The sequence below is a fragment of the Pseudomonas sp. 8 R 14 genome, from assembly GCF_900005955.1.
Lineage (GTDB): Bacteria > Pseudomonadota > Gammaproteobacteria > Pseudomonadales > Pseudomonadaceae > Aquipseudomonas > Aquipseudomonas marginalis.
In genome coordinates this window covers 342837-400144 of record NZ_CVTH01000087.1, presented here as the reverse complement: position 1 = coordinate 400144, position 57308 = coordinate 342837, and the positions used below count along the sequence as shown (strand labels likewise).

General features: G+C 60.5%; 50 protein-coding genes and 3 pseudogenes (2 of these 53 cut by a window edge). 30 read left to right on the top strand and 23 right to left on the bottom strand.

The annotated features are described in order from the left end of the window. The 3 genes in view from BFQ01_RS27300 to BFQ01_RS27290 are tightly spaced (at most 32 nt apart) and all read left to right on the top strand, a layout consistent with a single transcriptional unit that may run on beyond the window. Positions 1–33 carry the end of a CheR family methyltransferase gene (locus BFQ01_RS27300; RefSeq protein ID WP_027605691.1) on the top strand. Its footprint begins 771 nt before the window's first position, so 33 of the gene's 804 nt are visible here — the last part of the coding sequence; its start codon lies beyond the left edge, outside the window; it ends in the stop codon at positions 31–33. Continuing rightward, entirely contained in the window at positions 26–511 is a 486-nt protein-coding gene (locus BFQ01_RS27295; protein WP_065927709.1) for a chemotaxis protein CheD, read from the top strand. Before BFQ01_RS27300 ends, BFQ01_RS27295 begins: the two co-directional genes overlap by 8 nt. 32 nt (positions 512–543) lie before the next feature. Beyond that, entirely contained in the window at positions 544–1614 is a 1071-nt protein-coding gene (locus tag BFQ01_RS27290) for a protein-glutamate methylesterase/protein-glutamine glutaminase (RefSeq protein ID WP_065927708.1), read from the top strand. 86 nt (positions 1615–1700) lie between these two features. Here BFQ01_RS27290 and BFQ01_RS27285 read toward each other — a convergent pair whose 3' ends face one another. From BFQ01_RS27285 to BFQ01_RS27250, 9 genes and pseudogenes are all read right to left on the bottom strand, one after another. Next, positions 1701–2264 carry a TetR/AcrR family transcriptional regulator gene (locus BFQ01_RS27285; protein ID WP_065927797.1) on the bottom strand — a complete coding sequence of 188 codons (564 nt, stop codon included), beginning with the start codon at positions 2262–2264 and terminating at the stop codon, positions 1701–1703. A 58-nt stretch (positions 2265–2322) separates the two neighbouring features. Then, a complete protein-coding gene (locus tag BFQ01_RS27280; RefSeq protein WP_065927707.1) occupies positions 2323–3963 on the bottom strand; it encodes an AMP-binding protein in 1641 nt (546 codons plus the stop codon). A 95-nt stretch (positions 3964–4058) separates the two neighbouring features. After that, positions 4059–4298: pseudogene (locus BFQ01_RS33525) on the bottom strand (methyl-accepting chemotaxis protein); the annotation flags it as partial. A 30-nt stretch (positions 4299–4328) separates the two neighbouring features. Further along, positions 4329–4991: pseudogene (locus BFQ01_RS33520) on the bottom strand (PAS domain-containing protein); the annotation flags it as partial. 355 nt (positions 4992–5346) lie between these two features. Then, the gene (locus BFQ01_RS27270) at positions 5347–6606 is read right to left on the bottom strand and encodes a GTP-binding protein (RefSeq protein WP_065927705.1); all 1260 of its coding nucleotides are present in this window, start codon (positions 6604–6606) and stop codon (positions 5347–5349) included. Beyond that, entirely contained in the window at positions 6603–7265 is a 663-nt protein-coding gene (gene nthB / locus BFQ01_RS27265; protein WP_065927704.1) for a nitrile hydratase subunit beta, read from the bottom strand. The genes BFQ01_RS27270 and nthB overlap by 4 nt, the downstream gene beginning before the upstream one ends. A gap of 40 nt (positions 7266–7305) precedes the next feature. After that, a complete protein-coding gene (gene nthA / locus BFQ01_RS27260; protein ID WP_065927703.1) occupies positions 7306–7890 on the bottom strand; it encodes a nitrile hydratase subunit alpha in 585 nt (194 codons plus the stop codon). An 84-nt stretch (positions 7891–7974) separates the two neighbouring features. Beyond that, on the bottom strand, positions 7975–9489 hold the full coding sequence (locus BFQ01_RS27255; protein ID WP_065927702.1) for an amidase: 1515 nt from the start codon (positions 9487–9489) through the stop codon (positions 7975–7977). A gap of 277 nt (positions 9490–9766) precedes the next feature. Further along, positions 9767–10825 (bottom strand): aliphatic aldoxime dehydratase, encoded by a 1059-nt coding sequence (locus BFQ01_RS27250; protein WP_065927701.1) that lies wholly within the window; start codon positions 10823–10825, stop codon positions 9767–9769. Positions 10826–11066: 241 nt separating this feature from the next. Here BFQ01_RS27250 and BFQ01_RS27245 point away from each other — a divergent pair, with 241 nt between their 5' ends. Beyond that, positions 11067–12002, top strand: a complete 936-nt coding sequence (locus BFQ01_RS27245) for an AraC-like ligand-binding domain-containing protein (protein ID WP_065927700.1) — start codon at positions 11067–11069, stop codon at positions 12000–12002. Positions 12003–12491: 489 nt separating this feature from the next. Here BFQ01_RS27245 and BFQ01_RS27240 read toward each other — a convergent pair whose 3' ends face one another. Further along, complete coding sequence (locus BFQ01_RS27240; protein WP_065927699.1) at positions 12492–13073, bottom strand: helix-turn-helix domain-containing protein; 582 nt, start codon at positions 13071–13073, stop codon at positions 12492–12494. Between the two features lie 156 nt (positions 13074–13229). On the opposite strand from BFQ01_RS27240, the gene BFQ01_RS27230 reads away from it, so the two are divergent. Together BFQ01_RS27230 and BFQ01_RS27225 are read left to right on the top strand one after the other, a co-directional pair. Next, entirely contained in the window at positions 13230–14123 is an 894-nt protein-coding gene (locus BFQ01_RS27230; protein WP_065927697.1) for a DMT family transporter, read from the top strand. Between the two features lie 223 nt (positions 14124–14346). Next, on the top strand, positions 14347–16155 hold the full coding sequence (locus BFQ01_RS27225) for an ABC transporter ATP-binding protein (protein ID WP_065927696.1): 1809 nt from the start codon (positions 14347–14349) through the stop codon (positions 16153–16155). A 52-nt stretch (positions 16156–16207) separates the two neighbouring features. Here BFQ01_RS27225 and BFQ01_RS27220 read toward each other — a convergent pair whose 3' ends face one another. Continuing rightward, positions 16208–16951 carry a GntR family transcriptional regulator gene (locus tag BFQ01_RS27220; RefSeq protein ID WP_065927695.1) on the bottom strand — a complete coding sequence of 248 codons (744 nt, stop codon included), beginning with the start codon at positions 16949–16951 and terminating at the stop codon, positions 16208–16210. A gap of 136 nt (positions 16952–17087) precedes the next feature. Here BFQ01_RS27220 and BFQ01_RS27215 point away from each other — a divergent pair, with 136 nt between their 5' ends. The 4 genes from BFQ01_RS27215 to BFQ01_RS27200 all read left to right on the top strand — a co-directional run bounded on the left by BFQ01_RS27215 (position 17088) and on the right by BFQ01_RS27200 (position 22122). After that, positions 17088–17927: an ABC transporter ATP-binding protein gene (locus BFQ01_RS27215; protein ID WP_065927694.1), complete on the top strand. Its 840-nt coding sequence runs from the start codon at positions 17088–17090 to the stop codon at positions 17925–17927. Beyond that, the gene (locus BFQ01_RS27210) at positions 17924–18925 is read left to right on the top strand and encodes an ABC transporter substrate-binding protein (RefSeq protein WP_065927693.1); all 1002 of its coding nucleotides are present in this window, start codon (positions 17924–17926) and stop codon (positions 18923–18925) included. The genes BFQ01_RS27215 and BFQ01_RS27210 overlap by 4 nt, the downstream gene beginning before the upstream one ends. Positions 18926–18938: 13 nt before the next feature. Further along, positions 18939–19688 (top strand): ABC transporter permease, encoded by a 750-nt coding sequence (locus BFQ01_RS27205; RefSeq protein ID WP_065927692.1) that lies wholly within the window; start codon positions 18939–18941, stop codon positions 19686–19688. 61 nt (positions 19689–19749) lie between these two features. After that, positions 19750–22122: a hypothetical protein gene (locus BFQ01_RS27200; protein ID WP_065927691.1), complete on the top strand. Its 2373-nt coding sequence runs from the start codon at positions 19750–19752 to the stop codon at positions 22120–22122. Between the two features lie 229 nt (positions 22123–22351). On the opposite strand, the gene glcF is transcribed toward BFQ01_RS27200, so the two are convergent. The 4 genes and pseudogenes from glcF to BFQ01_RS27180 all read right to left on the bottom strand — a co-directional run bounded on the left by glcF (position 22352) and on the right by BFQ01_RS27180 (position 26622). After that, positions 22352–23623 carry a glycolate oxidase subunit GlcF gene (glcF, locus tag BFQ01_RS27195; protein WP_065927690.1) on the bottom strand — a complete coding sequence of 424 codons (1272 nt, stop codon included), beginning with the start codon at positions 23621–23623 and terminating at the stop codon, positions 22352–22354. A gap of 3 nt (positions 23624–23626) precedes the next feature. Then, positions 23627–24691 (bottom strand): glycolate oxidase subunit GlcE, encoded by a 1065-nt coding sequence (gene glcE, locus BFQ01_RS27190; RefSeq protein ID WP_065927689.1) that lies wholly within the window; start codon positions 24689–24691, stop codon positions 23627–23629. Next, a pseudogene (gene glcD / locus BFQ01_RS27185) lies at positions 24691–26191 on the bottom strand (glycolate oxidase subunit GlcD). The gene glcE and the pseudogene glcD overlap by 1 nt, the downstream one beginning before the upstream one ends. Before the next feature lie 236 nt (positions 26192–26427). Next, positions 26428–26622 (bottom strand): hypothetical protein, encoded by a 195-nt coding sequence (locus BFQ01_RS27180; RefSeq protein WP_065927688.1) that lies wholly within the window; start codon positions 26620–26622, stop codon positions 26428–26430. Positions 26623–26731: 109 nt separating this feature from the next. Between BFQ01_RS27180 and BFQ01_RS27175 the strand changes: the two genes are divergently transcribed. From BFQ01_RS27175 to BFQ01_RS27135, 9 genes are all read left to right on the top strand, one after another. Beyond that, positions 26732–27676 (top strand): fatty acid desaturase, encoded by a 945-nt coding sequence (locus BFQ01_RS27175; RefSeq protein ID WP_065927687.1) that lies wholly within the window; start codon positions 26732–26734, stop codon positions 27674–27676. A 78-nt stretch (positions 27677–27754) separates the two neighbouring features. Next, positions 27755–28738 carry an ABC transporter ATP-binding protein gene (locus BFQ01_RS27170; protein WP_256097786.1) on the top strand — a complete coding sequence of 328 codons (984 nt, stop codon included), beginning with the start codon at positions 27755–27757 and terminating at the stop codon, positions 28736–28738. After that, positions 28735–29364 (top strand): ABC transporter permease, encoded by a 630-nt coding sequence (locus BFQ01_RS27165; protein ID WP_053187665.1) that lies wholly within the window; start codon positions 28735–28737, stop codon positions 29362–29364. The genes BFQ01_RS27170 and BFQ01_RS27165 overlap by 4 nt, the downstream gene beginning before the upstream one ends. After that, on the top strand, positions 29364–30047 hold the full coding sequence (locus tag BFQ01_RS27160) for an ABC transporter permease (RefSeq protein WP_065927685.1): 684 nt from the start codon (positions 29364–29366) through the stop codon (positions 30045–30047). Before BFQ01_RS27165 ends, BFQ01_RS27160 begins: the two co-directional genes overlap by 1 nt. Before the next feature lie 49 nt (positions 30048–30096). Beyond that, a complete protein-coding gene (locus tag BFQ01_RS27155) occupies positions 30097–31002 on the top strand; it encodes an ABC transporter substrate-binding protein (protein WP_065927684.1) in 906 nt (301 codons plus the stop codon). Positions 31003–31038: 36 nt separating this feature from the next. Then, entirely contained in the window at positions 31039–32367 is a 1329-nt protein-coding gene (locus tag BFQ01_RS27150) for an LLM class flavin-dependent oxidoreductase (protein ID WP_065927683.1), read from the top strand. 34 nt (positions 32368–32401) lie between these two features. Then, positions 32402–33175, top strand: coding sequence for a phosphate/phosphite/phosphonate ABC transporter substrate-binding protein (locus BFQ01_RS27145; protein ID WP_065927682.1), 774 nt, complete (start codon positions 32402–32404; stop codon positions 33173–33175). 418 nt (positions 33176–33593) lie between these two features. After that, positions 33594–34214, top strand: a complete 621-nt coding sequence (locus BFQ01_RS27140) for a TetR/AcrR family transcriptional regulator (protein ID WP_065927681.1) — start codon at positions 33594–33596, stop codon at positions 34212–34214. Between the two features lie 387 nt (positions 34215–34601). Further along, positions 34602–35873 carry an OmpP1/FadL family transporter gene (locus BFQ01_RS27135; RefSeq protein WP_065927796.1) on the top strand — a complete coding sequence of 424 codons (1272 nt, stop codon included), beginning with the start codon at positions 34602–34604 and terminating at the stop codon, positions 35871–35873. A 71-nt stretch (positions 35874–35944) separates the two neighbouring features. Here the strand turns inward: BFQ01_RS27135 and BFQ01_RS27130 are convergent, their stop codons facing one another. After that, positions 35945–36730, bottom strand: coding sequence for an SDR family NAD(P)-dependent oxidoreductase (locus BFQ01_RS27130; RefSeq protein ID WP_065927680.1), 786 nt, complete (start codon positions 36728–36730; stop codon positions 35945–35947). Between the two features lie 39 nt (positions 36731–36769). Further along, positions 36770–38227 carry an efflux transporter outer membrane subunit gene (locus tag BFQ01_RS27125; RefSeq protein WP_065927679.1) on the bottom strand — a complete coding sequence of 486 codons (1458 nt, stop codon included), beginning with the start codon at positions 38225–38227 and terminating at the stop codon, positions 36770–36772. Between the two features lie 300 nt (positions 38228–38527). Here BFQ01_RS27125 and BFQ01_RS27120 point away from each other — a divergent pair, with 300 nt between their 5' ends. The 5 genes from BFQ01_RS27120 to BFQ01_RS27100 all read left to right on the top strand — a co-directional run bounded on the left by BFQ01_RS27120 (position 38528) and on the right by BFQ01_RS27100 (position 45503). Then, positions 38528–39637, top strand: coding sequence for an efflux RND transporter periplasmic adaptor subunit (locus tag BFQ01_RS27120; RefSeq protein WP_065927678.1), 1110 nt, complete (start codon positions 38528–38530; stop codon positions 39635–39637). Continuing rightward, on the top strand, positions 39634–42723 hold the full coding sequence (locus BFQ01_RS27115) for an efflux RND transporter permease subunit (RefSeq protein WP_065927677.1): 3090 nt from the start codon (positions 39634–39636) through the stop codon (positions 42721–42723). Before BFQ01_RS27120 ends, BFQ01_RS27115 begins: the two co-directional genes overlap by 4 nt. Positions 42724–42904: 181 nt before the next feature. Then, entirely contained in the window at positions 42905–43810 is a 906-nt protein-coding gene (gene gcvA, locus BFQ01_RS27110; RefSeq protein WP_065927676.1) for a transcriptional regulator GcvA, read from the top strand. A 74-nt stretch (positions 43811–43884) separates the two neighbouring features. After that, a complete protein-coding gene (locus BFQ01_RS27105; protein ID WP_065927675.1) occupies positions 43885–44712 on the top strand; it encodes a DMT family transporter in 828 nt (275 codons plus the stop codon). A gap of 29 nt (positions 44713–44741) precedes the next feature. Continuing rightward, entirely contained in the window at positions 44742–45503 is a 762-nt protein-coding gene (locus BFQ01_RS27100) for an SDR family oxidoreductase (protein ID WP_065927674.1), read from the top strand. A 37-nt stretch (positions 45504–45540) separates the two neighbouring features. Here BFQ01_RS27100 and BFQ01_RS27095 read toward each other — a convergent pair whose 3' ends face one another. Then, on the bottom strand, positions 45541–46509 hold the full coding sequence (locus BFQ01_RS27095) for an AraC family transcriptional regulator (protein WP_065927673.1): 969 nt from the start codon (positions 46507–46509) through the stop codon (positions 45541–45543). Positions 46510–46611: 102 nt separating this feature from the next. On the opposite strand from BFQ01_RS27095, the gene BFQ01_RS27090 reads away from it, so the two are divergent. The 5 genes from BFQ01_RS27090 to BFQ01_RS27070 all read left to right on the top strand — a co-directional run bounded on the left by BFQ01_RS27090 (position 46612) and on the right by BFQ01_RS27070 (position 52197). Next, positions 46612–47862 (top strand): MFS transporter, encoded by a 1251-nt coding sequence (locus BFQ01_RS27090; RefSeq protein WP_065927672.1) that lies wholly within the window; start codon positions 46612–46614, stop codon positions 47860–47862. Positions 47863–47911: 49 nt separating this feature from the next. Continuing rightward, on the top strand, positions 47912–49261 hold the full coding sequence (locus tag BFQ01_RS27085; protein ID WP_065927671.1) for an MFS transporter: 1350 nt from the start codon (positions 47912–47914) through the stop codon (positions 49259–49261). Then, positions 49258–50910, top strand: a complete 1653-nt coding sequence (locus tag BFQ01_RS27080; RefSeq protein ID WP_083244948.1) for a N,N-dimethylformamidase beta subunit family domain-containing protein — start codon at positions 49258–49260, stop codon at positions 50908–50910. Before BFQ01_RS27085 ends, BFQ01_RS27080 begins: the two co-directional genes overlap by 4 nt. 124 nt (positions 50911–51034) lie before the next feature. After that, on the top strand, positions 51035–51334 hold the full coding sequence (locus BFQ01_RS27075; RefSeq protein ID WP_065927670.1) for a hypothetical protein: 300 nt from the start codon (positions 51035–51037) through the stop codon (positions 51332–51334). 80 nt (positions 51335–51414) lie between these two features. Further along, positions 51415–52197, top strand: a complete 783-nt coding sequence (locus BFQ01_RS27070; protein WP_065927669.1) for a hypothetical protein — start codon at positions 51415–51417, stop codon at positions 52195–52197. A 270-nt stretch (positions 52198–52467) separates the two neighbouring features. Here BFQ01_RS27070 and BFQ01_RS27065 read toward each other — a convergent pair whose 3' ends face one another. The 3 genes from BFQ01_RS27065 to BFQ01_RS27055 all read right to left on the bottom strand — a co-directional run bounded on the left by BFQ01_RS27065 (position 52468) and on the right by BFQ01_RS27055 (position 53776). Then, positions 52468–52689 carry a hypothetical protein gene (locus BFQ01_RS27065; RefSeq protein ID WP_235865585.1) on the bottom strand — a complete coding sequence of 74 codons (222 nt, stop codon included), beginning with the start codon at positions 52687–52689 and terminating at the stop codon, positions 52468–52470. Positions 52690–53126: 437 nt separating this feature from the next. Beyond that, positions 53127–53483 carry a type II toxin-antitoxin system RelE/ParE family toxin gene (locus BFQ01_RS27060; RefSeq protein WP_065927668.1) on the bottom strand — a complete coding sequence of 119 codons (357 nt, stop codon included), beginning with the start codon at positions 53481–53483 and terminating at the stop codon, positions 53127–53129. A gap of 2 nt (positions 53484–53485) precedes the next feature. Continuing rightward, positions 53486–53776, bottom strand: coding sequence for a type II toxin-antitoxin system ParD family antitoxin (locus BFQ01_RS27055; RefSeq protein ID WP_065927667.1), 291 nt, complete (start codon positions 53774–53776; stop codon positions 53486–53488). Positions 53777–54081: 305 nt separating this feature from the next. Here BFQ01_RS27055 and BFQ01_RS27050 point away from each other — a divergent pair, with 305 nt between their 5' ends. Next, positions 54082–55266 carry an MFS transporter gene (locus BFQ01_RS27050; protein WP_065927666.1) on the top strand — a complete coding sequence of 395 codons (1185 nt, stop codon included), beginning with the start codon at positions 54082–54084 and terminating at the stop codon, positions 55264–55266. A 68-nt stretch (positions 55267–55334) separates the two neighbouring features. On the opposite strand, the gene BFQ01_RS27045 is transcribed toward BFQ01_RS27050, so the two are convergent. Both BFQ01_RS27045 and BFQ01_RS27040 read right to left on the bottom strand, forming a co-directional pair. Beyond that, a complete protein-coding gene (locus BFQ01_RS27045; RefSeq protein ID WP_027603366.1) occupies positions 55335–56069 on the bottom strand; it encodes a UTRA domain-containing protein in 735 nt (244 codons plus the stop codon). Between the two features lie 80 nt (positions 56070–56149). After that, on the bottom strand, positions 56150–57308 hold the 3' portion of the coding sequence (locus BFQ01_RS27040) for an LLM class flavin-dependent oxidoreductase (RefSeq protein ID WP_065927665.1). It continues 215 nt past the right edge of the window; 1159 of the gene's 1374 nt are visible here — the last part of the coding sequence; its start codon lies beyond the right edge, outside the window; it ends in the stop codon at positions 56150–56152.

Genomic DNA, 57308 nt, shown 5'->3' with positions numbered 1-57308 from the left:
AAGCCTTCCATCTACCGGAGGCCGCATGCCTGACAGTCGACCGCCCAACGAGGTGTTCCTGAATCCCGGCGATTGGTTTTTCGGCTCGGGTGCGATTCGCCTGCGTACGGTGCTGGGATCGTGTGTTGCATTAGTGTTCTGGCATCCCCGGCGCTTGCTGGGGGGCATGTGTCACTACCTGGTGCCACAGCGCGCCGTGACCAAACAGGGCGTCCTGGATGGTCGCTACGGCAACGAAGCCTTTGAACTGTTGCTCGCTCGAATACAGTCGATCAAGGCCCTGCCGACGGAGTTCAGGATCAGCGTATTCGGCGGTGGGAACATGTTTCCCGGGCTTGTGCGCTCGGACAATGATTACGTCGGCCAGCGCAATGTCGAACAGGCCATGCGCCTGCTCGACCTGCATCAGTTGCGGTGTCAACACTTCCATGTGGAAGGTGTGGGTTATCGGACGATTGTGTTCGATCTGGCCAACGGCGAAATCGAACTCAACTACCTGGCCTTGAAGTGAACCCCCAGCAGCCCTCATGGAGAGCGTGCGACATGAGCCTTATCAAAGTGCTGATCATTGATGATTCCGCCGTGGTGCGTCAGGTGCTGACGGCGACCCTGGGGCAAGACCCCGCTATCGAGGTTATCGGCGCGGCGGCAGACCCGGTGTTCGCCATGGACAAAATGAACAAGCAATGGCCGGATGTGATTGTGTTGGACGTGGAGATGCCACGGATGGATGGCATCACGTTCCTCAAGAAGTTGATGGCCGAACATCCCACGCCCGTGGTCATCTGCTCCACGCTGACCGAAAAGGGTGCGGCCACCACCATGCAGGCGCTGGCGGCCGGCGCGGTCAGCATTGTGACCAAGCCACAACTCAACCTGCGCCAGTTTCTGACCGAGAGTGCCGATGAATTGGCGGGGGCCGTCAAGGCCGCCGCGCGGGCCAATATGAAACGCATGGTGCCTTCCAGCGAGCGCGCTCCCGCCAGGCTGACGGCTGACGTCATATTGCCGGCGGGCGCCCAGGCAATGGCGCGCACCACCGAGAACATTGTCGCCATTGGTACGTCCACGGGCGGCACCCAAGCCCTGGAATTGGTATTGACCGCCTTGCCCAGGGTCTGCCCGGGCATCGTCATCGTGCAGCACATGCCCGAACACTTCACCGCCGCGTTTGCCGAGCGCCTCAATCGATTGTGCGAGATCGAGGTCAGGGAGGCGAAGAACGGTGACCGGGTTATCCCCGGTTGTGCGCTGATTGCCCCTGGTGGTCGGCACATGGTGCTCAAGCGCAGCGGTGCCCAATACCAGGTGGAAATTGTCGACGGACCACCGGTCAGCCGGCATCGACCTTCCGTTGATGTACTGTTTCGTTCGGTGGCCCGCAGTGCCGGGAGTAACGCGCTGGGGATCATCATGACGGGGATGGGCGACGACGGCGCCCGGGGCCTGAAGGAAATGCACGACAACGGCGCCCGCACCCTGGGCCAGGACGAAGAGTCCTGCGTGGTGTATGGCATGCCCAAGGAGGCGTTCAAACTGGGGGCCGTGGAGCGTGAGTTGCCCCTTGAGCAGATATCGGCGGCGATTCTGCACTCCATGCATCAGCGCCGCTGACGGTTCGGGGTTCTGTGCTGATTGATGAGGCGTTCCGGCAATCCGTTCCGGGCCCGGCTGGCGTTTCAGTATGGGGCATGGTGGGCTCAGGGCAGGGAATCAATAGCCTGTAACACCGCACAGGCAATGGTCTTCGTAATGGTTCGACGTTGAGCGTTATCGAGCATCGGGCTTAACCAGGTGGGTAGACTGTTCAGCATGGGCAAAATGGCCGTGAGCGCACCCTCGCGCAACGGCCCGCCCGGTGGATGGCCTGCCTGGCCGATCAGATCCATTATTTCCGACTCATAGGCACGCCGCAGTTGCTGGACGCTTGCCTGCATCGAGTCGCCCAGGCAATTGGCGTCCATGACCGCCAGCTTGAAGTGTCCGGTCATGTGTTCATGCAATTGAAGGTGACAGTCGATCAGTTGGGCCAGGCGTTGATCGGGTGCCAATCCGCGATTCTTGATGCCGTGCACCTGGGACAACAGGGTTTGATACAGCTCCATCAGCAGTTCGTAAAGCAGCGCCTCTTTGCTTTCCACATGGTGATAGATCGCCCCCGGGCTTATACCGACATGCGCGGCGAGTTCACGCATGCTGACCTGGTTGAAACTGCGCTCCTTGAATAACTCCGAGGCTTTGCGCTGGAAGTCTGATCGGTTCAGCACACGCCGTGCCTCGGATTGCGCACACGCCTGGCGCTCCGGCACACCGGCCACGCGTTCATGTCCCGGGCGCCTGCTGCCGGGCAATTTCCTGATTGCGCAGGATAAAGCGCTGCAACTTGCCGCTGGGGGTCTTGGGGAGTTGCTCGACGAACTCCACTTCCCGGGGATAGGCATGGGCAGCCAGGCGCTGCCGTACATGCAGGCGCAGTACTTCGGCCAGCTCGGCGCTGGGCTGGTACTGGCTGTCGAGCACGACAAAGGCTTTGATCAGCTCGGTGCGTTGCGGGTCAGGTTTGCCGATCACCGCCGCTTCGATCACCGCGGGGTGTTCGATCAGCGCGCTCTCGACGTCGAACGGCCCGACGCGGTAGCCGGACGTCGTGATCACATCATCATTGCGGCCGACGAAGCTGATACTGCCGTCGTCATTCAGCTCCACACTGTCGCCGCTCAGGTAATAGCGCCCCACAAAGGCCCGGGTGGGCATACCCAGGTAGCCATCGAACCAGCACAGGGGCGAGCGCTCGCGATCCACCGCCAGGACGCCCGGCTGACCCGCTGGCAATTCCCGATGCGCCTCGTCCAGCACGACGATGCGGTAGCCGGGCACCGCATAACCCGCCGAGCCCTCACGGACCGGGTGACGCAAACCATGGTGATTGCACAACACCATGCCGATTTCCGTCTGACCGTAATGATCGTGAATGGTCACGCCGAGCTGCTCGGCAAACCAGCGGATCACGTGTGGGTTGAGCGGCTCGCCGGCACTGCTGACGGCACGCAGGCGGCCGCGCACGGCGTCGGCGAACGCTGCCCCCTCGGCGATCAGCAGGCGATAGGCCGTTGGGGAGCCGGCCAGATTGCTGATGGCGTACTTGGCAATGACTCGGCAGGTACTTTCCACCGTGAAAGGGCCGTTGTAGAACAGCGTGGCATGACCACAGGCCAGCGGGCCGGTCACCGCGTAATACAGGCCATAGGCCCAGCCGGGATCGGCCAGGTTCCAGAACCGGTCGTCCTGCTGCAGGCCAATGGAGTCGCGCATATAACCCTTGAAGGCGAGAATGGCGCGCAACGGCACTTCCAGAGGCTTGGCCGGCCCCGTGGTACCCGATGTGCACATCAGCAGGAATGGCGCGCTGGCGTCCAGCAGTACCGGTTCGCACTCGACGTCTTGGCCGTCCAGGATGCTCCAGAACGGGTAGTCGCCGGGGTTCTGCGGGCCCTCGCCGGTTACGATCACGCTTGGGCAGTTGCCGATCTCATCCAGCTTGGGACGGTTCTGCGCATCCGTCACGATCCAGCGCGCGTTGGAGCAGCCCAATCGTTGCTCGATCGCCTTGGGACCGAATGCGGTGAAGAGCGGTTGATAGACCGCGCCCACCCGCCAGGTCCCCAAGATGGCAATCAGCAGTTCAACCGTGCGCGGCATCAGGCCGGCAACGCGGTCGCCCGGTTTTACCCCTTGCTCGCGCAAAAAATGGCCGAAGCGGGCGGCGCTGGCCTGCAATTGGCTGAATGTGTATTGGGCGGCGCTGCCATCCTGCGCTTCGCAATACAACGCCACGGCGTCGTCGTGGGCGTGCCGGTCGCAGCATTCGACGCAGGCGTTCAGGGCAGTCAGGTCGCCTTGCAAAGCCAGTTCGGCGGTCTGCTGGTAATTGAAGGATGTGGCCACAGCTTGATAATCACGCATAACGACACCTGGTTCTTATTGTTGGGTTTGTACGGCCAATAGTTGCGCTGCTCACGACTCGGCCCGTGGCGCTAGCTGTCCATCATGTCGGCCGCTTGCTGGGTCGCCTGGCTGGTGCGGGTCGCCAGCTTGCGAACTTCATCGGCGACCACCGCGAACCCGCGTCCGGCTTCGCCAGCGCGGGCGGCTTCAATGGCGGCGTTCAAGGCCAACAGGTTAGTCTGGCTGGCGATGCCCTGGATGGTGGCGACAATGTGCGTCAGCTTGCGCAGGGTCTCCTGCATTACTCGGTGCTGGTGTTCCTGAGCCTCACGCATGCTGTTTTCTTCATGGTGGGCATGGATATCGGTGATGGCGCCCACCACTCTTTGCGGGGAACCGTCCTCTGCGCGTCGCGTTTGCCCACGGCCGCGAAACCAGCGGTAATTGCCACTGCTGTGCTTGAGCCGATAATCGACATCAAAGGGTGTTTTTCCGCTGCGGTCTTCGACGTGGGCGACAAACGCCGCGATTGCCCGTGCGCTGTCGTCTGGATGCAAGCGTGAGGTCCAGCTTTCCAATGTGTTGGGAAATTCCTCAACCGTGGTGTACCCCAGCAGTCGCCGCATTTGCGAAGACCACCAGATGGTGTTGTTCGGGTTCGCCGGATCACCCGCCACCACCTCTATGTCCCAGAGCCCGTCATGGAGCATTTCACGGGAAATCTCGAAGCGTGTGGCCGCCAGTTCGAGTGACTCTTCGTGCAGGCGCTGTTCATGAATGTCACGCAGGCTTCCGCCGATGGCGACCGGTACGCCTTGCGCATCCCGGCGCGCCACACCGCTGATCCTGCGCCAACGATAGTCACCGTCTGATGCAAGGGCCATGCGTACGTCCAGCGCAAAGGGCGTTCGCCCGCTGCGATCACTCAGGTGCCGGGCCAGCGCGTCGAGAAGGCGTTGCCGGTCCGTCGCGTGCAGGTGCTCGTTCCAGCGGCCAAGTTGATCAATACCTTGGGTCGGGATCGACGCGGACCCTGTCCACCTCATGGCCCACTCCGGTGCGGGTGCAGCAACACCTGCCGGTTGCAGTTCCCAAAACAGGTCACCTGCGCCTTGAGCGATAAGTGCCCAGCGCGCCTCCTGCTCCTGTAAAAGCGCGTCGCGGCGGGCCAGGTGCTCGGCCAGTTGGGTGGCTTCCAATGCCAGCGCGTGTGTCTGTGCTTTCAGGGCTCGCCGCTCTTGTAGCAATGTCTCTACGCCCGCCAGGATGCGACGCAATAACGGGTTGCTCGACGACAGCGGTGTACTCGCCTGGTCAGGCTCATCCAGTCTGTCGGCAAGCGGAGCCAATACCCAGCGGCTGGTTCGGCTGAAAAAGAGCATGGGGCACCTCTATCTCGGATCAAATGGGGTCAATCGCCATGGGCTGTGTGGGTATGCGGGCAAGGGCCTGTTGGTCAAAGGCTGTCGCCCCTGGCAGCGCTTGCCAGGCCAGTGGGCCGGCGGCGATTTCCGGCGCGCTCAGCAGGCAGTGGTCGAGCTCGCGCTGTAACGCGTCGGTGTCGAGTCCCTGGCCGATAAACACCAACTCCTGCCGGCAGTCGCCGACCACGCTGTCCCATTTGGCCCTGATGCCCCGCAGCCGGTATTCGTCCCGGGGCCATTGCGACGGCTCGATGAAGTTCCACCAGCGCCCGACATAGTCCCACTGGAACCGCTTGCCGCTTTGCACCAGCAGGCCGGTTTCCAGGTGGCGGCTGGCGAGCCAGAAGTAACCTTTGCTGCGCAGCAACCGCCCGTTGCACCAGGGCTGCTGGAGAAAGTCGAGCAACCGTTGCGGGTGGAAAGGCGCGCGCTCACGGTACACCCAGGACGTCACGCCATAGGTGTCCGATTCGGACAACGGCGCGTCGGTCGCTTCCATTTTCCGCATCCAGCCCGGCGACGCCGCGAGGCTGGGTAAATCAAACAGATGGGTGCCGAGGAGGCTGGCTGATGGGATGTTACCGTGGGCCATCGGCATGATCCGCGCCGTCGGGTTAAGCCCTGTGAGGATCGCCTGCACGGCCTGGTACTGCGCGGCATCGATGAGGTCCAGCTTGTTGACGAGAATGACGTTGGCGTACTCCACCTGTTCGATCAGCAGATCGGCCAGGTGGCGCTTGGGTGCGTCTGGCGTGGCGTCGTCGCGATCAACGGTGTCCGGCGATTCGAGCAGTTCCTGGAAGCGACTGCCATCGACCACCGTCACCAAGGTGTCCAGGCGCGCCAGTTCGCTGAGGCTGAAGCCATCAGCGTCAAGGAAGGCGAACGTCTCCGCGACCGGCATCGGCTCGGAGATCCCCGTGGATTCAATCAGCAGGTAATCGAAACGCTGTTGGCGTGCGAGCATACTGATCTGCTCGAGCAAATCGGCGCGCAGGGTGCAGCAGATACAACCGTTGCTCATCTCGATCAACTCATCGCGACCACGGTGCAGCGCGACATCGCGCTGCACCTCTTCGGCATCGATATTGACTTCGCTCATGTCATTGACGATGACGGCCACGCGCAGGCCTTCGCGATTGCGCAGGATGTGGTTGAGCAGGGTGGTTTTGCCGGCGCCGAGGAAGCCCGAAAGGACCGTCACCGGCAGTCGGCTTGCCTGGGCGCCGTCTGTCATGGGTTCACCGCGTGCGCGCCGGCGGCATTGTCCAGGTAGCTTTCGAACAGGTCGACCACCACAAAACCCTCATCGGCCGCATCCCCCCACAGGTCTTTCACGGAAAACTCGACGTGGTAGGTGGGTTGATGGGCGGCGCTTACATCGCCATGCCCAATCGCGTCGGGGAACGGCCATTTCTCTGACGTGCGGTGCAGGACCACGCCTTCCTTGCCGCGCACGTAGGCGGGCATGCGGATGTGCCCAGCCACATATTCGTCTCGCACCACCACCCGATCCCCCACCTCGAAGGGCGGCCGCCCCGTGATCGCCGGGCGGCCCTCGGCATGGGCGGGATTCGCCAGCTTGAAGTGGGAGCCCAAGGCCTGATCAAGCTCCGCCTGGGTGATCACGCCGGTTTCGACCAGCAGGGTGGCGGTCGCGATGACGTAGCGTTCGTAGTACTGGGTGCCGACATGCTGGCGCACATCCAGGCGTTCGACGGCGTGACGCACTTCGTCCACGCTGAACTTTTTCAAGTGGTCGGCACCGATGAACATCAAGCTGTAGGCCAGATGCTCCCAGTCCTGCTTGAACACCTGTTTGTAGCTCAGGCTGTTGATGGTGTGAGGGACTTTTCCAAAGCCTTGGAAACCGCCGAGATCGTGAAAGCCATCCATAATCAAAACTCCGGGAGTGAACGATGATGAGGTGTTGTTTTCAGCCCACGCGGGGCAGGGCGACGCCGATCAGCACGTCTTTGGTCACCAGCGTTCGAAGCTGCTCTTCGCTCATGTGTGCTGAGCCTTCAGGCCTGACCGGCACGACCAGGTAGCGGCTTTCGGCGCTGGTGTCCCAGACCTTGACCACCATGTCCCGGGGCAACTCCGTCCCCAGCTCGCGCAGTACCGTGCGCCCCTCCCGGACCAGGCGTGCGCGGAACTCGAAACCCTTGTACCACTCCGGTGGCAGGCCGAGGACCGGCCAGTTGGTGCAGGAGCACAGGCTGCAGACGATCACGTTCTTCAGCGTCGGCGTATCCTCCAGGGCGACGATGTATTCGCCCTGGGGGCCGGTGTAGCCGAACTGGGCGCAGGCCGCGGTGCCGTCCTTGAGCAACAGTGCCCGGAACTGCGGATCGACCCATGCCTTGGCCACCACACGGGCGCCGTTCTCGGGGCTCCAGCCGTGCTCCATCAATTGCGTGAGCTGCTCGACATAGCCCTCCGGGATGAGTTCCTTGCTCTTGAGGACTTGAAACAATGCCCAGGCTCTTTCGCCGGGCGTTGAAGTCGCTGTATTCATGGGGTCACTCCTATCAGTCAACACGGTGGTAAAGTCATTGGATTTCTTATTGTTCTACGGGCGCCGGCGGCGCCCGTAGACGGCTCAGAGCGTGCGCCAGTCCACGGATGCTTCAAACGCCGCCGCAGCCTGGTAAAGGGTGCCTTCGGCATAGTGTCTGGCGACCAGCATCAGCCCGACGGGCAGGCCGTCTACCCGCCCGCACGGAATCGACAGGGCGGGATGCCCGGTGATGTCCTGTGGCGCGGTGTTGCCGATCATTTCCAGCGCGCGCGCCACGTACTCAGTGATCGAGCAATCCGCCGGTGGGTGAGGTTGGGCAATGATCGGCGTAGTCGGCATCACCAGCAGGTCGTAGGTCTGCAGCGCCTTGTCATAGCCCTGCCGGGCGAAGCGCGCGAGGTTTTGCGCCTTGGCGTAATAACGTCCGTTGTAGTGGTTCAGCCCGTATTGGCCGACGAACATGCACAGCTTGAGCGACGCGGACAATTGGTCGGCCTGCTCGCGCCAGCCGACCTGTTTGTCCAGCAGGCCGACATCGTAGAGGCCTTTCCAGTTAAAGCCCGCGCCGTTGCCATGCATCATCTGCATGGTCAAGCCTTCGCAGCCGATGGGGTGCCACAACGAGCCCGCCAGGTTGTGCTCGGGAACGGACACCGCCTCGACCTGTGCGCCCAACGCCTCGAGACGGGCGATGGCGTCACGCACTTTCTCGGCGACGCGAGGGTCCTGGTTGGCCAGTGCGAAGCCCTCTTGCAACACACCGATTTTGAGCCCGCGCACGCCCCTCGACAGGTAGCTGTGATAGTCGTCGACTTGCGGCGCAGCCTGGCGCGGGTCAAGCCCATCCGCGCCGGCCATGGCTTGCAGCATCAGCGCGTTGTCGCGCACGTTGGCGGTAATGGGCCCGACATGGTCGATCGTGGCTTCAATCGCCATGACCCCGGAGTAGGGCACCAGGCCGTGGGTCGGCTTCATGCCGTAGGTGCCGCAGAAGGACGACGGGATTCGGATGGACCCGCCTTGATCACCGCCAACGGCCATGTCCACCTCTCCGGCCGCGACCAACGCCGCACTGCCCGAGGAAGATCCACCGGCGGCGTAACCGTGACGATGGGGGTTGTGCACGGGGGCAGGGTCTGAGGTGTGACTGCCGCCGGACAAACAGTAATGCTCACAGGTGGCCTTGCCCAGGATCGTTGCCCCGGCATCCAGCAGGCGCGTGACCACGGTGGCGTCGAATGAAGGCACGAAACCGGCCAGGGGCGCGGCGCCGTTCATGAGCGGCACGCCTGCCAGGGCGATGTTGTCTTTCAGCGCGACGGTTTTGCCGGCCAGCAGGCCCTCCCGGGCCCCGTTCACTTCAGCCCGGTAGTACCAGGCGTTCAACGGGTTTTCCTTGTCCGAGGGTCGATAGCCCGAACTGCGTTCGTAGCGTACGGGCGGAACGAAATCAGGCAGCTCATCGACCAGGTCGTACGCGTCGAAACTCGGTTGCATCAGGTCCAGGTACTGCGCAGCCTGCTCCGGCGTCAGCTGCATGTGCAACTGGGTGGCGAGGTCCTGCAGTTGATCAAGCGTGGGTCGAATAATGGCCATGATTTTCCTTGATTTCATCGATGATCGGCGGGAAGACTTGAGGCTGTTCAAACACTTCCAGCACTTTCGGGGTCGGATCGTTCCGGGTCGTAATGGAGAACAAATTAGGCCTCTTTTGCCACTGCGGCTTGGTTGAACAGGACACTCGCTTGGCTGAACAGGACAGCTCAGCCCGGTGCCACTTCATGGTCAGATGCCTGTCAAAAAGTGGCCCCGACCCCATGCGCTAGAGATGAGGGCCAAAAAATAATCGGGACGAATGGGGCGGTGCCGGGTGTCAGCTTTGCGCGACACCTGCATCACGCAACATGCCGGTCTGCGGGTGGCAGTTGATGTACTCGAACAGCTGGCTCCTGGCGTCCGAGACCGACACTTCGTGGTACAGCCGCAACTTCACCAGGCCGGCCGCCACGCGGAAGAAGGTGACAAAGATGCGCAGGTGGGTGGGATGGGATTCCGCCCAGCGTTCCAGTTTCTCGACCGAGCGCCAGTGGCCGATGTTGTAGCTCATGTCGAGGAAGTTGCCGTCGAGGTCGATATTGCGCACGAATCGATTGCTGTAGCAGCCCAGGGGGGCTCCGTTATCGCGCAGGAAATCCATGCCGTCCTGCAATGTCGGCAAGATTTCGTCGAGGTACAGTGAACGCTCGTCAGCCTCGGCGTCAGCCCAATCCTGGCCGGAGCGAATCAGCGCGATGTTGTCATGGCCCATGACGATGACACGGCCACCTTTGGCCGGGTCTCCCTGCACCACCTTCAGTTCGCCCGTGGGGCTCATCCAGTCGGTCTGGGACGCCGGGAAACGATCGCGCATCGAGCCCCAGTAACCGTGCTCTTCGATCTCGCCGCTGGTGGTGTCCATGATCGCGCCCACCCCCGGCAACTGCGTCTGGAACGCATAGAGGGTTTCGAACTGCTCGGCACGCGGCGCGGTGATTTCGCGAAAATAACCCAGGCCGTCGTTCAGGCGATCCGGCGATGCCCACCAGTCATTGACGGGCGGTGATCGCAGCCAGCGGCAATAGGCTGCGGCGTCCTTCCAGTAGCCGACGATCATCAGGTTGTCGTAGCCACTGTTGTCCGTGTGATGGGTCAAGTCGTGGGTCTGCGGGCCGTCGGGCAGGCTGAAGCTGCCAACGATGTCGCGCATGGCCTTAAGGGCACGCTCACGCTGCGCCTCACCGCGAAACTGCACGCCCAGGTAAGCCATCGCTACCTGCTTCAATTGTTCGCCAGCGCGGCCGACCCACATAGGGAAGGGCGGCTGGTAGTCCTCGGGCACCCGGCGGGACAACGTCCGTGGGCATCTAAAGTGTTTGTCGATCGCAGATTCCATGGGCGGCTCCTTGTTTTTTTCAGGTTCAGGCGTAGCGGGCTGGACAGGCTGTGAGGTCATAGTCAGGCAGGTACGAACCGCCTCGCTTTGTTCGCCAGGACAACCGTTTGGTTGGAAAAGACAGATGCCCGATGCCAGGGCTCAGGCGCGATAAAGGGGGCTGGGCGTGGTCTGAATTTTGCTTTCCAAGATCGACCGGCAGCGTGTCGCTGCTTCAAGTCGTTGCATTAAGGTGAGTGCCATGGCTCAGAACAATCACTATTCCACCCTTGCCGTTTCGCAACCGCGTCGCTTCGATTACTGGAAAGAAGTGGTGTGTCGCCATTGTCTTATGGCTGACAGCAAACCCTCGACCCAGAGCGATTTCAACGGAACGCTCCAGGTCTCCGGCGTAGGGGCGTTGGATGTCTCCAGGCTGTCGTCCCCGCTGCACCATTGGGTCCGTTCCGAGCGGCATTTACGCAGTGGCCCCGCAGACGACCTGTGGCTGGGCTTCACCCTCAATGGGTATGGCGAACTTGAGCAAGAGGGGCGCAAGGCCACACTGGGTGCGGGTAATTTGTTCCTTTATGACGCAACCCGGCCGTTCCGATTCAGCCTGGGGGGGAGCGAAAACCACTTGATGCGCATCCCTCGACAGTTGCTGACTGAGCGGTTGCCGCGTGTGGCGGAATGCACCGCAATGGTGCTGGATGACCGCCGCCCTGGCGTGGTGCCGCTGCGCGAGATGCTGCGCCAGATGGCGAACACTCCCGTGCTTCTGGAGGATGGAGGCATTTGCAATCGTTACTCCAACACGATAATCGACCTGCTCGTGATCAGCCTGGAACTCCAGGACCTGAAGACGACTCATCAGGAGCTGGATCTTTATGCGCGGATAATGACCTACATCCAGCACCACCTGAGCGAGCGAGAACTGTCGATCGAACTGATCGCCCAAGCCCACCACGTGTCCACCCGCACGGTGACCCGTGCATTCGCCCGTCATCAGAAAAGCCCGGTCGCGGAGATCTGGAAAGAACGGCTGAATGCCAGTCGCGCGGCTATCGAGTGCGGCCAGGTGCGCAGCGTTTCCCAAGCCGCACTGGACTTCGGTTTTTCCGATTTCTCCCACTTCAGTCATGCTTTTCGCAAGGCGTTTGGGGTTGCGCCGCACACGCTCTTGACGCGCAACTGACGGGGCCCCAAAAAAAAGGCGGGGGTTATTAGCGTCCTGCTCGATAAAATTGACGAGATAAAAAGGGTTAAGTTGCTAGCGATCCCCCTGCCCACCTCACGGACTTGCCCCCCGTAGCAGCTGCCGAGCGCAAGCGAGGCTGCGTTGGGCGCACTGCCGATTCAAGCCCGAGTCGCGGCCAACGCAGCCTCGCCGGGGCTCGACAGCTGCTACGAATACCAACCCCATCAAGGCCCGTAGCAGCTGCCGAGCGCAAGCGAGGCTGCGTTGGGCGCACTGCCGATTCAAGCCCGAGTCGCGGCCAACGCAGCCTCGCCGGGGCTCGACAGCTGCTACGAATACCAACCCCATCAAGGCCCCCCGTAGCAGCTGCCGAGCGCAAGCGAGGCTGCGTCAGGCGCGCTGCCGATTCAAGCCCGAGTCGCGGCCGACGCCGCCTCGCCAGGGCTCGGCAGCTACGGATTTGACAGGCGTCAGGGTGCTCCCACCTCAGGAATGCTCGATCACCATCACCGCCGTGGTGTCCGCCTCAAGTGCCTCGAACACATGCGGCACATTCGCCAGGTAGCTGATGTAGTCGCCGGCGTTGAGCAACACCGGGCCACTCGCCGGGCCGATACGTGCACTGCCACTGCACAGCACCACATGCTCTACGGTGCCCTGCGGGTGAGGCTGAGACAAACGAACTTCGCCGGGCTGCACCTTGAGTCGGTAGATGTCGCGCTGTACGCCGGCCGGGCAATCGGCAAGCAGGGTCGCTGCGTAATGGGCCGTCTCGGCATAGGCGGTCATGCCCTCGTTGGCGCGAATCACCCGCAGGGCCTGCCGGGGTTGTTCGAAGAACCGGGTGACTTGCAAGCCCATGGCCATCGCCAGCGACCACAAGGTTTCGATGCTGGGGTTACCGATACCCGACTCCAATTGAGACAAGGTCGACTTCGCTACCCCGGCGCGCTTCGCCAGCTCGGTCAAGGAAAGCCCGGCGGCCAGGCGCTCGCGCTTGATTGACAGCGCCAGCAGATCGATTCGACTCAGATTATTTCCCGGCAGGTTGTTCGTTATATCGGTCATTTGTTTTATAAACCATCCTTAAATGGGTTGACGCTCTTGGGCACCATGTTCAGTATATCGGCCATACGTTCATTATAAAGTTGTATTTGCCAGCCTATTTCCCCGCGAACGGTGGCTTGGGCCATGGCGATGTCGATAGCAAGGAAGCCGTGAGTGATGAAGTCGCAAACCCGTGGGACGCTCGAAATGATCTCGGCCATGGTCATCTCCGGCACAGTCGGCTGGTTCGTCGTCATGTCGGGGCAGAGGCCGGAGGCGGTGGTGTTCTGGCGTTGCCTGTTCGGCGCCCTGGCGATGCTGGGCGCGTGCCTGGCGCTTGGGGTGCTGCGTCGCTCCCGGATCACTGCCCGGCAATTCCTTCTGGTGTGCCTGGGCGGGGTGGCGCTGGTCCTCAACTGGGTGCTGCTGTTCGGTGCCTACACCCATTCCTCTATTGCCATTGCCACGGTGGTCTACCACGTTCAGCCGTTCATGCTGGTCGGCCTGGGTGTGCTGTTTTTTGCCGAACGTCTCAGCATCGCCAAGGTCGGCTGGCTGCTGTTGGCCTTCGCCGGGCTGATGCTGATCGTGTCCGCCAAGGGCCGTGGGCAGGCCACCGGTGCCGACTACGTGCTGGGCGTCTGCCTGGCCCTGGCTTCAGCCTTCTTCTATGCCGTGGCGGCGGCGATCACCAAGCGTCTCAAGGATTTGCCCGCGCACCTGATCGTGCTGATCCAGATGGTGGTCGGCGTGCTGGTGCTGGCACCGTTCGTGGACTTCACTGGGGGCGAAACGCTCAAGGGCGCCTGGACTTACCTGATCATTATCGGCGTGGTCCATACCGGGCTGATGTCGACCCTGCTGTACAGCGCCATCCAGAAAATCCCCACGGCGCTGGTCGGGGCGCTGTCGTTCATCTATCCGATTGTCGCCATCCTGGTCGACTGGGTAGCCTTCGCCCATCCCCTCAGCGCCCTGCAGGTGATGGGCGCAGGCGCTATCCTGCTGGCGGCGGCGGGCATGAACTTTGGCTGGTCGCTGGGCCGCGCGGGGCGTCAGGACGTGATGTAAGGTCGGGCGCCCAACCGCCATCGAGTCAAAAGACGTCACGCCAACCACTGGCGACGACGCGCCTGGGAAGAACGTCGAGGAATACGCGTGGTTCTGGTGTCACGGCCTGTCATAATCCGGGGCGCGCCTGGATCCGGGAGCGAGTGGCGCAGTGAACTGCCCATCTCCATGGCTCTCGGCCGTCCGGCCTGATTTCACCCCCCTCAAGGAGTCCGTGCCATTCATGGTGCTGTTCAATCGATTGAGCGCGTTTTCGACCCAGGCGCGCAGGGCACTGGGACTGGTGTGGGAAACCTCGCGGCCACTGTTCACGGGGCTGTTGCTGGCGACGATTGTCGCCGGACTGCTGCCTGCACTGGCCGCCTGGATTGGACAGCGCATCGTTGATGGCGTGGTCCACGCCATGCAGGTTCATGCGGCCGGCAGCCAGGCCCCCGTGTGGCCGGTGATGCGCTACGTGCTGGCCGAGGCCGGGGTGCTGGCTTTGTTGGCGGCGGCGCAACGGGCGCTGTCGATGCAGCAGTCGCTGTTGCGGGTGAAACTGGGCGTGAAGGTCAACCTGATGGTCCTGGAGAAAGCCCAGACCCTTTCGCTGCTGCAATTTGAAGACGCCGAGTTCTACGACAAGCTGGTGCGCGTGCGCCAGGGGGCTTCGACGCGCCCGCTGAGCCTGGTGACCAAAGGACTGGGGTTGGTGCAGAACCTCATTTCGCTGGTCAGCTTTGCAGTCCTGCTGGTGCACTTTTCGCCGTGGGCCCTGTTGATTCTGGTGGTCGGTGCGTTGCCGGTGTTCTTCGCCGAGACGCATTTCTCCGGCAATGCGTTCCGCCTGTTCCACCGGCGTGCACCGGAGACGCGCCGGCAGAACTACCTGGAATCGTTGCTCTCCCACGAGTCCCATGCCAAGGAGGTCAAGCTGTTTGGCCTGGCACCGCTGTTCCTCCAGCGCTATCGCGACAACGCCCTGCGTTTGTATACCGAGGACCGCCAATTGACGCTGCGCCGCGATGCCTGGGGCTTCGCATTGGGCCTGCTGGGCACCGCAGCGTTTTACCTGGCCTACGCCTGGGTGGTACTCGACACCGTGCGTGGCCAGACGAGCCTGGGCCAGATGACCATGTACATCGTGCTGTTCAAGCAGGGGCAGGCCGCAATCACCGCCAGCCTCAGCGCCATTGCCGGGCTGTACGACGACAGCCTGTTCCTCTCGGACCTGTATGAATACCTTGAAACCCCCGTGATCACGCCACATGGCCGGCTCACCCAGGGTGCGCGCCCTGGCGATGGCCTGCGCTGCGAGCAGGTGGGGTTCACCTACCCAGGCGCCGGATCCGCCGCGCTGCGCAATATCAGCCTGCACCTGGCACCGGGGAAAAGCCTGGCCCTGGTGGGTGAAAATGGTTCCGGCAAGACCAGCCTGATCAAACTGCTGACCCGTCTGTATACCCCGGATGAAGGCCGCATCCTGCTGGATGGCAGCGACCTGCAGGAGTGGGACGAACACACCCTGCGCCAGCGCATCGGCGTTATTTTCCAGGACTACATCCGCTACCAGATGAGTGTCGGCGAAAACCTCGGCGTGGGGGACGTCGAGGCCCTGGACGACCAGGCACGCTGGCGCAGCGCTGCCACTCAAGGCGTGGCGGCGGAATTTATCGAGCGCTTGAGCCATACCTATTCAACCCAGCTGGGACGCTGGTTTGGAGGCCAGGAACTGTCCGGGGGGCAGTGGCAGAAAGTGGCCTTGTCGCGGGCGTACATGCGTCAGGATGCCGATCTGCTGATCCTCGATGAACCCACTGCCGCGCTGGATGCCGGGGCTGAAGCGGCGGTGTTCGAGCACTTCCGTGAGCATGCCAGGGGCCGCATGACCCTGCTGATTTCCCACCGTTTTTCCAGTGTGCGCAGTGCGGATCACATTATTGTGTTGGAACGCGGGCAGATTCTGGAGGAGGGCAGCCATAACCAGCTGATGGCTGCGGGTGGACGTTATGCCGAGCTGTTCGACGTTCAGGCGCGGGGCTATCGCTAGAAGACCCACCGCCGCGTATCTGCCGATCCCTCCAAATGACCTGTACAGATCGCTATTTGGCAGGGCTGGATTTGAATACGCCGCTGAGGACAAACGCATAGCGTTCCGGACGGATAAAGAAGGTGGTGCGGTCACAGCAACGGCCGTCGGCAAAGTAAGAGCTGCGTTCCATCACCAGCAATGCGGCACCGCGTTTGACGTGCAGGGCACTGGCCAGGCTTGCATCGGCTGCTTGCGCACGGATGGCCAGGTCGGCACGGGTGACGGCCTGGCCGGTGATCGACTCCAGGATCGAGTAGATCGGTTGATGCTCGACGTCCGTCCAGACCACGCCGGCCAACTCGGCCGGTAGATGGCTGCGGCCCAGGGCGATAGGTTCGTCATCCACGAAATGCAGGCGCTCCAGCAGCAGGCAATCGTGGGCGCCTTCAAACAACTCCTTCAAGGCTTCCGGAACGGGCTGCAGCGTGTGGCTGATCACCTGCATGCTCGGTTTGAGCCCTTGCAATAACAAGGCTTCATGGAAACTGCGCAACGCATCCAGGCCATGCCGAACCTGCTTCGCGGCGACGAACGTGCCCTTGCCTTGCTTGCGCTCCACCACGCCGTCGTCGCTGAGCTTGCCCACTGCCAGGCGCACCGTGACGCGACTCACGCCAAAGCGTTCGCCCAGTTCGGCTTCTGACGGCAGTTTGCCGGTGGGTTCGAAATCGCCGCGCTGAATCTCTTCCAGCAAACGATGGGCGATCTGTTCGTAGAGCGAGGTGGTGCTGTCGCGCAGAATGGACGTGGACACGGTCGGCTTCCAGGGGCCTCGGAGTGGGGCGGTGCGCCTTCACTTCTAAGGTTATAAAAATAGGTTATTGGGACAACTTGTATTAATACGTATTATGTCAGGCATTCCCATTGTAAACGACCTGACGATACTTGCCATGCCCGACTCCTTGCCTTACGCACCAACGCAAGCCGACGCCCTGACGGTCGATCACATCAGTTTCAGCTACCCCAACGGCCATCGGGTGTTCAACGCGTTCAGCCTGAACGCCAAGCCGGGCGAATTCGTCGCGATCCTCGGGCCGTCCGGCTGCGGGAAAACCACGCTGCTGAATCTGTTGTCGGGCTTTCAGCAACCCCAGAGCGGCCGGATCAGCATCAACCAGACCGCCGTGCGCCCTGAGCGCTCGGAGTTGGGGTATGTGTTTCAGGCGCCGCAGCTGTTTCCCTGGTTGAGCGCGCTGGAAAACGTGCGTTTCGGCCTGCGGATGACGGCGCAGCTCAGCGAGGCGCAACAGCGTGCCCAGGCGTTGCAGTATTTGCGCCTGGTCGGCCTGGAGAACGCGGCACAGCGCTTGCCCCATCAGTTGTCGGGCGGCATGCAGCAGCGCGTCTCCCTGGCCAGGACCTTGGCATTGGAGCCCAGCGTATTGCTGATGGACGAACCCTTCGCCGCGCTGGACGCCATCAGCCGCAACAGCATGAATGAAGAGACGCTGCGGATCTGGGCCGAGCTGGGTCAGACGGTGCTGTTCATTACCCACGACATCGACGAAGCGGTGTTCCTGGCCGACCGGGTCATCGTGCTCAACATCGCCCCCGGCGGTATCCATAGCGAACTGGATATTCATTTGCCGCGCCCGCGTTCCAACCTGAAAACCCGTCGCCTGCCGGCCTTTCTCGATTACCGCAATGAGCTGATGGAGCGCATTTCCCAGGTCATGGGCGCGGCCGAAGCCATCGCTAACCCCACCCGCCAACCCGAGTTAACCCCATGATAAAACGTTCGCTGCTTGCTCTTTCCTTGTCTGTTGCCGCCTTGGCAAGCAGCACAGGTGCCGTGGCCGCTGAAGAGAAACCCCTGCGTGTGGGGTATGTGTTCGCCATGGCCAACGCCCCGGCGCTGATCGCCGACAAGCAGGGTTACTACCGCGAGGAAGGCTTGAATGTTGACCTCAAGGCCTTGGGCGATGGCCCGGTGATCCAGCAGGCGCTGGCCGCCAATGAGCTGGACGTGGCCTATGTGGGCACGCCGCCGGTGTACCAATGGTTTTCCCGAGGTTTGCAAAGCCGGATTCTGGCCAAGGTCAATTACGGCCAGGCGGCGGTGATTGTCGATGCAAAAAGCCCGATCAACAGCCTGGAGCAGCTCAAGGGCAAAAAGCTCGCCGGGGTCAAGAAGGGCAGTGGCATGGACGTGCTGTTGCGCGGCTATGTGCTGAAAGAAAAAGCCGGGCTCAACCCGGACAAGGACCTGGACATCATCGACATGCCACCCGGCAACATGAACGCGGCGCTGGAGCGCGGCATCGTCGACGCGGCGTTTTCCTGGGAACCCTTTGTCAGCCAATCGTTGCTGCGCGGGTCGAGCCGGATTCTGCTCGACGTCAACCAGGCACTGCCGAACTACCCGTGGTACGTGGTGATCGCGCTGCCCAAAACCTTGCAGGAACGACCGGACGACGTGGTCAAGCTGCTGCGTGCGCACCGCAAGGCCATCGCGTTCCTCAACGAGCATCCCGACGAGTCGAATCGCATCATCGCCGAGGCGTTCAAGCTTGAAGCGGTCCAGGGTCCTGACGGCAAGACCATTGCCCCGGAGGCCATCGTCGCCCAGGCGCGCACGCGATTGGGCTGGTCGGCGGACTTGCAGCCTGCGGATATCCAATTCATCCAGCGCCTGATGAATTACTCCCACGACCTGGGCTTTATCGACACCACGCTCAAGACCGAGCAGATCGTGGATACCGCCTACCTGGAAAAAGCCTCGCGCTGAGTCTGAGCCTGTCATGTCCTTGCCAAAACCGAATTGGGGATGGGCTTCGCTGCCATTCCTGCTGTTGATCTGGATGGCCCTGGCCAGCCGCTTTCCCACCTACATCCTGCCGCAGCCCTGGGATGTGGCGCGCGAAGCGCTGCGTTGGCTCAGCGACAGTTCGCTGTGGCAGCACCTCAGGGCGAGCGTCCTGGAGGAAGTCGGCGGCTTCTGTGCGGCGGTGCTTGTCGCGATCGTGCTGGGCACGGCCGGCGGCTTGTCTTCGCGCTTTCGCGATTTCATCTCGCCGCTCAACAGCCTGTTCATGGCGATCCCGCCGATAGCCTGGGCGCCGCTGATCATGATCATTTTCGGCCTGGGTTATGTCTCCATTGTGCTGGTGATTTTCATTGCCGCGATGTTCCCCATGGCGGTGACCATCCAGGAAGGCGTACAGAGCATTCGCGGTGGCGAAGTCCGCGCGGCGCGCACCTTGGGCGCCAACCCCTGGCAATTGCTGGCCCACGTTTACCTGCCGGCCTCATTGCCCTTCGTGACGGCGGCCTTGCGCATCGGTTTCAGCCAGGGCTGGCGGGCACTGGTCGCCGCAGAAATGATCGGCGCCTCCCAGGGCATCGGCTGGATGGTCTCCACCGGCGGGCAGATCGGCAACAGCAGCCAGGTGCTGCTGGGCATCGTGCTGATCGGCCTGATTGCCTGGCTGATGGAGAGTTTTGTGTTCCGGCGCATCGAGCGCCACTACCAGAAATGGCGCGTGCAGTAAGCATCGTCCTTTGCTTTCGAACCCTTTCAAACCTTCAGTGGACCACTGCACGAGGTGTCATGTGAGTAACGTATTCGATCCCCGCGAAGCCGGGCATTACATCGCCCCCCAAGGCCTCTACGAGCGCAACAAGAAACGCCCGTTCCTCGGTAGCATCGACTGTGACCGAGACACGCTGATTGCCGGGCAATGGGATGAAATCACCCTGGTCTACGAGGTCGGCGGCAGCGGCCTGGCGGATGGCGCCTGGTTGAAACTGGCGTTCAAGTTCTACTCCGATTGGGCGCTGTTCCAGACCTCGAACCCGGCCGGTCCCAACTACGTCAGCGCCGAGTACCAGGCGGGCGAGTTGGTCCCCGGGCAGAGCCAGGCCACCGTGCAGCACCTGAAAGTGCGCTTCGACCAGAAGGGCCACGAACGGCCGTTCCAGAAAGCGATCATCATCGACATCATCGACGGCTACCTGAATCCCGGCGACAAGATCACTATTCGCCTGGGCGACCGTCGCCAGGGCGGGGCGGGCACGCGGGTGCAGAGTTTCGTCGAGAAAGACTTCCGTTTCCGGCTGTTTATCGACCCCTTGGGCAGCTCGAAATTTGCCGAGGTGCCAGGCGATCCGTTGCTGAACATCGTGCCGGGACCGGCGCAGCGTGTGCAGCTGATTGTGCCGCGCCTGATCAGCGCCGGTGAGGCGTTCAATGTGCTGCTGCGGGTCGACGATGCCTGGGGCAACACGTGCCGCAACCTGCCGCTCAACGGGGTGCTGACCCTGGTTGATCCGGAAGGCGGCGAGCGCCAGCAAGCGTTTACCCTGGCCAATGAAGGGTGGTCGACGGTGCGGCTCGAGGGGTTTGACCTCGGGGCGGTGGGCGAGTGGCGTTTGTCCGCCGAGGTGCAGGCGCCCGGCGTGCGTGGCGCCCAGGCGTTTGTCACGGTTGACCCGGCCGGCAGCGCATTGCGCCCGCTGTACGCCGACCTGCATGTGCACTCCGATGACACCGTGGGCACCAACGACACGCTCTACAACCTCAGCTATGGCCGCGATGTCGCCGGCCTCGATGTGCTCGGCTACACCGCCAACGACTTCAATATCACCGAGCAACGCTGGGATCAGGCGGTGAAGCTGATTCACGAACTCAACGAGCCCGGCCGCTTCGTCTGCTACCCCGGCACCGAGTGGTGCGGCAACTCCTGCGCGGGCGGCGACCGCAACGTGGTGTTCCTGCATGATCGCAAGCCCGAGTTTCCGTTCGATAACCAAGGGCGCCTGGTGCGCTCGTTCGAGTGGAACGAGTTCACTGCGGGCACCATCAAACCGGGGGCCTGGCCGGTGGACGAATTGTACGCGGCCTATGCAAAAGACCCGGAAGGTCACCTGATGATGCCCCATGTCGGCGGGCGCCGTTGCAACCTCGACTGGCACCATCCGGAGCTGGAACGCTTGATCGAAGTCGGCTCTGCCTGGGGCCAGTTCCATTGGGTCTACGCCGAAGCCCTTCAGCGTGGCTATCGGGTCGGCGCCGCGGCGAACAGTGATGAGCATCAAGGCCGTTGCGGCGGCGGGGTTCCGGCCACGGCGGTGTTTGGCTCTCGCGGCGGGCTGACCGGTGTGATTGCCGAGTCTTTCGATCGTTCGAGTGTCGGCAAGGCCCTTCGCGCCCGTCGCACCTTTGCCACGACGGGCGAGCGTGCGTTTGCCAGCCTGCGCCAGGGCCAGCATTTCATGGGCGAGGTCTTCACGGCCGATTCGAATGCCACCCTGGACTATCGATTGCTGGGTGAGGCGGGCTGGGAGCAGGTGGACCTGTTCGACGGCGATAAACTGATCTGGTCGCGCAACCTGCATCAGGAGCTGGGGTTTTCCGCCCAACGCATCCGGCTGCGCCTGGGCGGCGCACGCATCAAGGACCGTTATCGCGGCGCGTACTGGACCGGCGAAATCCGGGTGACGGGCGCGGTCATCAATGGTTTTCGCGCCCTGGGCCTCGATCATCCGGAGCAAACCGTATGGCGCAAGGACGCCACGACCCTGGCCTTTCGCACCGACACCAACGGCGACACCGACAGCATCGAAATCGACCTGTCGCAATTGGCCGGCGCGAGGTTGCAGGTCCGCAGCCGCATCGACAACTACATCAAGGTCGGCGATCCATCCGAACCGCAGCCCTACGTGCATGCACCGACGGTGCTGATCGAACTGTCCGGCGAAGAACTGCTGGCGCAATCCCAGGTGATCGAAGAGCTGCCCGGGGCTGAACTGAAAGTCTCCCTGGAAAGGACCACCGCCGAAGCGCTGCCCCGTGAACTGCAGGGGCAGATCGAGCTGGCACCACTCAATCTGCAAGCGGGTCGCGAGCATCCGTTGTTCATCTGCGCGCGTCAACGCGACCAGTCCCGGGTCTGGACCTCGGCGCTGTTCCTCACGCTTGCTTAAGGCCGCCGTGTTCGAACCCGTTCGAGAGCGCGCAAAGAACCCTGTGGCGAGCGGGCTTGTTGTGGCGAGCGGGCTTGCCCCGCGTTGGGCTGCGCAGCAGCCCCAAAACCAGGCGCAGAGGCGTGCCTGATACACCGCATTCGTCTTCATCAGGGGCTGCTTCGCATCCCAACGCGGGGCAAGCCCGCTCGCCACAGGAGGCCGATTCAATCCAGGCATTGCGCCCCGGCTAGATTGCTGTGGGCTTCGGTGCGTGCAGCCGCAAGGATTCTGCAGTACCTGGTGAGGGCAACGCGGCCTCGACCAGTTCGATCCAGTGCCTGACCGGGGTGCGTCCTGCGCCGTCGAGGTGGGACTGGCAGCCAATATTGGCGGTGACGATGACGTCGGGGTGGCCGCTTTCCAACGCATTCAGCTTGTTATCGCGCAGTTGCCGCGACAATTCGGGCTGGGTCAGCGAATAGGTGCCCGCCGAGCCGCAGCACAGGTGGCCGTCGGGAACCGCGGTCAGGTTGAAGCCCAGGCTTGTCAGCAGGGTTTCAACGGCGCCGCCGAGTTTTTGCGCGTGCTGCAAGGTGCAGGGGCAGTGGAACGCCAGGCGCTGGTCGCTGTGTACGCCGAGCTTATCCAGCGGCTCGCCACGCAGCACTTCAACCAGGTCCCTGGCCAGGGCACTGACCCTTTGCGCCTTGTCGGCATACGCCAGGTCGGTGCTGAGCAGGTGGCCGTAATCCTTGATAAAGGCACCGCAGCCGCTGGCGGTTTGCACAATCGCCTCGACCCCGTTTTCAATGCTCGGCCACCATGCATCGATGTTGCGCCGGGCGCGCTCAAGGCCCATCGCCTGAGCGTCAAGGTGATAGTCCACGGCACCGCAGCAGCCTGCCTCGGGGGTGGATATGACGCTGATCCCCAGGCGATCCAGCACCCGCGCCGTGGCGGCGTTGGTATTGGGTGACAGGTGCGGTTGCACGCAGCCCTCAAGCATCAATACCTGGCGGGCGTGGCGCGTGGTCGGGCGCGGTTTGGGCGGGTAGACGCGGCGAGGCAACTTGGCCTGCAAGGTGTTGGGCAATAAAGCTCGAAATAGCTGGCCACTGCCGATCAGCAGGTTGAACAGCGCGGGATTCGGAACGACGCTGCGCAACCCTTCGCGCAGCAAACGCTGACTGAGCGGGCGTTGCACTGCCGCGTCGACCACCGCCCGGCCGATGTCGAGCAAGTTGTGATAGTCGACGCCGGAGGGGCAGGTGGTTTCGCAGTTACGGCAAGACAGGCAACGGTCCAGATGCTCCTGGGTCTTGCGCGTGACTTCATTGCCTTCGAGCACCTGCTTGATCAGGTAGATACGCCCCCTCGGGCCATCCAGTTCATCGCCCAGCAGTTGATAGGTCGGGCAGGTGGCATTGCAAAAACCGCAGTGCACGCAACTACGCAGGATGCTTTCGGCTTCTTCGGCGCGAGGCAGTCGGCGGGCGTCTTCGCTCAAGGTGGTCTGCATGGTTCAAAGCTCCGCGTACAGGCGACCGGGATTGAAGATGCCCCGGGGATCGAGTTGCTGCTTCAGGTTCCGGTGGTAGCGCATCAACGTGTCGGGCAGCGGTTGGAAGGGACTGTCGATCAGGCCCGGGTGGTAGCAGGTCCCATGCCCGCCGGCTTTTTCGACCACCGCGCGAATGACGCTCGCGTCGGCGTCGGATTTGAGCCAGCGCTGGGCGCCACCCCAGTCGATCAATTGGGTACCTGGCAGCGACAATCGGGGTGTGTTGTGCGGCAAGGACAGGCGCCAAAGGGGCTGATCCTCATCGAAAAAAACCAACCGGTGTTCGTTCAGGTCTTGCCAGTAGGTCGCGTCCAGCAACTCGCCGCCCAAGCGCTCATGGGCCGCCGCCACCGAGCCTTCACCCCCTTCGAGCCGTAGGTGCAGGCGCTGGCCATCGTGACACGCGGCGCTGATCGGCAGCGGTTGCTGCCCCCATTCCGCCAGGCGCAGCAAGGCACGGTCGGTGTCCATTTCCAGGCTGATACTCAAGGTTTGCCGTGGTTTGGGCAGGACCTTGAGGGACACTTCGGTCACCACCCCAAGCGCGCCGTAACTGCCGGCCATCAAGCGCGACAGATCGTAGCCGGCGACGTTCTTCATCACCTCGCCGCCGAAGCGCAAATGCTTACCCTGTCCGGTGATGACCCGCGTCCCGAGGACAAAGTCGCGGACCGATCCTGACCAGGGACGCCGCGGCCCCGAGAGTCCGCAGGCAATCATGCCGCCGACGGTGGCGTGCTCACCGAAGGAGGGTGGTTCGCAAGGCAGCATCTGTTGCGCGGCGTCCAGCACTTCTGCCAACTCCGCCAATGGCGTGCCGCAACGGGCGGTGATCACCAGTTCCGTCGGGTCGTAGCTGACGATGCCCCGGTGGGCGCGGGTGTCGAGGACTTCCCCGGTGACTGCGCGGCCGAGGAACGCCTTGCTGTTGGAGCCCTGGATACGCAGCGGCGTGGCGTCGTTCAGCGCCTGGTTGACCTGCTCCAGCAGCGCTGCGCTGGCGTCGATAGGGTGTTCGCTGCGCATCAGAAACGCTCCAGGTCGGGGAAGGGCATCTGACCCAGATGAACGTGCATGGCGCCAAACTCGGCGCATCGATGCAACGTCGGGATGTTCTTGCCGGGGTTGAGCAATCCGCCCGGGTCGAAGGCGGCTTTGACGGCGTGGAACACGGTCAGCTCATCGCTATTGAACTGGGCACACATCTGATTGATCTTCTCGCGGCCCACACCGTGTTCACCGGTAATGCTGCCGCCGACCTTCACACACAATTCGAGGATCTTGCCGCCCAGGGCTTCGGCGCGGTCGAGTTCGCCCGGTTGATTGGCATCGAACAGGATCAGCGGGTGCATGTTGCCGTCGCCGGCGTGGAAAACATTCGCCACCCGCAGGCCGTACTCGCTGGATAACGCCGCGATAGCGTGCAGCACCCCAGGCAGTTCGCGACGCGGGATCGTCCCGTCCATGCAGTAATAATCCGGTGAGAGGCGGCCCACCGCCGGAAACGCATTCTTGCGCCCGGCCCAGAAACCCACGCGTTCGGCCTCATCCCGAGCCTGGCGCACTTCGGTGGCGCCGGCCTGTTCCAGCACCTGGCGCACGCGGTGGCAGTCGTCGTGGACGTCGGCTTCCACGCCATCGAGTTCACACAACAGAATCGCTTCGGCGTCCACCGGGTAGCCGGCGTGAATGAAGTCTTCGGCGGCGCGAATGGCCAGGTTGTCCATCATCTCCAGGCCGCCCGGGATGATGCCGGCGGCAATGATGTCGCCCACCGCACGGCCAGCCTTTTCGACGCAATCGAAGGCGGCCAGCAGCACTTTGGCGGTTTGTGGTTTGGGCAGCAGCTTGACCGTGACCTCGGTGATCACCCCGAGCATGCCTTCGGAGCCGGTGAACAATGCCAGCAGATCGAAACCCGGAGAGTCGAGAGCCTGGGAACCCAGGCTCACGTGTTCGCCGTCGACGGTCAGGATGTCGACCTTGAGCAAGGTTGTGCACGGTCAGCCCGTACTTCAGGCAATGCACGCCACCGGCGTTTTCCGCCACGTTACCGCCGATGGAACAGGCGATCTGCGAGGAAGGGTCCGGCGCGTAATACAAGCCAAACGGCGCAGCCGCCTGGGAAATCGCCAGGTTGCGTACCCCCGGCTGAACCCGGGCGGTGCGGGCGGCGGGGTCGATGTGCAGAATGTTGTTGAAGCGCGCCATCACCAGCAGCACGCCTTTTTCCAGCGGCAGCGCACCGCCGGACAACCCGGTGCCCGCGCCGCGAGCCACCACCGGTACACGCCGCTCATGGCAGACTCGAAGCACGCCCTGGACCTGATCGATGTGGCGCGGCAGCACTACCAGCATGGGCGTGGTGCGATAAGCCGAGAGTCCGTCGCATTCGTACGGCTTGAGCGCTTCGCGCTGGTGCAGGATTTCCAGGTCAGGCAAGCGAGTCTGCAGGGCGTGCAGGAGTGCCTGTTTGTCGACGTCAGGCAGGACGCCGTCGACGCGTTCATCGTAGAGAATGTTCATAGTCGGTAGGCAACCCTCCGTTGTTTTTATTCGAGGTCTGTTCCGATGCAGCTGGCTAGCATCATTTGCCTGGATCATTTATTCATTTTAGGAATAAGCATAATAAAATATAGTCCTTGATCGTATTAGTCATCATGCTACCTTGCTGTCACCGGACCGCCGGATATGTTCAATCCTATTGTTATGGTACGACTATGTCCGGCGCCCGAATCTTCCAAATCAGCCTTGAGGCTCTGTCACATGACGGCGCCCATGTCGCGATTTCTCACGCCGACAATATCAGCACCCGTCCTTTTTCCTCCATTGCCGTTCCATCCGTTACCGGCAAACCTCTCCCTTGTCAGGCCAACAGCGAAGCCTGCAGTGCAATCAGCGAAGGCTTGGCGTTTCTTCTCTACGCCATGTGAATCGTTGTTGTTGGGCACTTCCATACCGTTAGTCCAGCCAATCATCTTCAGGTAATCCCGGTTTATGGGTTGCAGCTTGAAGTGTGAGTGATTGGGCGCCCGTTCCGAGCACGTTCTATCGCGACTGACAACAATGCCAAACTATTTGGATGACGCTCATCGAGCGGAAATCGTCAAGCTGAGCACTACCCTGACCAGTAAAACCGAATGGCCCACCTGGCTTTTGTTAGTCGGGTTTTATCTGGCCTGGGCGTTTATTGTTTTTTATGGGCAAGTACTTGGCGAAGTATTCAGTCTTGTCCTGTTGGTGCCACTGGTTGTGCTGTGGATGTCGATTCAGCATGAGCTTATCCATGGTCATCCAACCCGTTGGCCCGCCATAAACAAGGCCTTGGGATTTCTGCCGTTTGCCGTTTGGTACCCCTATGACATTTACAGGGACACCCATTTGGCACATCACAACGACGAAGTGCTGACGGTACCCGGACAAGATCCGGAAAGTCGTTATGTAAACGGTGCTTTTTGGTTGCGCTCGCCTCGGTATATCAGAACGTTGTTGTGGGTAAACAAGACCTTGGGCGGTCGTTTGCTTATGGGCGCGCCATTGGCGGTGATAGCCCTTGCGGGTAGCGAAATCAGAGGGCTGTTTCATACCGGCCGAATCGCTTGGCGGATGTGGGCCGCGCATCTACTCAGTGTTGGCGTAGTGCTGGCTTTGGTTGAGGAATACAGCGCCATCAGTGCCATACAGTACTTATTCCTGGTTTCGTTGCCGGCTTTGTCGATTGCCATGATCAGGTCGTTTTACGAACATCGTCCGTCAACGTATCCGGAACACCGCACGGTTATCAATGAATCGTCGGGGCTGTTGAGTTGGCTGTTTCTCAACCTCAATCTTCACCTGGTTCATCACGATCTTCCCGGTTTGCCCTGGTTTTACTTACCCAGGGTGTATAGAGCCAGGCGTGAACAATGGATCGCGCGAAACAATGGCTATGTCATTCATGGCTACTTCCAGTTATTGCAGAAACATCTGGTCAGTCCCGTGGATTGTCCTCGCCATCCTGCTGAGCACTAACACTAGGCAAGCTAATATGGGCGTCGGAAAATGATACGTTTTGAAGCCATCAGGAAAACTCATAAAGGCAGCCCGCGAATGGCCGTGAGCGATTTAACGCTTCACGTCCGGGAGGGTGAGATCTGTGTATTTGTCGGGCCGAGTGGCTGCGGCAAAACCACCATTTTGCGCATGATCAACCGGCTGGATACCCAGGACAGTGGCCGCATCCGTGTCAACGGCGTGGCGACCGATGAACTTGACGTCGTTACGCTACGTCGCGGCATTGGTTTCATGATGCAGAGCGCCGCCTTATTTCCTCACCAGACGGTTGCCGAAAATATTGGCGCAGTCCCACGGCTGCTGGGCTGGAGCAAACATAAAATCCGCCAGCGCGTGAGCGAACTCATCTCCCTGGTTGGGCTTCAGCCGGAATTTCTGGACCGCTACCCTAATCAGCTCTCGGGCGGGCAGCAAAGTCGTGTCGCCCTGGCAAGGGCATTGGCCTCGGACCCACCGGTTGTATTGATGGACGAACCCTTTGCCGCGCTTGATCCGGTGATACGCGAGCGACTGCAGGATGAACTGGTTGCGCTTCAGAGACGTTTGCATAAAACCATTATCCTGGTGACCCATGATATGGAGGAGGCCATCAAGATTGGTGATCGGATTGCGATCTTCGAGGGCGAAGGGAAACTTGTTCAGTTCGATACCCCTCACAACATCCTTGCCCATCCTGCCAGCGAGTTTGTGAGGAACTTTATCGGCAAAGATCCGCTGTTAAAAAGACTTTCGCTGATGAAGGTTTCTGATCTTCCGGTGGATGAGGTCAGTTGTGAATTCAAACTTCTACTGGATGACAAGTCCAACCCGTTGAAGTGGGTCAGTGACTCGGACATGCCTGTTCCGGAGCTGACAACAGTGTCGAGTCACGACTCGTTGCATCACGCACTGGTTAAGATGCTAACGGCGCCTATGGGTGTGGTTGTTCGCGTGGACGAGGCCGGCGGTTACGAAGGTTGCCTGTCGATTGCCAGCCTTCACAGCGCACTTAATGAACGCCGCTTCGGAAGTGCGCAATGATTGACTGGTCCTGGATCGTTGAAAACTGGCAGCAGATCGGCCAGCTGTTAGTCGATCATATTCAACTGGTGACCCTGGGCCTGTGTATAGGGATGCTGTTAGCGGGTGCAATGGTGCTCTTGGCGTTATGGCAGCCAGGATTGGCGCGGCCGATGATTTATGTCTGCGGCCTACTTTTTACCATTCCGTCCCTGGCACTGTTTATTTTGATAATGCCTTTTACCGGGTTATCCAAAACCACGGCGGTCATTGGTTTGAGCCTGTATGCCTTGCTTATTGTGTTGCAGAACACCTTGGCGGGACTTGCGAGTAACCCTGCGGACGTATTGGAGGAAGCCCGTGCGCTCGGGTATACGCGCATGCAGAGATTCCTCGGGGTTGAACTTCCACTGGCGCTGCCTGCGTTATTGGCGGGCTTACGAACAACCTCGGTTACTTTGGTGGGACTGGTGACTGTTACTGCCTTGATTGGTCAAGGTGGACTGGGCCAGCTGTTCATTACCGGGCTGGCTCAAAGTTTCACCACACCTGTGGCGGTCAGCCTGGTCCTGACCGTGATGTTGGCGTTATGTTTTGATTTTCTGTTTTATTCAATCAATAAATGGCTGGTACCTTGGGTGCGCTGATGAACATGATCGCAAGTGTCTACCTTTGGTTTTCTCTACCTGATAATTGGTTGGGTGAAAACGGCATACTGACTCGGCTGGCAGAGCATATTTATTATGTGTCCTTGAGCCTGGTTATCGCTTGTGCAATAGCGTTGCCGCTCGGCGTACTGTTGGCTAACTACCGAAAAGGCGCGCAGGTGGCGATAGGGCTGTTCAATATTGGGCGAGCATTACCGTCCCTGGGTATTGTGATACTTGCAATCATGCTTATTGGCTATGAAACCAGCACGGTGATTATCGCGTTGGTGACCATGAGTATCCCGCCGATATTAACCAATACCTATGTTGGCATCGATCAGGTGGATACATCCCTGAAGCAGGCTGCCAGATCGATGGGCATGCGCAGAGGGCAGATGTTTTTTCAGCTCGAGTTGCCGCTGGCTTTTCCGTTGATCTTTGCAGGGTTCCGATCAGCCCTGGTGCAACTTATCGCCACGGCCACCATCGCCGCGTATGCAGGCTTCGGCGGGCTGGGCAGGTTTCTGATTGATGGGCTGGGCCGAAATGATACGCCGCAAATCATTGGCGGCGCACTGATGGTGTCGGCACTGGCGATTGTCAGTGAGTGGGTTTGTTCAATGATAGAAACATTCATGGTTAGAAAATGGCGCGCGGGGAAAATCGAACTAAGCGCTACATGACCTGAGGCATTTGAAAGTGTGTATTAACTCTGCAGAGGTGCAAACCCACATGAAAAACAAACAACGTTCGAAGGCTCGCTCAGCGCACGCGGTTTCATTGTTGCTGGGGTTAGGCTTGCTGGTGGGCAGCGCGTTTGCCAGCGCTCAGTCCATCACCATTGGAGGGGCCAATTTTTCCGAGCAGACGATTCTCGCCAACATCTATGCGTCAGCCTTGAAAAATCAAGGGATAGACGTCAAGACCCGACTCAATCTGGGCAACCGCCAGATCATCGCCCAGGCCCTGGAAAACGGCGATATAGACGTCGTCCCCGAATACCTGGGGTCACTGTTGAGTTTCTATGACGACAAGACCGCCCTGACCACCCAAAAGGAGATCCTCAGCGCTTTGCAACAGAAGTTGCCGGCGGACCTCCAGTTGCTTGAACCTTCGTCCGCGGGCTCCATTACCGCTTGGGCCGTCACCCAAAAGACCGCAGAAAAGTACAACCTGCGTACCTTGTCCGACCTGGCGCCCGTCTCGCGAGATTTCACCCTGGGCGGGCCTCCCGAAGTCGCCACGGCTGCGTTAGGCCTGCCCGGGTTGAAGGCGGTCTACGGCATCAACTTCAAGAGCATCAAGTCGCTGGACATGGGCGGGCCGTTGTCGCGGCTGGCGTTGAACTCCGGCGCTATCGACGTGGCCACGGTGGTCTCCACGCAAGGCATCCTGGCGAAAGAGCCTTGGGTTGTCCTCGAGGACGACAAGCACCAACAGCCCCTGCAAAACATCACGCCACTGGGTCGCAAGGCGTTGCTGACCCCGGAAGTCACCCAGGTGCTCAACGAGGTCTCTGCAAAACTGACCGATGACGACCTCAAGCAACTCAATCGCCTGGTTGATATCGATCACAAGGACCCCGCGAAAGTCGCGGCGCAGTGGGTTGCCGAACATACCGTCAAGACGGCCCAGTGAAAATCAATGCGACGTGGGTAAGGTCGCGGAGGCGTTATGTCGAATAAAAGTATGATTTTGAATTTGTTCTTTTTTAACCCCCAGGGCGATCATCGTTTTTCCTGGCGCCACCCGCTGGCACCGACCCAAGAGATATTGACCCTGGGTTACTACGTAAAACTGGTGCAGGCGGCGGAGGCGGCGAAGTTTGATGCGGTTTTTGTTGCGGATCACGTTGCGGTCTGGGATTCCGTGGCCAGCGGGCTGAGGCACTATGCCAACGCCCGCCTGGAACCGATTACGCTGTTGTCCGCACTGGCTGCGGTTACCGAGCACATCGGGCTGATGGGCACGGCTTCGACTTCCTATAACGAGCCCTTCAACCTCGCGCGCTATTTTGCTTCGCTGGACTACCTCAGCGCAGGGCGAGCCAGTTGGAATATCGTGACGTCCTGGCTGGAAGAAGAGGCTTCGAATTTCGGATTGTCAGGCGTGACGAAACACGGTGATCGTTATCAGCGGGCCGAGGAATTCATCCAGGTCGTCAAGCAGCTTTGGGACTCCTGGGAGGAGGGGGCGCTTGAATTTGACAAGGGCACCGGCGCCTTTGCCGACCCCTCGAAAATTCACCCGATCAATCACAAAGGCGCGCATTTCAGCGTACGTGGGCCGCTTAACGTGCCGCGTCCACCCCAGGGCCACCCGGTCCTTGCCCAGGCGGGGTCTTCAGAAGCCGGCAAGAACCTGGCCGCCGCCCATGGGGACGTGCACTTCTGCTTTATCAATTCGGTCGAAGAGGGGTTGGCCTACAGGGCCGATTTGAATCGCCGACTCGAGTTGAAGGGCAGGCACGCCAGTGATCTGAAAATCATCACCGGCGTGCTGCCGGTGGTGCTCGGGGATGAGACTGAGGAGGAACGACGTCGGCACCTGGAGGACAGCCTGATTATCGATGCGGTGGCGATTGACCTGGTCTCCAGCTACACCCGCCTGGACCTGACAGGACTATCGCCGGACGGTCCGTTGCCAGCGTTGCCGGATGAGTCCGAGTTTGATGGCATTCGAACCGAGCTGGCCCTGCTCAAGCAGTACGACACTTCCCTGTCCATCCGCGAGATAGGGCGCCGGTTGGTCAAGAGCTCCAGCACCTGGCTGTTGATCGGAACGGCGGAGCATATTGCCGACAAGCTTTCAGCGTTATACGAGTCGAATGCCGTCGATGGCTACAACCTCATGTTTCCGTTTTTGCCCACTGACTTCGAAACCTTCACCCGTGGCGTGGTGCCTCTGCTCCAAGCCCGAGGGGTGTTCCGCCAGGAATATGAGCCCGGGACACTGAGGGATCGCTTGGGCTTGAAGACGCCTGCCAACCGTTTCCTGCTGTGATCAGCGGCAATCGCACCCTCTGAATGGATGTCATATGACCAGCGATCTATCCATGTACCTCGCTCCCGCCAGGGTTCTACACGCACAGGATGCCTGGCTTGAGCGCATCCTGGCGATTCTCGGCGAGCGCCGTGGGCATAAACAGATCGTTGATCTCGCGGCGCACTGGCTTTCCCCGGATCTGTTGTTATCCCAGACCTGCGGCTATCCATTCGTTACGTCGCTGCGGGGAAAGGTAAAGCTGGTAGGGCGCCCGAGCTATGAGCTTACCCATGGCTCTGGAGGGGACCATTGCAGTGTGCTGCTCTGCAGAGCTGATTCGGCCGTGACTGACCTGGCGGGTTTCCAGGGCCGCCATGGCCTGATCAACGCCCCGGATTCCAACTCTGGAATGAATTTATTTCGCCACACGCTGGCCGGGATCAGCGACCGAGGTTTCTTCTCGAAACTCACCTTCACCGGATCCCACAGGGAGAGCCTGCGAAGGCTTAGAGAAGGCGAGGGTGATTTGGCTTCCATCGATAGCATCACCTACGACTATCTTGCGAGAGATCACAGTGCCGAGATCGAAGGCCTCAGGATCTTGACACGAAGTGTGCGCAGTCCCTGCCTGCCTTACATCACCTCGATTGGTCAGGACGCCGTTTCAATCAGGAACGCAATGAACGAAGCCTTGGAGCAGCTTCCTGAGGTGTCCCGTGACCTGGCGATCAAGGAAGTCCTGTCCGCCAGTGAGGCTGACTATGAGTGTCTCCTGGAATATGAGCGCAGTGCGGCCAGTCGCGGCTTTTCGTTTGTAGCGTCCTGAGCGGCCCCATCTCAAACACCTGCTATGCAAAGGCCAACCCTTGATCTGCGTGCACACAGCCTGGGTGGAAATACCGTAGCGATCGTGCAACGACGGAAGCGCACCCGCATCGAAAAACGCGTCCGGCAACAGCTGACAGGGATTGACAGGGGAGACGCCCACGCTCGGTGGCGCGGGGTGTTTTTGGCCGGTCAGATTGAAGCCCCTTGGCTTGGAGGCCGCCGTTAGTGAGCTAGAGAGTTCGATGGCGGGGTACGGCGTTTGCACAACACGTCGAAAAAACTGATTGGGGGAGGTGTTTGACCTTCCGCGCAGAGACAATTGACCTGAAACCAACCCTGATCATTGCGAGCTTGTGACAAAAGTATAATTTGGTCACTCGTTGTCAAGCGCTTTTCGGATGCGTAAGCTAGCTCGTATGAACAAGACATCCATAGCTTCCCCCAGCATCCGTGGCCCTGCCGATCATGATATCCGGAATCAGATCGTCGCGGCGGCCAATCAGCACTTCAGTCAATACGGCTATAGCAAAACTACGGTTTCCGACCTGGCGAAAGCGATCGGGTTTTCCAAGGCGTACATCTACAAGTTTTTTGATTCCAAGCAGGCGATTGGTGAGGCTATCTGTGGCAATTGCCTGGCGGAAATCATCGCGGCCGTAGAACAGGCCATTAATGCAGAGGACATCTCGCCGACCGAACGTTTTCGACGTTTGGTGAAAACGCTGATCGCTACCGGGGTGAATTTGTTCTTCAGTGATCGAAAGCTCTATGACATCGCCGCATTTGCAGCGTCTGAGAACTGGCCCTGCACTCAGCAATATGATGCCTTGGTCAGGGGCTTCGTGGTGCAGATTGTGCGTGAAGGCCGAGAGATCGGCGAATTTGAACGCAAAACACCCTTGGACGAAACAGTCGATTCGATCCACCTTGCGCTGCGCCCTTTCGTCAATCCGTTGCTTTTGCAATACAACCTTGACTTCGTCGAGCTGGCTCCGGTCCTCACCTCCAATCTCATTCTGCGTAGCTTGATGCCGTGAGCCTGCGTTAATCATCTCTATCACTTTGCTCTGATATCAACGCTTGGATGATGGTGAACACCGATCCAGGTGGACACCATTTTCCGGGGCGCGGTATTAATTCCAATCCGGGGCCTGATCCCCACATTCACAGCCATGTATCAACCCTCACTACGTAACTGAGTGGATTATCCGCGCAGCATTTGCCGCGTAGCCATGCATGTTCATTTGCTGAATTTGTGACGATTGACATAAATGGTCACATGAATAAATATGCTGTACCTATCCTGGAGGAATCGCCGTGGCGCGCACGATCTTCGTAAATCTGCGCTGCGGCCCCTCCCGGTAGCCCGCGCTCAGCGTGACGCTCTCTACCGCTTTATCCCGATGATCTATCGAGTCCTAATAATGAAAAAAATACTGCGCAGGACCCCGCTTGGCCTTGCTGTTGCCCTCTCGTCGACTCAATTGTTCGCGAGCGGTTTCGCTCTCAATGAACAAAGCATCAGTGGGATGGGCTCCGGATTTGCCGGCCGTTCTTCATCTGCAGAAGACGCGAGTACCGTCTTCGGTAATCCGGCCGGTATGTCTCGCTTGAAAAAAGAGCAGGCCAGCGTCGGGGCGGCAACGCTTTTCGCAAAGGCCCATATAAGCCAGACGCGCAGCACATTCGGGGGGCAGGAGGACGGTGACATGGTGCCGACCACCACAGTGCCCATGGGTTACTACGTCAAACCCATCGATGAGCACTGGGCGTTCGGTGTGGGTTTCTATGTGCCGTTTGGGCTAATGACCGATTATGGCAGTGGGTTCGCCGGCCGCTACTACGCCAACAAAAGTGAGGTCACGACCCTTACGTTTCAGCCCACCATCAGCTATGCGTTCAACGACAAGGTCTCGATCGGTTTCGGACCGACCATCAACCGTATCAGTGGTGAGCTTTCCGGGATGGTGCTCAATCCACTCAGCCCGGGCCGCAATGACGGAAAACTCAAAAGCACCGGCGATGACACGGCGCTTGGGTTTAACGCGGGTATTCTAGTGCAAGCGACAGATCGAACTCGGTTGGGTCTGACCTATCACTCCAAGGTCAGCTACCAGTTGGATGCCAAGACCAAGCTCACCGACGGCATCTTCAGTGTGCTGGGTGTAAGCGGTACGAGCTATGACGCTTCCTTGGATGTGGACACCCCGGAATCAGTCGATTTTTCCGTGACTCATCAACTCAACAGTGACTGGACGCTCTACCTGGGCAGTACGTGGACGCGCTGGAGTCGCTTCAAGGAGTTGGTGTTCGAAAACAGTGGTTTGCCTGCGGCGTTGAGCGGAACACTGAGTCGCATCACCGAGGAGCAGAACTGGCACGACACGTGGGCGCACGCTATCGGCACGGCGTATAAGCTGAACAATCAGTGGGTTCTTCGCGCCGGCTTATCGGTTGACCAGTCCCCCGCCAACAACGTCAACCGTGGGCCGCGAATCCCTACCGGTGACCGGAAAGTCATCAGTGTCGGGGCAGGGTGGACGCCGGCAGAGAATGTCACGATCGATGTGGCGTATTCCTACCTATGGGAGGAAAGCGTACAGGTCAATGACGTATCCGCCTCAAGAGGCGCCTATAGCTCGAAGTATAAAAATAGCGCGAGCGGTTTGGGGACTTCTGTCAGCTATCGATTCTGACTCACTGCGGGGCTTGAGAGCGGATACCTATTGGCTCAGGTGTCCGTCGTCGGGGGTATTGCCTGGCCCGCTCAAACACCCATTACGCGTGACATCAGGCCCTGATGAAGTCGACGGGGTGTGGCCCAGGTCAAGACCGCAATAGCCTTGTTGCCAAAGCCCGGCACGACGCTCATGCGGCCTGCGTGCAACGCTTGTATCCCCGCTCGCACTACAGGCTCGGGTTGCATCATGACCCTCTTCAAGACCGGTGTTATCTTTTGTTTGGCACTTGCTGCAAACCCGGTATCCGACATGCCTGGACAAAGCGCTGTGACCACCACACCGTCTTGTTTGAGTTCACGATGCAGGGCGTCGGAGAATCTGAGTACGTAAGCCTTGGCGGCAGAGTAAACCGCAAAATTCTTCACGCCCTGGTAGGACAGCAGGCTGGCCGTCATCAAGATATGCCCCCTGCGCCTGGCCCGCATATCCTCTGCAAACAGACGAGTGATGGCGGTCAGGCTGGCGACGTCCAGGTCGATCATCGCCAGGGAGCTTTCCAGGGGCTCATCCAGGAATGCTCCCTGCAAGCCGTAACCCGCATTGTTGATCAGGACATCGACCACCGTATTGCTGTCACGCAGGCGCCGATGCAGATCGATAATCACATTTATCGATGAAAGATCTGCTTGCTGCACCATCACGTCGACGTCGAAACGACTACGCAATTCGTCCGCGAGTGCTTCAAGCTCGTTCAGCCTGCGGGCTACCAGAATCAGCGATTTCCCTTTTGCGGCGTACTGTCGGGCAAATTCCTTGCCGAATCCGCTGGAGGCTCCAGTAATGAGCACCCATGAATTTTCTCTCACTGTCATCTTGCATACCCCTTGTTTGAATCTCGAAAACCACCCGTGTCATCGGCTCGTCAGTCGGCCATCCGAGGGCTGCCAGCCGCCGCCCAGCGCCTTGAACGCGGCGACTGCCGCGCGTGCCGATTCGGTTTGTGCCTGCGCCCGAGCGTCGGAAGCCTGAAGCAGGGTCTCGTCAGCGTGCAGAACGTCAATCAAGCTGGCCGTGCCTTTCTCATAAGCAGTGAACGACGATTGGCGCGCTTGCGTCAGAGACGTCTCGCCTCCAACGAGGGTGGTCGCTTGGGCGTCCCGATTCACCAGTGAGGAGAGCGCGTTCTCGACATCCTCGGTGGCGCGCAGCACAGACTGACGGTAAGCGGCCAGGGATTCGGCTTCCTGTCCCTTGGCTTGGTCGATTTGGGCGTTGATGCGGCCAAAGTCGAAGAGTCGCCAGCGCAGTCCGAGTACGCCCGACGATTGACTGGCGCCGCCGGAAAAAAGATTGCCTGCCGATACAGCCGTTGCACTCCCCAGTAATGCGCTCAGAGAGAACTTCGGGTAGTACTCGGCAATCGCCTCCCCGATGCGTGCGTTTGAGGCGGCAAGGCGGCGCTCGGCCACTATGAGGTCAGGCCTGCGGCGCAGTAAGTCGGCTGGCGTTCCCATGGCCTTTAACTGCGGTGCTGCCGGAATGCTTGCGACCATGGCAAGTTGCGTGCGATGAGTACCGGGTGGCGTGCCGAGCATGACATCGAGTGAATTCATGGCCGCATCCAGACCGGTCTGCAGGGCCGGCACGGTGGCTTGGACCTGTGCTAAAGCCCCCTCGGTCTGACGAACCTCATGGCTGGCGGCAAGTCCCTTGCTGTAGAGCAATTGGACTTTCTCCAGCAGCCCCTGCTGGGTTTTGACTTGTCGATTCGCGATGTCCAGCCGAGCCTGCAGTCCGCGGACAGTGATGTAGATATCCGCAGTCTGTGCAGCGATGGCCAATCGCGTGGCTGCGGCGCCAGCCTCGGACGCTTGGTACTCGGCCAGTGCCGCCTCGCGTCCGCGTCGCAGGCCGCCAAAGACATCCACTTCCCAGCTGGCATTGAGGTCGGCCTCGTAGGAACTGCCATAGCGATCATAGCCAGGGGTTGAGTTCAGCACCTGGCCGAGTGGCGTCTCGACTGATTGGTAGGCGCGGGCGGCCTGGCCGCTGATGTTTCCCGAGGGCCATAAAGCGGCATTGGCGGCGCCTAGTCCTGCCCGCGCCTGCGCGACTCGTGCCTGGGCCTGGGCCAGATCAAGGTTCTGTTCAAGCGCCTTGGCGACGAAGTCGGCGAGCAGTGGATCACCGAAGCCCTCCCACCAGATGACGAGGCTGGCAGGCGTCGCCCCTGGTCTCTGCTCGACAGAAGGCTGGCCCAGGTAACGGTCCGGGAGCGGGGTGTCCGGACGGCGATAGTCCGGACCGACCGCACAACCTGTCATCAAGCTGGCGCTGATCAAAAAAGCAGCGGGGCGGAGGGCGTGCATTGAGATTCCTTGAATCGAACATTGTTGGTGACCATAGTACTGTATGGTCACTCTCTGTCAATTGAGGCCTCTGGGCTAAATTCAGGCATGACTGAAAAATATCGTTCATCTCCGTCATGTGCTCCTTTGGAATATGCAGTCCTGCATTCGTCGGGTCTTGTTTCAAGGGGGGTATGAGCGATTGCGTTGCGGGGGAGCGCATCCCTCTGCGTTATTTGAGATCTCGATTGTGACCATTGACAATAATAGTCACCGGTCTGAATATACGATCCCTGTTCTTTCTATTCAATAAGGGAACCTATGCTCCGGCTCCGACCCATCCCCCTTGCAGCCTGCTTGCTGCCTCTCGTCCTGACGGCGTGTGGTGACTCATCCAACATTGACGATCCGCGTACGCAGGCTCCTCTGGTAAGGCCCGGAACGGTTGAGGGTTCCTCAGAGACGTCACGTTCATTCACGGGGGTAGTGGCGGCCCGCGTGCAGGGTGATCTTGGCTTTCGGGTCTCCGGCAAGATCCTCGAGCGGCTGGTCGATACCGGCCAGAGCGTTAAACGCGGTCAGCCGCTTATGCGCCTTGACCCTATCGACCTGGGGTTGCAGGCGCGAGCACAGCAAGAGTCGGTCACCGCCGCCAGGGCCCGCGCCAGGCAGACCGCCGATGACGAGGCGCGATATCGCGACCTCGTCGCCGCAGGGGCTGTTTCTGCATCGGCCTACGACCAGGTCAAGGCCGCAGCGGATAGCGCAAAGGCGCAGCTCAGCGCCGCACAAGCCCAGGCCGATGTCGCCCGTAACGCTTCCGGCTACGCGGTGTTATTTGCGGATTCCGACGGTGTCGTGGTGGAAACACTCGCAGAGCCCGGGCAAGTCGTCAGCCCGGGGCAGCCCGTGGTTCGACTGGCCCGCGCAGGCCAGCGCGAAGCCATCGTGCATCTGCCCGAGACGTTGCGTCCTGCAGCCGGATCCACCGCGCAAGCGACGCTTTACGGCAGTACCGCAGGGGCTGTTACAGCGAAGCTCAGGCTGCTTTCTGATTCTGCCGACCCAGTGACGCGCACGTTCGAGGCGCGGTATGTGCTTGAGGGCGCGCTGGCCAATGCCCCGATAGGCTCGACGGTCACGCTGCGGATCGCAGAAGGCGCCGCGCACGGGCAGGTGCTGCAAGTCCCCATCGCAGCCCTTTATGACCCAGGCAATGGCACCGGTGTGTGGGTGATCGCAGGCTCGCCGGCAAAGGTGAGCTGGCGTCCTGTTCAGGTGCTGGGATTGAGCGACGATGCCGCACGTGTGGCAGGCGATCTCAAGGTCGGTGAGCAGATCGTCGCGTTAGGCGCCCATCTGCTGCGCGATGGAGAAGACGTGAGAGTGCCCCGGCAGGATGAAGCCCATGTTGCCGGGAGTCATCCATGAGCGAAGGCCGCTTTAATATTTCTGCGATCGCCGTTCGTGAGCGATCCATTACGGTATTCCTGATCTTTCTGATCGCGGTTGCGGGCACCCTGGCGTTCTTCCAGCTGGGGCGTGCGGAGGATCCACCGTTTACGGTCAAGCAGTTGACGGTCATTACTGCCTGGCCGGGGGCTACCGCGCAGGAAATGCAGGACCAGGTCGCAGAGCCACTTGAAAAACGCCTGCAGGAATTGAAATGGTACGACCGCTCGGAAACCTATACGCGGCCCGGTCTCGCTTTCACCATGGTGTCGTTGTTGGACCGCACGCCACCCTCACAGGTGCAGGAAGAGTTTTATCAGGCACGCAAAAAGCTCGACGACGAAGCCACCAAGCTACCGGCGGGTGTAATCGGGCCCTTGGTCAACGACGAATATTCGGACGTGACGTTTGCGCTGTTCGCCCTCAAAGCCAAAGGCGAGCCGCAGCGGCTGCTGGTGCGTGATGCTGAGTCGTTGCGCCAGCAACTGTTGCATGTGCCGGGCGTGAAGAAGGTCAACATCATCGGTGAGCAGGCCGAGCGAATATTTGTTTCGTTCTCCCATGATCGGTTGGCCACCCTGGGCATTGCGCCTCAGGACATCTTTGCCGCGCTGAATAATCAGAACGTGCTCACGCCCGCCGGTTCGATTGAAACAAATGGGCCGCAAGTCTTCCTCCGCCTGGACGGCGCCTTGGACAAGCTGGAGAAGATTCGTGACACGCCGATTGTGGTTCAGGGGCGCACGCTCAAGCTCTCCGACGTGGCCACTGTCGAACGTGGCTATGAAGACCCGGCAACCTTTCTGGTGCGCAGTAACGGAGAAGAGGCCCTGCTGCTGGGGGTCATCATGCGCGAAGGCTGGAACGGCCTGGACCTGGGCAAGGCGCTGGACGCCGAGACGACCAAGATCAATGAAGGCATGCCACTGGGCATGACGCTGACCAAGGTGACCGATCAAGCCGTCAACATCGACTCGGCCGTTGGCGAGTTCATGGTCAAGTTTTTTGTCGCGCTGCTCGTGGTGATGCTTGTGTGCTTTCTCAGCATGGGCTGGCGTGTAGGCGTCGTGGTCGCAGCTGCCGTGCCATTGACACTGGCGATCGTGTTTGTGGTGATGGCGGCCACCGGAAAGAACTTTGACCGTATTACCCTCGGTTCATTGATCCTGGCGCTCGGATTGCTGGTAGATGACGCGATCATCGCGATCGAAATGATGGTAGTGAAAATGGAGGAGGGCTACGACCGCATCAAAGCCTCCGCGTATGCCTGGAGTCATACGGCCGCGCCGATGCTCTCTGGCACACTGGTAACAGCGGTTGGCTTCATGCCAAACGGTTTCGCCCAGTCCACTGCCGGCGAGTACACCAGCAACATGTTCTGGATCGTGGGCATTGCTCTGATCGCTTCCTGGGTTGTCGCAGTGGCTTTCACCCCTTACCTGGGCGTGAAGTTGCTGCCAGACATCAAGCAGGTAGAGGGTGGGCATGCGGCTATCTACAATACCCCGCGCTACAACCGCTTCCGCCGGGTCCTGACCCGGGTCATCGAGCTCAAGTGGCTGGTGGCTGGCACGGTTATCACGCTGTTTGTCGTGGCCGTCCTGGGCATGGGCCTGGTGAAGAAGCAGTTCTTCCCGACGTCAGACCGTCCCGAGGTGATGGTCGAGGTGCAAATGCCCTACGGAACCTCCATCGAGCAGACCAGTGCCACTGCGAAAAAGGTCGAGGCCTGGCTGCAAAAGCAGGAAGAGGCAAAAATCGTCACGGCCTATATCGGGCAGGGTGCGCCGCGTTTCTTCCTGGCGATGGCGCCAGAACTGCCGGATCCGTCATTCGCCAAGATCGTGGTGCTGACGTCCAGCCAGGAGGCACGTGAAACCCTCAAGCTGCGTTTTCGCGAGGCGGTCGCTGCCGGGCTTGCCCCCGAGGCCCGTGTCAGGGCGACTCAAATTGTGTTTGGGCCGTATTCACCCTATCCCGTCGCCTACAGGGTAATGGGGCCTGACCCGACGAAGCTGCGCGAGATTGCGGGTCGTGTACAAGCGGTCATGCAAGCGAGTCCGTTGATGAGGACCGTCAACAGCGACTGGGGCCCTCTGGCGCCGACTCTGCATTTCAGCCTGGATCAGGATCGCTTGCAGGCGGTTGGACTGACCTCCAGCGCCGTCGCCCAGCAGTTGCAATTCCTGCTGACGGGCGTGCCGATCACGTCGGTTCGTGAAGACATTCGTTCAGTGCAGGTGGTTGGGCGCGCCGCAGGCGATATACGTCTGGACCCTGCGCGGATTGAAGGGTTTACATTGGTGGGCGCCGCGGGCCAGCGGATCCCGCTGTCCCAGGTCGGAGAGGTGGATGTGCGTATGGAGGATCCGATCCTCAGGCGCCGTGACCGTACACCGACGATCACCGTGCGTGGCGATATTGACGAAGGCCTTCAACCACCTGATGTATCGGGTGTGATCATCAAGCAACTGCAGCCGATTATCGACACGCTCCCCGCCGGCTATCGGATCGAGCAAGCGGGTGCAATCGAGGAGTCGGGCAAGGCAGGCCAGGCGATAGTGCCGCTGGTTCCGATCATGATTGCACTGACGCTGCTGATCATCATCGTCCAGGTGCGTTCGATCTCGGCAATGATCATGGTGTTTTTCACCGCACCGCTGGGACTTATTGGCGTGGTGCCGACGCTGCTGATGTTTCATCAGCCGTTTGGTATCAACGCCCTGGTTGGGTTGATCGCGCTGTCGGGCATCCTGATGCGCAACACGCTGATTCTGATCGGGCAGATCCATCACAACGCCCAGGAAGGCCTGGATCCCTTTCACGCCGTCATCGAAGCCACGGTACAGAGGGCCCGCCCGGTACTGCTGACGGCGATGGCGGCCATCCTGGCATTCATCCCGCTGACCCATTCTGTTTTTTGGGGCACGCTGGCCTACACACTGATCGGCGGTACTTTGGTCGGCACCATCATGACGTTGGTGTTCCTGCCGGCGATGTACGCCATCTGGTTCAAAATCCGCCCAGGCAACGCGAGCAAGGCTCAAGCAGTGCGACCTGCCTGAGCAAGGGGTGTTCGAGGGGAGGGCGCCGGTGTCCTCTCGTCGGTCAATTCGCCAAAGCTGCTGCTTCTGTAGGCGCGGACTGAACAAGGACGAGGATTCAAATGGTTACAGTGAAGTAAGCTGCTGCATGAGCTAACGTTCATGCATGTGCTTTTCCTATAACTCGCTGGATCCTGCCCCGATGAGAGACCTGCCGCCTACCGCGACCTTGCGCGCCTTTGAAGTTGCCACCCGCCACCCGACGTTTACTGCAGCCGCACAGGAACTGCATGTGACTCAAAGCGCGGTCAGCCACCAGCTCAAGCACCTTGAGGCGCTTTGGGGGCTGCCGCTGTTTGAACGTGGCAAGGCGTTACGCCTCACGGCAGCGGGGGCTGCGCTGGCGCCCATCGTGCGGGAGTTTTTCATCAGCCTGGAGGCGACTTTGGGTGACCTGCGCGAGCAAAAGGGCCGGGTTCGGCTCAGCGTCAGCACCACCTATTCCTTTGCGCTCAAATGGCTGCTGCCACGCTTGCCGCGTCTGTCTCGCCAGCACCCCGAGCTGCTGGTCTCGCTGGACACCACGGATAAAATCATCCACTTCTCGCACGGCCAGGCTGATGTTGCGATCAGGCTCGGCAAGGGCAATTACCCAGGCCTGTATTCGGAGTTCCTGTTTGGGGAGCAGGTATTTCCCGTGGCCAGTCCCGAACTGCTGCGGCGCGTTGGCACACCGCAAAGCCCGGCAGACTTGTTGCATTTCCCGCTCCTGACTCGGGATGGCGCCGAGTTGGTGCCAAAGTGGGAGGTGTGGTTTCAAGCCGTCGGGTTGGCCTATTTGCCGCTCCAGGAAAGCGTCAGGTTTGGCGATACCAACATGACGGTCGAGGCGGCTTTGCTCGGCCAGGGCGTTGCATTGGTGCGCAGCGGGCATGTGGAGAACGAAATCAGCGATGGCCGTTTGGTGCGGCTGTTCGACGTACCGCTTCCATCGCCGCTTGCTTACTACTTCGTCTGCCCCAAGGGCATCGAATCCCAGCCGCACATCGCCAGCTTTCGCCAATGGCTGGTCAGTGAGGCACTGAAAGTCCAGCGACCGGATGAGTGAGTCATGAGTTTCCGCTCATGCTGCGCTGAGGAGACTTCGCTTTAGCCCCGGCGCCGGATTGCCTACAGTGGGGCATGCCTACTCATCTCATCCTCCTCGTGCTTTTCGCCGCGCTGCTGCATGCCAGCTGGAATGCGCTGCTGCGTAGCGGCGCCGACCGGCTGTGGTCCATGACGGTGATGTGCATTGCCATCGCCATCGCCAGTGTCGTCGCCGCAGCGTTCATGGTGCCCCCCGCGATTGAAAGCTGGGGCTACGCGGTGCTGTCGGGGTTGCTGCATGTGGGCTACAACCTGTTTCTGGTGCGCAGCTACCGCGTCGGCGACCTGGGGCAGATCTATCCGATTTCACGTGGATCGTCGCCGGTGCTGATCACCTTGGGTGCCGCCGTGTTTGCCGGGGAAAGCATCACGCCTGGCGAGTTGCTCGGTATTGCGCTGGTGTCCGGCGGGATTATTTCGCTGGCCTTCAGAGGGCGCAGTCTGTCGGTTCCCAGCCTGCCCTATGCGCTGGGAACGGGCGGCTTTATCGCGGCCTACAGCGTGGTCGACGGCATCGGCGCCAGGCTCTCCGGTGCGCCGCTTGCCTACACGGTGTGGATGTGCGCGCTGTGGGGCGTGCTGATGCCGGTGGTCTACATCGGCCTGCGCGACACCCGCAGCTTGTTCCGCGTCCGGCCTGGAACAGTGACCGCGTTGGTCGGCGGGCTGGTCTCTTTGCTCGCCTATGGAATGGTCATTTACGCCATGAACGAAGCGCCACTGGGCGCGGTATCCGCATTGCGCGAAACCAGCGTGCTGTTTGCGGCGTTGATCGGCTATGTGTTCCTCGGCGAGACGCTTACCGCACGCCGGATACTGGCATGCGTAGTGATCGCCAGCGGCACCCTCATCATCGGCTGATACAGCCAACGGCTCAGGAGCAATGTTTAATGGTCAATGTCTCGCAGGCACCGCTGATTCTAATCACGGGTGGAAGTCGTGGAGTGGGGGCGGCAACCGCCCGGCTGGCCGCCGAAAGAGGTTATGACGTCGCGATCAGCTACGTTGCCAACCAGTCCGCAGCGCTGGCGGTGGTTGCGGATGTAGAAGCATTGGGGCGCCGGGCGTTGGCGATGCGGGCCGACAGTGCGGACCCGCAACAGGTGGCCGATATGTTCGCGGCCATCGACCGCACGTTCGGTCGCATCGACGTACTGGTCAATAACGCCGGGATGCTCGCACCTCAGTCACGCCTTGAGGACCTTGGCTTCGAGCGGATGCAGCGCATCTTTGCGGTCAATGCCATCGGGCCGATACTCTGTGCCCAGCAGGCGGTTAAGCGCATGTCTTACCGCTACAACGGCCCAGGCGGGGTGGTGATCAATGTCTCTTCGGCGTCGGCACGCCTCGGCAGCCCCAATGAGTACGTCGACTATGCGGCGTCAAAGGGCGCGCTGGAGACTTTCACCATCGGGTTTGCCAAGGAGGTGGCCCGGGAAGGCATACGCGTTAACTGTATTCGCCCCGGACATATCTATACCGACATGCACGCCAGCGGCGGTGAGCCGGGGCGGGTGGATCGTGTCAAGGATTCGATCCCCATGGGGCGGGGCGGTCAGCCGGAGGAAGTGGCGCGCGCGATTCTATGGCTGGCGAGCGCGGAGGCATCCTTCGTTACCGGTACATTCCTCGACGTAACGGGGGGTAAATGAGTCAAAGGCTCGGATCATCGGCTACCTGCGCTCGGCCTCACGTAACAGCGTGCGGCCTCACCTTGCGACTCAAACCCGGTGTCTTGCCCGTAATGCGCTTGAATGCGCGGCTGAAAGCGGCCTGGGAGGTATAGCCCAAGCGCTGCGCCACCTCTTCAATCGGCAGCCTTTCGAGCGTCAGCCACTGGCTTGCCAGCCGCATTCGCAGTTCGGTGACGTAGCGCAGCGGGGTCATGCCAATCGTCACTTGAAAGCGGTCCGCGAAGGCCGAACGCGAGGTATTGCAGTGCTCGGCCAGCTGCGCAACGGTCCAGTCGCGGCCCGGTTGTTGATGGAGCGCCAGCAGGGCACCGGCCAAGCGTGGATCGCGCAAGGCGGCGACCAGGCCAGAGGCATTCCCGCAGGCGCACTCCACCCACCCGCGAACGACCATGGCGGCCACCACGTCGGCCAACCGCGCGAGGATACCGGCGAAGCCGATACGCGCGGCGCTGACCTCGCGCTCCATGGTGGTCAGGATCGGCACCAGTCCGGGGTAACGCTGGCCGCCGGCATCAATCAGCATCAGTCCCGGCATCAGCCGGCCAAGGCCATGGATACTGCCTAGTTCGAACTCCATGCAACCACTGAACAAAATAGTGCTCGGCGTGGGGCTGGCATCGGTTCCGGTATCCACCGCGCTGACGGTGTCACCTAAGGGCGCGCCGTCCAGGCGGTCGATGTCTTGAACAGGTGCGTCCGGATCGGAAAACAGTTGGTGGGCCGCGCCGTGGGAAATGAACACGGCGTTGCCGGCAGATAAAGCGTAGGTGCTGCCGTCCTCCATTCGCAGCACTGCGTTGCCCACGGCAATGAAGTGGAACCAGGCGTGCCCAGGTTTTTCCGCGAAGCTCAAACCAAAGGTTGGACCTGCCTGGATACGCCGGTATTCGACGCCACGCAGGCGCATGCCGCGCAACAGCTCGTTGATGAGGTCCGAGGAAAGAGCAAATTGATCTGCTGGCATTATTCAGGTGTTTTAGTCAAAAAGGAGAGATTTTTGATCATAGATCATCCAGCTTCCCGCGCCTAGACTTCGGCTCGCCATGAAGATTGGGAGATCCGTGCAATGACTGACTGTGTATGTAACACCGTATCCGACCGCCATTCCGGCGTCGGTGCGGACGTAGAGCCTGCGACGCCCGCGTGGATGGCAGTATTTTCGTTGGCAATGGGCGTATTCGGATTACTGACCGCTGAGTACCTTCCGGCCAGTTTGTTGACGCTGATGGCTAACGATCTGGGGGTGTCCGAAGCGTTGGCTGGCCAGGCGGTGACGGTGACAGCGGTGGTTGCGCTGTTCGCTGGCTTGCTGGTGCCAGGCCTGACCCGCGGCATCGACCGACGCTGGGTGCTGCTGGGTTTTTCCACGTTGATGGTCGCCTCCAATCTGTTGGTCGCCGTTTCCTCCAGCTTCGCGGTGCTGTTGGTGATGCGCATCTTGCTGGGCATTGCCCTTGGCGGGTTCTGGAGCATGGCGGCGGCGGTGGCGATGCGCTTGGTGCCGAGTGCGTTGTTGCCCCGGGCGCTGTCGATCATTTTCAGTGGCATTGCCGTCGGGACGGTCGTTGCAGTACCGCTGGGCAGCTATCTTGGCGGGCTGTACGGCTGGCGCAGCGCGTTCTTTGCCGCAGCGGCGGTAGGCATGGTGACCCTGGCTTTCCAGTCGTTCACGCTGCCGCGCCTGGCGCCGCGCCGGCCGGCACGTCTGCGCACTGTGCTCGAGGTGTTGCAGCGCCCGGGCATCGCCATGGGGATGTTCGGTTGTGTGCTGGTGCACAGCGGCCACTTTGCGATGTTCACTTATGTTCGGCCATTCCTTGAAGGGACGACTGGCATCGGCCCGCAGGGGCTGTCGTTGATGTTGCTGGGTTTTGGCGTGGCGAACTTCGCCGGCACGCTGTTGGCCGGCAGGCTGCTGGAGCGCCACCCGCTGGCCACGCTGGTGTTGATGCCGGCGCTGGTCGGCGTTGCAGCCCTGGCGTTGGTGCTGTTGCCGGCCTCGGTGCCGGGGCAGGCGCTACTGCTGGCGGTCTGGGGCTTGGCCTTTGGTGGTGTGCCGGTGGCGTGGTCGAACTGGGTCGCCAGCGCGGTACCTGACCAGGCGGAAAGTGCCGGAGGGATGGTAGTGGCCTCTGTGCAGTCGGCCATCGCCACGGGCGCTGCCGCTGGCGGTGCAGTGTTCAGCGTCGGTGGCAGCGCAGGCGTATTCGTAGCGGCGGCCGTACTGATGCTGCTGGCCGCGCTGCTGATTGCGCTGCGTGTCCGCGTCCCTTCTGCCCAGGGCGTACGTCAGCCCAAGCCCGCGTTGCACCTTTGATCCGGTTTGCCAAACCGCTTCGATCCCGTTCGTCACCAGGAGATACCCCATGAACAATACGACGTCTCACCAAGGACGCCTCAAATCGTTGCGCGCAGCCGGTATCGGCAATGCGCTCGAATGGTTCGACTGGACCCTGTACGCCACCTTTTCGGTGTACCTGGCAAGCAACCTGTTCGACAAGACCGATGCGCGCTCGGCGATGCTCGCGACCCTTGCGGTGTTTGCGGTTGGCTTTGTCGCACGCCCTGTCGGCGGCTGGTTGTTTGGCCGGCTGAGCGACCGACTGGGGCGCCGGACCATCATGGTGCTCACCATGCTGCTGCTTGCGATCAGCAGCCTGGGCATCGCGCTTATCCCTGACTACCAGAGCATTGGCCTGTATGCGTCGGGCGCGCTGCTGTTTTTCCGGCTGATGCAGGGGCTCGCCCATGGTGGCGAGACAGGGGTGTCCTACACCTATGTCGCCGAGATCGCCCCAAGCAAGCACCGTGGCCTATGGTCAAGTTCCGTCTACGTGGGGGTGACGCTCGGGGTGATGGCGGCAACGGCCGTGGCGGCGACGCTGACCTGGCTGCTGGGTGCCCAGGCCATGGGTGACTACGGCTGGCGGGTCGGCTTCGCCATTGGTGGAGTGCTCGGTATTTACGCGCTGTTTTTGCGCCGTGGTGCGCAGGAATCTCATGTGTTCGTAGAGCAGCAAGGGCAAGCGCGGCCGCCGCGCAAGCTGTCCAGGGGGGAGATGCTACGGGTGGCGCGCAACATCGTCATGCTTGCTGCGGCCGCCAATGTCACTTACTACGCGTGGGTCACGTTTGGCGCTTCGACGGCGATTGCCCAGGGCATGGACGCCACGGGTGCCTATGTGGCCAGTCTGCTCGCGCAGCTCCTCTGTGTGTGCTGGTTGCCGGTCTGCGGGATGGTGTCCGATCGGGTAGGGCGCCGGCCCATGGTTATTGCCTGGGGTCTGGGCGTGATCGTGCTGACCTATCCCCTTTCGATAATGGTGACCACTGAACCCTGGACGCTGTTCCTGGCCCAGGTGCTGGGGCTGGGCGCCTGGTCGCTGATCGCGGCGATTTTCCCTGCTGTGCTGTCCGAGCAGGTGCCGACCCAGGCACGGGCCCAGGGCGTCGGTTTGGTCTCGTCGGTTTCAGTGGCGATCTTTGGCGGCACCGCCCCTTATCTACACAACTATCTCAGCGGCGCCGACCTTGGCTATCTGTACGTCAGCTATGTGATCGGGTTGGGCGTTGTCACCGTCCTGGCAGGGTTTCTTATCGACGAAACAGCGGGCATCGACCTTGCGCACATCAAGGCGCCTGGCGCTCGAGTCAGCGTAAATACATTGGCTGGTCGAGCTGCAGAATCAGCCGATCAAAGGAGTACGACTCAGTGAATTCCACAGACCTCAAAAACGCCGCTGCGCGAGGCGAACGCCCGGGCGCCAACGTGACCGTCAGCCAGACTTCGGGCCCACGTCAGGCCGCACGCGAGACCTGGGTCGAAGTTCCTTGCGAGTCGGGCCCGGCGGCCGCCTGGTGCTACTCGGACCGCCGCGCCTATAGCCCGGGTGATCCGGTTTGCCTGTATCTGTCGTCGAACCGCCCGCACGTGCGGCTGCGGATCTATCGTGATGGCGCCATCGCCCGCACGCTGCATACCACCGACAGCCTTGACGCTCGATTCCACCCCATACCCGAACGTGCCTATGAGCATGGCTGCCAATGGCCTGTCTTCATGCAATGGTCAATTCCGGCGGATGCCGAGCAGGGTGGCTACATAGTGGAAGTGCGGGACGGCGACGACAGCGTCCTCGGGCATCATCTGTTTATCGTCAAGGCGCTGCGCAAGCGTGCCGATGCCTTGGTGCTCGTTGCGGCCACCTCGACGTGGGCTGCTTATAACGACTGGGGCGGAGCCAATCATTACTTTGGCGTTCATCCCGGCACGCCACGTGGCCGCTCACCGTTGCTGTCGGCACAGCGCCCCTGGGCGCGAGGGCAGGTGTGGCTGCCGACCGATGCGCCACGTTGCGTCAACGCGAGCCGGCCCCGCACGCCAGGGCCGGCGCGCTATGAGTTCATCGAATGGGCCTCCCTTAACGGCTACGCCAAGTACTACGCGCTGGCGGGGTGGGCTTCCTTCGAGAGACCTTTTGTAGTCTGGGCCGAGCAGCAAGGTTATACGGTGCATATCGTGACCCAGGACGATTTGCATCACGACCCCCACGCGCTTGAGGGCTACGCCTGCGCCGTCTTCATCGGGCACGACGAGTACTGGACGCGGGAAATGCGCGACCATGTCGACGCCTTTGTCGAGGAGGGCGGCAAGGTCGCGCGCTTCGCCGGCAATTTCATGTGGCAGATTCGCCTGGAGGATGAAGGCCGGCGGCAGGTGGCCTACAAGTACGACGCCGGTGCGCTCGATCCTGTGGCCGCTACCGAGCCTCATCGGCTAACGGGGGCATGGGAAGATCCGAGGGTGAATCACCCCGGGGCAACGACGTTCGGGGTGAATGCTCTGCGAGGGATTTACGCCAGCTTTGGAGGCATGGCGCCGCGCAGCCCGCGCGGCTACACAGTCTTCAGGCCCAAGCACTGGGCGTTCCTGGGGACGGGCCTGGGTTACGCGGATATGTTCGCGGACGAAGCCAACATCTTCGGCTATGAGGTGGATGGCCTGGAATACACCTTCGTCGACGGCCTCCCGGAACCGCTCTACACAGACGGGGCGCCCTGCGGATTGCAAATTCTCGCCATGGGCTGGGCGACCAATGCCGAGCATGGTCGGTCCGAGGATGCCTATTCATTCATGCTCGGCGATGGCGATGCACGGTTTCGTGCTTCCATCCTGGCGCCCGACCTCAGCGACGCCAGCATCGATTTGCATAGCCGCGGGGCCGGCATGGTGGTGCACTTCCACAAAGGTCGAGGCGAGGTGTTTACCGCCGCCACGTGCGAATGGGTGCATGGGCTCATGCAGGCGGACATTTACACGGTGATGATCACAAAAAATGTGCTTGAGCGTTTCTTGCGCAATACGTAACTATTGAGAGCTAGGTCCGCCGCGTGCTTAACCACCGTTGGCGCCGTTGACCTGCCGATGTTTGGAACGACCGTCAATGCCTGTCAGTCTATCTATACCTACTCATTTGGTAAGGTATAGCGCCATGGATAAGACCATCACCGTGGATCAATTGGATACTACCGACCTTGGATCAATCAACGAGATATGGCTCGGCGCAACTCATGCCCAACTGTGCCTATGGCGTGGCGAGCAGGTCTTCACTCACGAGATGATGAGCGAGGGCACCCACGATCAGAATGTCCGACGCCTGTGCGTGCAGTTGGTCAATCCTGATGATCAAGCCGCAGTGGCCCGGGTTGAGATAATGGTGCGCGAACGGCTGAAAAAGAGTGGGAAGGCTGGCGAGTTTTATCCCGCTGAGGAGGCGGACTCTCATCAATAGTAAAAGGAGTATTGGGCAGGCAGAGAGGTACTTGGGATTACCCACTTATTTCAGTAACAAGACGGAGCAGACCACTGTTTATGGATATCGAATTTCGCGGTAATGGCATGCGTGAGAACCCGTCTGTAGGTACATGCGATGAGTACGGCGTAAGCGGGATTACCCGCTTTGACGATCTGGCTGAAGCCCATCGTAGGATTGCTGAGTTGCACCCAGGCTTTAAACCTCTGTTCTCGCTCGATGACTTGCACCAAGCCCGCTACACCTCGGGGCATGCGCGCAACAATTCAGGAATGGACGATGCATCGGAGCAGGACATCGCGGCGTTACCGCCGGAATGCTTTGAGAATGGTGAATACATTGGCTATCCGACAACGAAAGCGGAATTTGCAATGTGCTTTCGCAATTTCATGAACCTGGTTGCATTCACCTCTTTCGAAGATGCTTGCGCCCATGGCTTGACGCTTGATGAGCAGGCCCTACAGGAGTGGATCGCTTACCAGAACGACCCTGTCTCTCTTCTAGATCAGCCCCTTTCAGCGCTCTTGGTACCCGTTCAGCAGTCGTGCGAGGCACTGGCGGCTTTTCCGAACGGCTATTTCACTTCAGATCTTGATCCTGCAAAGAACTTTGCGGTGGCGCATCATTTTTTACTGGCGCATGGTTATGAACTGATGGGAGTAGGTGCCTCTTACATCGGCTTCATTCGTGCTGAGCCGCCTGACCTGGCCCTGGCTAATCTGGTTGCCAAAGACATTTGTGCGCTCTACAACACTAGCGATGAATACCTGCAAGCACGCCACCTCGCAGTCGCCCAGGCGATCTCCGGTCGGACCCATCTTTGGCTGCGTTATGTGGAATGACCGCGATCGTGGCACGTACTTGGCCTTAGTTTGCATTGCTGCAAAATGGCCACGCCTGGCGAGTTGACTGGTATTTCCAACTTGCTCCCTTGCGTGGGATTCAATTTATCAGTCAGGGCGCACGTCGACAGATCCGGAGCAGCTGCGTGGGCACTGGCTAGTCAGATGTTTCCCGGCCTAGCCGCGTGATGCAGGGGGCCTATCGACGAGTTTTGGCCCAAAGCGTATGTGGTCGCAGGCCGGAGGGGTTTTGGGCTGCTGCGCCAGGTATTAAATGTCGAGTTCAAGGTGTCGATGCAGTTTATTGCCGATAGCAGGCAAGATAAGGTTACTCAGCGCACCACTAGACCCTGTAATGGATTTGGTCACCCGTTCGGCAGACTTAAATGCTAGCCATTGCTTGGCGACATACTCGAAGGTGCGCTCTTCATTGAGCAACTGTGCCTCGAAGTTGGCGGTCTTGGCCTTGAGCGGGGCGATGTGGTTGACCACGTCGCAGCGTGCTTGTCGGGTTCATAATGTTTTATATCCGTTTATAGAGCCTGGTAGAGTTTTTTTACAAACTCTCGGGGTCCCCAAAAAACATTTTGACTGGGCTCTAGGACAGTACTTTCAGCTTGAAAAAATCGATTTATGCCCCCAGTCATGCCCCCAGTTGCGCTGAGTGTGCAAGCGATCGCGATTTGCGATTTCTGACGCGAACCTCGGTGGCCATGGCTGGCATTCAGTGCACCCCCGTATACCGGATGACCAATCCGAATCCGGCAAATCCTTGGTGGTTCGATGAGTCGATATCCTTATTCGAAGTTGCCCGGGCTATCTTTCAGCACCTGTCCTGAAATAAGTTGGCTGGCAGAGTGGGGCGGGCCAGAGGGAGCGTCTCAACTTCGTTGTTCCTGGCCAGTCATGTCTGTGTCTCGGATCGCTGATCAGTCATCAGGCAAGTGCAACTGCACGTCCATGGCGTCATGAAGGAGTCGGACGACCTCGATCACCTCCTTATTTGCTACACGATAAAACACGATATGGCGTGGGCTTTTGACCGCCCCATGGGGCTGTTTGGCTTGCTGGCGTGAATAAATGAGGTGATAGCTGCGAAGGCCCGGTGCCAGCTCATCGCGTTCGTAGCTGCCAATGCGATAAGGCGTGTCGGCGATCGCTTGCAGCGCCGCGAGGATTAGCGCCTGATACCGCTGGCGTGCTTGATCGCCGAATTGCGTCTGAGAGAGCCTGAGGATGTCGACAATGTCGGCGCGCGCCGCGTTGGAAATCCGATACTGCGGCATGCTCAGTGTTTCTCGCGCGCGGGGAGGGTTGCCTCCAGGCTCAAGCCCTCGAGGTAGTGCTCCAGATCCCCTTCGTTCAACTGAGTAAAGCGCCCTTGCTCAAGGTCCATGATGCCGATAGAGGTCGCCTGACGCAGGGCCTCAATTTTGGCGGTATCTTCGGCGACGCGTTGCTCCAATAGCCGCAAACCTTCTCGCATCACTTCGCTGGCATTCTGATAACGGCCGGACTGCACCAGGTCCTGGATAACCTGTTCCTGGTGAGGGGTGAGCACAACGTTTCGCGTCGCCATAATGAGCTCCAGCTTTCGGCAAACAGAATCTTTCGAGCATTGGCATATTATGCCATTTTACTTTCGGACACATGGTTTAAGGTTTATATCTGACAAACTGGTTCGTATGGGGGCCTATTGGGACGTTTCGTTCGTTAGTCTCGACGAGGCGCGGCAGATTGCCCCATTCAACACGGCCACCAGTCTGCAAGTGGCCGCCGGCGTGTACTCAAACATCATCTATGCCTTGCTTCACAAGCCTGAAGGTGAACGTTGCTCGTGGCAGTTCGAACACTTCACCGCTGTCCAACCAAGGTCGCTCACGAATGGAAGATCCGAGTATTGAGTACACTGACAAGCAACGCTGGTTTGCGCTCACCAAGATAAACACCCTCTCGGCCCTGTCGCAGATCGTGCAGATCGGTACAGTCACTCCGTTGCTGTCGCTTTCGCTTGAGCAGCAAGGGGTCGAACCGGCAAAGATCGGGGTGATTGTCAGCGCCTCGTGGTTGGCGATCTTGCTGCTCTACAAATGGGTTCCGCGTCTGCTGGCCCATCTGGGGCTGGTCAAGACGAATATTCTCAGCGCAACGCTGACGATTGCTGCGCTGATCGGTATGACCCTGACAACCCATTTGGCACTGATTTTTTCGCTGAACTTCGTGCTCGGTATCGGCTTGATCCTGCGCTGGATCGCCTGCGATACGTGGATTGTCGCGGTTGCCTCGAAAGACGAGCGCGGTCGGGCGATCGGCGTACATGAGACCTTGATGGGCCTGGGTATTGCTGTCGGCCCGCTGCTGTTGGTTGTATTCGGCGTCGGGAGCGCCGCGCCTTACTACGCCTGTGCCGTGATCGTGGTGTTGTCCGGCGCGCTGGCCTTAACCCTCAGGGACTACGATACGCGACCGCAAACCCCGGCAGAAAAACGCCATGGCAAGTTGTTCAGCATCATTCCAACGGCACTGTGTGGCGCGTTTATCGCAGGCTTTTCGGAAACCTCATCCGTATCGTTCCTTGCAGGCTACAGCCTCTCGGCTGGTTATCTGTTGACCGCCGCCACCCTGCTGATATCGACGTTCGGAATTGGCGGCACCCTCCTGCAACTGCCGGTCGGCTGGATGGCCGACCGCACTTCGTACAAAGTCGGCCAATTAGTCTGCGGCTTGATACTGTTGCTGGGCACCCTGGCCATTCCGTTCAGCCAGCCGCTTCCTTGGCTGGCGACGATTGTCGTATTCCTCTGGGGCGGCGCCATTGGTGGCATGAACACCCTGGCTGTGATCGAGGCGGGAGACCGGGTCGGCGAACAGCAAGTGTCCACCGCCATGACGGCCATTGCGATGTTCTACACCTTGGGCAGCGTATTAGGTCCCATTGCCACGGGCGCCACAGTGTCCTATGTCAGCGAGCACGGATTGATGATCTCGGTGGGGATAGTCGGTGTGCTGTTCATCGCAATGTTGATTGTGCGCAGAGTCCCCATGCATGAACGTGCAGCACAGGATTGATGAGAGCTTGTGCGTGCACACGACCTGGTCCCTACACGGGACTTGTCAGCGGCGTCTGTGTTGACGTCTCAGTGAGTTCCCGGATACCGAGTCTCCATCACAATCGACAACGCATCCGGGCGCCAGAATTCCTGGTCGAATTCCACCGGCCGGTTGTCCTCACCGAAATTCAAACGCTCCAGGTACACACTGGTAGAACCCGGCGACAGTTGTAGCAGTTCGGCCTGTTCTTCATTCACTGTGCCGATGTGCATCTCCAGCTCGCAACGCGATTGCACTCGTGCAAAGCGCTCGCGCAGCAGTTGGGTCAGCGAGGTATTGAGGTCGGCTTCCAGCAGGCCTGGGCACCAACTGGCGAGCAGCGCGTTGAATTCCAGCAGCACCGGGCGACGATCGATCCAGCGGCGGCGTTGCAGGAAAAACACCGGTTCGTCCACCGAAGCCAAACCCATGCGCTTGGCCAGCCACGGGCCAGCCGGGCGCAGTTCGGCGTGCAGGCACTCGGTGCGCGGTGTGCGACCCTGGGCACTGACGTAATCCATAAAACCGCTGATGCGCGTCGGGTCGTAACGGATGCGCTGCGGGCTGACAAACCAGCCCCGGCGATTTTCCCTATATACCAGGCCCTCGGCCTCCAGTTGCTGCAAAGCCTGGCGCAAGGTCACGCGAGTGCAGCCGAAGCGTTCGATCATGTCTCGTTCAGAGGGGAATTTCTCGTCGGCCTGGGGCCTACCTGCGGCGATGTCGTTGGCGATCTGTTCGCGGATACGCTGGTAGTGCGGGGAAATTGGGTCGAAAGGCATCCTGGGGTTCCGTGTGCAGGCATGACGTGGGGGGACTCTACCGTTCCTGTTAGCGCAGGTCACCTGGTCCCACGCAGGCTTCAGGCAAAGCGGAACGAAGCACCATGGGCCGAGCTTGGCAGGCGATCGCTGCCATCAGCGCTGAGGCGCGAACGCAGTGTGCCGCTTTGCGCGTTGGTGCGGTACAGCCCGCGTTTTTGCAGGGCCGGGATCACCAGTTCGACGAAGTCATTCAACGAACCTGGGCTGATCAGCGGGTTGAGCATGTAGCCGCTGGTACCGGAGATTCGTGCGTGCTCCTCGATCTTTTCTGCGATTTGCTCCGGGGTGCCCACCAGTATCAGGTCGCTGCCACGGGTGACATTTGCAAAGCGTTGGCGCACCTCGCCTGCGGTCAACGGTTTGCCGCTGCCATCGGGTCGCATCACGTAAGAGGTCATGCCTTCGGTGTGGGTCGACAGCGCTTCGTTGTCGGTGTAGCGGTTGATGTCGATACCGGTGTCGCCGGCATAGCTCACCAACTGTGCTTGCAGGTGATAGTTGCTTTGCAGGGTGTCGTATTTTTTCTGTGCCTCGATGGCGGTGGGAGCGGTGACGATACGCAGCACGGTCAGTGACTTCACATCGGCCGCCTGACGTCCACGGGCCTCGGCCTGGCGCCAGATATCTTCAAGACCCTGGCGGATATCCAGCGGGTTGGACTTGGCGATAAACACCAGTTCCGCGTGCTTGGCCGCGAACTCCCGGCCCCGTGCCGACCAGCCGGCCTGGATCAGCAACGGCGTGCGCTGTGGCGATGGCGAGCTGAGGTGCGGGCCGGCGACGCGGTAATGTTCACCCGCGTGCTGGATCGGGCGCACCCGCGCGCCATTGGCGTAGGTCTGCGAGCGTTTGTCGGCAACCACGGCGTCATCCGCCCAGCTGCCTTCCCAGAGCTTGTAGACCACCTCCAGGAATTCTTCGGCGCGCTCGTAGCGGTCATCGTGCTTGATCATCTGCTCCAGGCCGAAATTGCGCGCGGCGCTGGACAGGTACGAGGTGACGATGTTCCAGCCGATGCGCCCATCGGACAAATGATCCAGCGTACTGAAGCGTCGGGCGTGGGTGAACGGGTGCTCGTAGCTGGTGGTGACGGTGACGCCAAACGCGAGTTTTTCGGTGAGGGCCACCAGCGCCGGAATGATCGTCAACGGGTCGTTGGCGGGGGCTTCGACGGCCCATTTCAATGCCATCGCTTCA

Excerpts from the sequence above, each read along its gene's own strand:
- BFQ01_RS27295 (WP_065927709.1), top strand. The coding sequence starts at position 26 with ATGCCTGACAGTCGACCGCCCAACGAGGTGTTCCTGAATCCCGGCGAT.
- BFQ01_RS27290 (WP_065927708.1), top strand. The coding sequence starts at position 544 with ATGAGCCTTATCAAAGTGCTGATCATTGATGATTCCGCCGTGGTGCGT.
- BFQ01_RS27280 (WP_065927707.1), bottom strand. The coding sequence starts at position 3,963 with ATGCGTGATTATCAAGCTGTGGCCACATCCTTCAATTACCAGCAGACC.
- BFQ01_RS27270 (WP_065927705.1), bottom strand. The coding sequence starts at position 6,606 with ATGACAGACGGCGCCCAGGCAAGCCGACTGCCGGTGACGGTCCTTTCG.
- nthB (WP_065927704.1), bottom strand. The coding sequence starts at position 7,265 with ATGGATGGCTTTCACGATCTCGGCGGTTTCCAAGGCTTTGGAAAAGTC.
- nthA (WP_065927703.1), bottom strand. The coding sequence starts at position 7,890 with ATGAATACAGCGACTTCAACGCCCGGCGAAAGAGCCTGGGCATTGTTT.
- BFQ01_RS27255 (WP_065927702.1), bottom strand. The coding sequence starts at position 9,489 with ATGGCCATTATTCGACCCACGCTTGATCAACTGCAGGACCTCGCCACC.
- BFQ01_RS27250 (WP_065927701.1), bottom strand. The coding sequence starts at position 10,825 with ATGGAATCTGCGATCGACAAACACTTTAGATGCCCACGGACGTTGTCC.
- BFQ01_RS27245 (WP_065927700.1), top strand. The coding sequence starts at position 11,067 with ATGGCTCAGAACAATCACTATTCCACCCTTGCCGTTTCGCAACCGCGT.
- BFQ01_RS27240 (WP_065927699.1), bottom strand. The coding sequence starts at position 13,073 with ATGACCGATATAACGAACAACCTGCCGGGAAATAATCTGAGTCGAATC.
- BFQ01_RS27230 (WP_065927697.1), top strand. The coding sequence starts at position 13,230 with ATGAAGTCGCAAACCCGTGGGACGCTCGAAATGATCTCGGCCATGGTC.
- BFQ01_RS27225 (WP_065927696.1), top strand. The coding sequence starts at position 14,347 with ATGGTGCTGTTCAATCGATTGAGCGCGTTTTCGACCCAGGCGCGCAGG.
- BFQ01_RS27215 (WP_065927694.1), top strand. The coding sequence starts at position 17,088 with ATGCCCGACTCCTTGCCTTACGCACCAACGCAAGCCGACGCCCTGACG.
- BFQ01_RS27210 (WP_065927693.1), top strand. The coding sequence starts at position 17,924 with ATGATAAAACGTTCGCTGCTTGCTCTTTCCTTGTCTGTTGCCGCCTTG.
- BFQ01_RS27205 (WP_065927692.1), top strand. The coding sequence starts at position 18,939 with ATGTCCTTGCCAAAACCGAATTGGGGATGGGCTTCGCTGCCATTCCTG.
- glcF (WP_065927690.1), bottom strand. The coding sequence starts at position 23,623 with ATGCAGACCACCTTGAGCGAAGACGCCCGCCGACTGCCTCGCGCCGAA.
- glcE (WP_065927689.1), bottom strand. The coding sequence starts at position 24,691 with ATGCGCAGCGAACACCCTATCGACGCCAGCGCAGCGCTGCTGGAGCAG.
- BFQ01_RS27180 (WP_065927688.1), bottom strand. The coding sequence starts at position 26,622 with ATGGAAGTGCCCAACAACAACGATTCACATGGCGTAGAGAAGAAACGC.
- BFQ01_RS27175 (WP_065927687.1), top strand. The coding sequence starts at position 26,732 with ATGCCAAACTATTTGGATGACGCTCATCGAGCGGAAATCGTCAAGCTG.
- BFQ01_RS27170 (WP_256097786.1), top strand. The coding sequence starts at position 27,755 with ATGGCCGTGAGCGATTTAACGCTTCACGTCCGGGAGGGTGAGATCTGT.
- BFQ01_RS27165 (WP_053187665.1), top strand. The coding sequence starts at position 28,735 with ATGATTGACTGGTCCTGGATCGTTGAAAACTGGCAGCAGATCGGCCAG.
- BFQ01_RS27160 (WP_065927685.1), top strand. The coding sequence starts at position 29,364 with ATGAACATGATCGCAAGTGTCTACCTTTGGTTTTCTCTACCTGATAAT.
- BFQ01_RS27155 (WP_065927684.1), top strand. The coding sequence starts at position 30,097 with ATGAAAAACAAACAACGTTCGAAGGCTCGCTCAGCGCACGCGGTTTCA.
- BFQ01_RS27150 (WP_065927683.1), top strand. The coding sequence starts at position 31,039 with ATGTCGAATAAAAGTATGATTTTGAATTTGTTCTTTTTTAACCCCCAG.
- BFQ01_RS27145 (WP_065927682.1), top strand. The coding sequence starts at position 32,402 with ATGACCAGCGATCTATCCATGTACCTCGCTCCCGCCAGGGTTCTACAC.
- BFQ01_RS27140 (WP_065927681.1), top strand. The coding sequence starts at position 33,594 with ATGAACAAGACATCCATAGCTTCCCCCAGCATCCGTGGCCCTGCCGAT.
- BFQ01_RS27135 (WP_065927796.1), top strand. The coding sequence starts at position 34,602 with ATGAAAAAAATACTGCGCAGGACCCCGCTTGGCCTTGCTGTTGCCCTC.
- BFQ01_RS27130 (WP_065927680.1), bottom strand. The coding sequence starts at position 36,730 with ATGACAGTGAGAGAAAATTCATGGGTGCTCATTACTGGAGCCTCCAGC.
- BFQ01_RS27125 (WP_065927679.1), bottom strand. The coding sequence starts at position 38,227 with ATGCACGCCCTCCGCCCCGCTGCTTTTTTGATCAGCGCCAGCTTGATG.
- BFQ01_RS27120 (WP_065927678.1), top strand. The coding sequence starts at position 38,528 with ATGCTCCGGCTCCGACCCATCCCCCTTGCAGCCTGCTTGCTGCCTCTC.
- BFQ01_RS27115 (WP_065927677.1), top strand. The coding sequence starts at position 39,634 with ATGAGCGAAGGCCGCTTTAATATTTCTGCGATCGCCGTTCGTGAGCGA.
- gcvA (WP_065927676.1), top strand. The coding sequence starts at position 42,905 with ATGAGAGACCTGCCGCCTACCGCGACCTTGCGCGCCTTTGAAGTTGCC.
- BFQ01_RS27105 (WP_065927675.1), top strand. The coding sequence starts at position 43,885 with ATGCCTACTCATCTCATCCTCCTCGTGCTTTTCGCCGCGCTGCTGCAT.
- BFQ01_RS27100 (WP_065927674.1), top strand. The coding sequence starts at position 44,742 with ATGGTCAATGTCTCGCAGGCACCGCTGATTCTAATCACGGGTGGAAGT.
- BFQ01_RS27095 (WP_065927673.1), bottom strand. The coding sequence starts at position 46,509 with ATGCCAGCAGATCAATTTGCTCTTTCCTCGGACCTCATCAACGAGCTG.
- BFQ01_RS27090 (WP_065927672.1), top strand. The coding sequence starts at position 46,612 with ATGACTGACTGTGTATGTAACACCGTATCCGACCGCCATTCCGGCGTC.
- BFQ01_RS27085 (WP_065927671.1), top strand. The coding sequence starts at position 47,912 with ATGAACAATACGACGTCTCACCAAGGACGCCTCAAATCGTTGCGCGCA.
- BFQ01_RS27075 (WP_065927670.1), top strand. The coding sequence starts at position 51,035 with ATGGATAAGACCATCACCGTGGATCAATTGGATACTACCGACCTTGGA.
- BFQ01_RS27070 (WP_065927669.1), top strand. The coding sequence starts at position 51,415 with ATGGATATCGAATTTCGCGGTAATGGCATGCGTGAGAACCCGTCTGTA.
- BFQ01_RS27060 (WP_065927668.1), bottom strand. The coding sequence starts at position 53,483 with ATGCCGCAGTATCGGATTTCCAACGCGGCGCGCGCCGACATTGTCGAC.
- BFQ01_RS27055 (WP_065927667.1), bottom strand. The coding sequence starts at position 53,776 with ATGGCGACGCGAAACGTTGTGCTCACCCCTCACCAGGAACAGGTTATC.
- BFQ01_RS27050 (WP_065927666.1), top strand. The coding sequence starts at position 54,082 with ATGGAAGATCCGAGTATTGAGTACACTGACAAGCAACGCTGGTTTGCG.
- BFQ01_RS27045 (WP_027603366.1), bottom strand. The coding sequence starts at position 56,069 with ATGCCTTTCGACCCAATTTCCCCGCACTACCAGCGTATCCGCGAACAG.